This window comes from Neorhizobium sp. DAR64860/K0K1, assembly GCF_050500205.1.
In the GTDB taxonomy this organism is placed as follows: Bacteria; Pseudomonadota; Alphaproteobacteria; order Rhizobiales; family Rhizobiaceae; genus Neorhizobium; species Neorhizobium soli.
Genome location: NZ_CP191458.1, coordinates 951,862 through 1,007,691 on the forward strand (window position 1 = coordinate 951,862; position 55,830 = coordinate 1,007,691).

Sequence of the window (55,830 nt, forward strand, 5' to 3'; positions counted from 1 at the left end):
AGCGGCCGGTGATCTACACGGCGCCGGATTTCTACAAGGACAACCTGCGCGGCGAATTCCTCAACTACCCATTCTGGCTGCGCGCGGTCGCTCAGCATCCGTCGGTGGTCTATCCCGATCGCAGATGGGTGTTCTGGCAGTATTCCGGATCCGGCCTCTCGCAGGGCGTCGAGGGTAAGATCGATCTCAACGTCTTCCGCGGCGGCGAGGGTGATTGGCATGACTGGGTCGCCCGCAACTGAGGGGATCGACTTCAGACGATAATCGGCGAGCGCCCCGCGTCAGCGTCTGATGCGGGGCGTTTTGCTATCCGGGATATGCAGGTTCCGCTGACGCCATCGCCACTTCGGCTTAGCGCGTCTCTACCTCCGCAGCTGCGGCACCCTCCTGAGCGATATCGATCTTGGCCACGACGGACATGCCGGGCACAAGGCGGTCCGTCAGGGGCTGATCGGTATCGATGGCAATGCGCACCGGAATACGCTGAGCGACCTTGGTGAAGTTGCCGGTCGCGTTGTCGGATTTGATCACGGAGAATTCCGAGCCTGTCGCCGGGGCGAAACGCTCGATCGTGCCCGTGAACGCCTGATGACCCAGAGCATCGACCGTGAATGTCACGCGCTGGCCGACGGTCATGTTCTCCAGCTGGGTTTCCTTGAAGTTTGCGACCACCCAGACGTGATTGGGCACGAGCGAAGCGACCTGTGTGCCAACGGAAACATATTGACCGATACGGCCGGTCACCTCTCCAAGGGTTCCGTCCTGCGGTGCGATGATCCTGGTGTTTTGCAGGTCGATCCGCGTGAGTTCGACCGCGGCCTTGGCGCTTCCGACGCTCGCTTCCAGCGAACGACGACTGACGACGATCGTGTTGAGGTCCTGTTCAGCCACCAGTTCGGTCGCCTGTGCCTGGTGGAGGCTCGCCTGCGCCTGGTCATAGGCGGCGCGGTTCTTCTCCGACTCGCTTTGGGTGGTGACGTTGTTTTTGAGCAAAGTCTCGGTGCGCTCATAGGTCAGCTTGGCCGCGTTCAGTGCTGCCTGCGCACTTTCGATGCCGGCCTTTGCCGAGACGATATTGGCCTCCGCCGATTTGCGGCTTTGCTCGGAATTGTCGAGCGAAGCTTCAGCGGTGGCGAGTTGCGCCTCTGCCTGTTCGAGCTTCTGGGCATAGATGCGGTCATCGATCTTGACGATCAGATCGCCCTTCTTGACCTTCTGGTAGTCCTGCACCGGCACGTCGACGATGACGCCCGCCAGTTGCGGACTGAGCAACGTCACCTGTCCGCGGACATAGGCATCGTTCGTGGTCTCGACCGTGCCGTGGAAGGGGGGCAGGTTCCAGGCGTAAAGCACGATAAACACGCCGACGATCCCGACGATGAGCGCGACGTATGTGGAAATGGATCTGAAGGCAGCGTTCATAGCTCTGTTCTTTTTCTAAAGTGTATCGAATTGACGGTCAGGCCTGCGTGGAGGCAGACGCATGCGGTATGAGCCGATCGCGGTGGGTCCACGCGAGATGGCATACAAGCATCACGATCGCGCCGATTGCGATCAGGAAAGTCACGTAGAAGGCGTCGTTATAGGCGAGCACATAGGCTTGTTGCTGAACGGCCTTGGCGAAGGTCGTGGTGCCCTGGATCGTGCGCTGGGTCAGATCGGATGTCGACCGCGCGTAGGCGCCGACATACTGCTGGATTCTCGCCGTCACCATCGGATCGGTCGGCAGCAGGCGGGATGTCAGGATCGACGAGTGATATTGCTCGCGCCAGGTGACAAAGGTGCCGAACAAGCCGCTGCCGAGGAACGCGCCGACCTTCTGGGTGAACAGGAAGACGGCGATAAAGCTGATGACGTAGGTCAGGCCCTTCTTCAGCGCGGCGGCAAAACCCACCGCCATGGCCGGCGGTAGAAACAGACCGCTTCCGAATGCGATCATGGCCTGGCTGACATACATCTGTTCGGGACGGGTCAGGACCGTGGATTGGCTGTCCATGTAGCATCCCGCCGCAATCAGGATCAACGCGACGAGGTGGATGAAGCCTTCCCGGCCGGGCTTCATCACAAGCGCGCAGACGAGGCCTGAAATCACGCTGGCAATCAGGATCGCCCAGTAGAGCCCAGCCATCTGTTCGTTGAAGAGGCCGAGCTGTTTGAAGAAGTTGATCGCGCCTGTGGATTGCTCGGTCAAAAGCATGCGGAAGACCAGGAGAACGCCAGCAAAATGGATGATCTCGCGCGAGGTGATCCAGCGCACGTCGATCAGGTTTGTCTTGCGGTTGAGTTCGATGATCGTCATCAGAACGCCGGTGACGATCGCGACGACAAGCAGCCAGCCGAGCCAGTCCGCTTCCAACCACCAATACAGGCGGCCCATGGTGAAGACGACGGCAAGGCATCCCATGCTGGTGGCCAGAAGTGCATAACTGACAAAGTCGAGCGGCGCGATCACCTTGGCTCTTGGAGGCGAGGTGAGTGGCAGCAGGAACACAAGGCCGAACACGATCAGTGCGAGGCCCAGTTCCAGAAGGTAGAGGCCCTGAAGGTCGCGCTCGTCGAGCAGCGATGGCGACACGAGACCGGCAATCGGCGTTGCCAGAAGCAGACCGATCAGCGCCAGACAGATACCGATATTCAGCTTCTTCTCCGGCGGAAAGATCTCCAGCATGTAGAGAATTGCGATGGAGGAGACAGGCGCGGCCGCGGCTCCCGCAAAAAACCGGAGGGCAATGGCAACGCTGAGATCGTTCACCCACAGATGTGCCAGGCTGATGATCACGTAAGGGATAATGGCGATTTCGCAGAAGTTGCGGATACCGTATTGCGTGCGGACCTTGAACAGGAACAGACCAAGGCTGGCGTTGGGAAACAGATAGGCGGCCACCAGCCAGGACGCTTCGGTCTGGGTCGCTTCCATCGGGCCAGCAATCTGCTGGAGGTTGGCCGAAATCAGACTTGTGCCCAGGCCCTGCATGACCGCCGCGGCAATTGACGCGAATGCATAGAGGAGCGCAATTGGAAGCGGTTTCGGAACGAAAGCCGGGGGGGCTACAGGCGGCGCAACGGCAGGGGCCGCATCCTGCACAGCTGAGGCGGCCGATCGCCCCGCATCGGGGCTCGCATCTGAATTTTCGACGTCGTCTTTCACGACTGTTGTGTCACGTGATGACATTGAAGCTCTCCAGATCGGCAAGATTGGTGCCGATCGCGTCCAGAAGGTCGTTGGCACGGCGGATATCGTCGTGGTCGAGGCCTGCAAAAATCTGTTTCCGGATCTGGTCCGCGAGGGAGCGCACGAAGTCTGCCTGCTCCTTGCCGTGGGACGTCAGCGAGATCAGTTTCGCGCGTCGGTCGCCGGGATCGGGCCTGCGCTCGATCAGGCCGTTCTGTTCCATGCGGTCAAGCAGCCGGACCAGTGTCGCCTGCTCGAGCTCAAGCTCAAACGCAAGCTCGGTCTGTGTCATGCTCTGCTTTTTAGTCAGCCGAAACAACGCACGGGCGCGCGGATAGGTCAGGCCGTGGGCGGTGACCTGCTGATTGAACGCCGTGCGGATTTTCCGGCTTACCTTGGTAAGCGATTCCAGAAAATCAGAGCTTGCGAGATCCTGATCCATAAAAGGTTAGTGTGCTAAGTTTATGATGACCATTAGTTAGCATGCGTACTATTCCGGTTCAAGGTCGGGATCGCCCTGTCTGCCGGCTTCAGCAACGCCATTATCGCATTGCGGACCCCGTTCTGCTGCATGGGTCCGGAGTGTCCGCTCCCATACTGACGTGCCTATTCCATAGAAAATGCCGCGCTCTTGGGAAGCGCGGCAGGACTTATCGCTGTATCGCAGAAAACCTGCGGCCAGCACTTGGTGTTAGCGGCAAACCTTCGTTTCCTTGATGATCACGGCACCGTGACGCATCGTCTTGACCTTCTTCACGACGCAACCGCGGCGCTGATGATGACGGTCACGTTCGCGCATCATGCGCGGCGGCGGCGGTCCACGGCGGTCGTCGGTAACGATCGTAACGCTCTGAGCCTGTGCAAAAGGTACAAATGATACAGTCGATGTAATAGCAATAGCGGCTGCGATAATAAAATTCTTCACGTTTCCTGCCCTCCTTGATGGCGGACAGTAACGCGAATGTCATCGACTGGTTCCACGCCTTTACATCTTAGCGAAGAAGGCTTTGCCCGCCGTCGACGAAGATCGGCGTTCCAGTGATGTGACGGGAGCGATTGGACGCGAGAAACAGCACGACGTCAGCAACATCCTCACTTTCGCCTGCCTTTCCTCCGGTGATCGGAATTTCACCTGCCGGGAAAACGACAAGGACAGCCGTTTCCTCCTTGCCGCGAAGGCTTGTATTGTCGTCGATGCTTGTCCCGATCGATCCCGGGCAGATCGCATTCACGCGGATCCTGTGCTTGCCAAGTTCGAGTGCCAGTTGCTGCACCATCGCAACCTGGGCAGCCTTGGTGGCCGAATAGGCGGTAGCGCCCGGCGTTGTGAACGTGCGGTTGCCGTTGATCGAGGAGATTACGACGACCGACCCGCCCTGTTTCTTGAGATGCGGCACGGTGACGTGAAAGGATAGGTAGGTGCCGCGCAGGTTGACGCGGATCGTGGTGTCCCACTCGTCCGGCTTCATGTCGTCGATAGGGGCCCAGACGCCATTGATACCGGCGTTGATCACAACGATGTCCAGTTGGCCATAGGCTTCGACGAGATGATCAACCGCTGCTCTCATTGCGGCTTCGTCCGCAACGTCGGCATCCAGCACGAGGGCGTCGCCGCCTCCGGCCGTGATTTCGTCAGCCGTCTCTTCCAGTTCGCTGCGCGTATGGCCGAGAAGCCCGATTCGGGCTCCCGATTGGGCCAGCTTGAGCGCTGCCGCCTTGCCAATTCCAGATCCGGCGCCAGTGACCAGGGCGACCTGCGTTTTCAATTCCATGAGCACATTCCTTGCTGCGACGCGAAAATCAGCGAAGGGCAAACGGCAAACGTAAATCGTGGTTCCCAATCCGGACGTCAAAAGTGACCGCATGGAGAGACCCCCGTCGCCGGCGCCTCTTAATAGGAGCTCCAGGATCAAGGGCAGCGTCCCGCATTCGAGCCCGTCACAGTTCTCGTTCAGGCTCCGCCGGATCCTGCTTTGGAGGGGGGAACTCCAAACGCGTTTGCGACGTTGGGTAGCAATCTCAGATGGAGCCAACCCATGCGCTTTCGCCGCCCGATCATCGCCTGCATCGCCAGCCTTCTCAGCTTGCCCGTATCGGCACAGGAGTCTTCCTTTCTTCCCACGCTCAAGGGCAGCTGGACCGGCGTTGGCACCGTCGTGACGCGCATCGGCGCAAAGCCGATCAACGTGACGTGCAAATTCGATATGTCGGGTGGGCGCACGGCGTTTTCGATGGACGGCACGTGCCGCGGCCTGCTGGTCGTCCAGCGCAAAATATCCGCCACACTTCAGGAAAGCGGCAATGGTTACCGCGGCACCTATACCGGCCCTTCCGGTCAGCCTTCGACCCTTTCGGGAAGACAATCCGGCAACCGGATCAATCTGTCCGTCCGTTGGGCACGTGTCATCAACGGCGATCGGACTGCCAATATGACAATCGAATCGCGCGGTGCTGGCAGCCTGCGTCTGCAGACGGTCGACAAGGATCCGAGCACGGGCAAGACCGTCGTAACCAGCAGCATCAATTTAACCCGGTAGGCGCTCGAAATCGCCTCACCACGCACCTCGACCGCAGAGCAGTGAAATGAACTTTTCGCTGCACTGCACGTTGTCTTGCGCCATTGATCATTCGGAGAGATAATTTTGGACATCATCCGCATCCTTTTTGCCTTCCTCCTGCCGCCGCTGGGCGTGTTCCTCCAGGTCGGCCTCGGCCTCCACTTCTGGCTGAACATCCTCCTCACCCTGTGCGGCTTTCTTCCGGGTATCGTGCACGCGCTGTGGGTCATCCTGAAGAAATAACAGGATCGCGGCGCTTGACGCGCCGTCGCGTCTCACTCGGACTTTCGCGATACTGCGCTCTGTAGCTGCGCGATAGGGCGGAAGCCGAGTTAAAACCTGTCTCTGCGGCGATGTCGGCGATTGCCGCTGAGGTCTCGATGACCTTTCGTCGGGCTGCGTTCAGACGCAGGGCAATATAATGAGTGTGTGGTCCCACACCTATCGTTGTCTGAAACATGTCTTGAAGATGCCGGGCGCTTACACCGACGCGCTTTGCGAGCCTGGTGAGAACCAAGGGAGCATCGACAGTCTCCTCCATCAATCGCACCGCCGCCTGAACTCTGGCGTCGCGTCCATGTCTGACGGGAGTGACGGCTGAACCATGCTCGCGGTCTAGGCGGTGACCGTATTCATAGAGAAACAGCCTGGACACTTCGAGCGCCAGCGTATGGCCATGGGCCCTGCGGATCAGTTCCAGCATCAGGTCGAGCGTCGGAACCGGTCCGCCTGTCGTAATGCGCTTGCTGTCGATCACGAAGCGGTCTCGAACAAGCTCGACCTCCGGATAAACCAGCGAAAAGGCCTCCAGATCCTCCCAGTGGATGGTTGCACGCGACCCGTTCAGCAGGCCAGCCTCGGCCAGCACGAAGGTTCCGGTCTCAATACCCGCGATCAGGCTTCGATGTCTCGCTGTGCGAGCAAGCTGCGCCTTCAGGTCGTTCGTGACGCTTTTCTTCCAGTCATAACTCGACAAGACGAACAGCGGGTCCGTTTCCCTTGCCGGTCGAAACGCGCCAGCCACCGCGATCGGTATTCCGCATGTCGTGTCGACCGGCGTTCCATCAGGAGAATGCAGTGTCCAGCGATAGAGGTCGCCCCCGGCAATGCGATTTGCAGCCCGAAACGGTTCGATCACAGACGCCAGAAGGATGAGGTTGGTCTCTGGCAGAAGAAGGATATCGAAGTGCTGACTGGGGGCCTTTTGGCTCATTCACCGTAATCCGTGCTGATTGCCGATAGTGTATGAAATGGCTCCGATAATGCAAAGCATTCCATCCGCCTCTCGGTCGTAATACGCTCAATCAGAAGGAGCATATGATGCCGCTTGAGATGAACCGCGAGGTTTTCATAACCTGCGCCGTGACGGGTGCCGGAGATACGACATCACGATCGTCACACGTGCCCATCACGCCGAAGCAGATCGCCGATTCTGCGATCGACGCGGCGAAGGCGGGAGCCGCCGTGGTTCACTGCCATGTGCGCAACCCGGAAACCGGTGCCGCGGCCCGCAATATCGAACTCTACAGGGAAGTGACCGATCGCATCCGCTCGGCCGATGTCGATGTGGTCCTTAATCTGACCGCCGGCATGGGCGGCGATCTCGTGTTCGGCAATGTCGAAGCGCCGTTCCCGGTCAATCCTGATGGAACCGACATGGCCGGCGCGACCGAGCGTGTGGCGCATGTGGCGGAGTGCCTGCCGGAGATCTGCACGCTCGACTGCGGCACCATGAATTTTTCGCTCGGCGATTACGTCATGACCAACACGCCGTCGATGCTGCGCGAAATGGCACGGCAGATGACGGCGCTCGGTGTGCGTCCCGAGATCGAGGCTTTCGATACCGGCCATCTGTGGTTTGCCAAGCAACTCGTCGAGGAAGGCCTGATCGAGGATCCGGTGCTGATCCAGCTCTGCATGGGAATTCCATGGGGCGCGCCCGACGACCTGAACACGTTCATGGCCATGGTCAACAACGTTCCGAAAACCTGGACGTTCTCGGCCTTCTCGATCGGCCGCAACGCGCTTGCCTATCCGGCGGCAGCGGTGCTGGCCGGCGGCAATGTCCGGGTCGGTCTTGAAGACAATCTCTATGCCGGCAAGGGGCAACTCGCGACCAATGCGCAGCTCGTCGAAAAAGCGGTCGGGGTGATCGAGGGCATGGGCGCAAAAATCATCGGCCCGGCCGAGGTGCGCGAAAAACTCAAGCTGCAGAAAAGGTGACCAGCATGAGCAAGATCAAGAAGGCAGCCTGTATCGGCGGCGGTGTCATCGGTGGCGCCTGGGCCGCGCGTTTCCTGCTTGGCGGCATCGATGTTTCCATCTTCGATCCGCATCCCGATGCCGAGCGCATCGTCACGGAGGTGGTGGCCAATGCGGAGCGCGCCTATGGCATGCTTACCATGGCGCCGCTGCCGCCTCGGGGAAAACTCACGTTCTGCGCGACGCTGGAGGAGGCGGTCGCAGGCGCCGACTGGATCCAGGAAAGCGTCCCGGAACGGCTGGACCTGAAGCGTGGCGTTCTGACGAAAATCGATGCGGCTGCCGATCCGAAGGCGCTGATCGGATCGTCCACTTCAGGACTGATGCCGACGCAACTGCAGCGCGACATGCGGCATCCCGAGCGTATGTTCGTCGCGCATCCCTACAACCCTGTCTACCTCCTGCCGCTGGCCGAACTGGTCGGCGGCGAACGCACAAGCCCGGAGACCCTGCTTCTCGCCCGCGAGCGGCTGGCGCCGATTGGCATGAAGGGCGTGATCCTCAAGAAGGAGATCGAAGCCTTTGTCGGCGACCGTCTGCTGGAAGCCTTCTGGCGCGAGGCGCTGTGGCTGATCCATGACGATATTTGCGATACCGAGACACTCGACGATGTGATCCGCTATTCCTTCGGCATGCGCTGGGCGCAGATGGGACTGTTCGAAACCTACCGCATTGCGGGTGGCGAAGCGGGCATGCGGCATTTTCTGGCGCAGTTTGGCCCCTGCCTCGCCTGGCCCTGGACCAAGCTGACCGACGTGGTCGATCTCGACGACGCTCTGGTCGACAAGATCGCAGCCCAATCGGATGCCCAGTCCGGCGCTTATGGCATCCGTGATCTGGAGCGGATCCGGGATGAAAACCTCGTCGGCATCATGCAGGCGCTGAAGGCCGGCGACGGCGGCAAGGGCTGGGGCGCGGGCAAAATCCTGTCCGAGTTCGAGACGCATCTTTGGTCCGAAGGTGGCGGAAACGGCAAGGGGACAAGCCTGTCCGTCGACACCTCGGCCCCGCTGCGGCTGGTCGATACCAAGGTCAACGCCGCCTGGGTCGATTACAATGGCCACATGACGGAGCACCGATACCTCCAGGTGTTCGGCGACACGTCCGATGCCCTGCTGCGCCTGATCGGCGTCGACTTCGCGTATGTCGAGGCGGGCCACAGCTATTACACGGTCGAGACGCATATCCGGCATCTGGGCGAGGCCAAGCTCGGCCAGGCGATCTACGCCACACTGCAGATCCTGTCCGTCGACGAAAAGCGCGTCCGATTTTTCTCGACCATTCACGACTCGAAGACTGACGGCATCATCGCGACGGCAGAGCAACTGATGCTGCATGTGGATGCAAGCGCCGGCAAATCCGTTGTCGCCCCTCCGGAAGTGATGGCAAAGCTTGCGCCGATTGCGCAGGCGCATGCCAAGCTAACGTTCCCGGACGGGGCAGGCCGCTCGGTCGGGCAGAAAAATTAGCTCAGCGGAAGCGTTAGGCGGCCGGAACAATAACCGCATCTCCTCTGTTTCTGACAACAAGGAGAGATGCGCCATGACCTACGAGTTAAGGGCCGTCCGAGGCGATCAGATCATTCGGGAAAGTTTCGCAACGGCGCAGGATGCCGTCTCTTCGATCGATGCGTTGCGGGGACAGGGGGTGCGGGTGGAAGTAGCCATCGACAGCACCGCAGTCCAGCCTGATACACTGACGGATTCGGAACGGCTGATCATCGTGAAAGAAGGCCGGAGATCCGCGGCAAGCGGCAACACGCTGGACACCTGCCCTTACACGGATGATCTTGACCGTCGCGCGCTTTGGCTGGAAGGATATCAGGATCCGAGCTGATTGATTTTTCTGCCGGACAATCACACGTATCCTAATAGGGCAAAAATCATGCAGATTCGTGCGTTTAGCGCCGGGGACACCGATGAACTTGCGGGACTGCTCGAGGAAATGCAGGACTATTACGGCGTGTTCTGCCCTCCGCGGGACGCAATCGTCGCGGGGATTCTCAACCGGCCGCTCAATACCGAGATCATCGTCGCCGGAACCAGCCGCGTGATTGGCTTTGCCGCCTTCGCTTCGATCTTTCCCGGTCCCGGCCTGGTGCCGGGCCTGTTCCTCAAAGAGCTTTTCGTGTCAGCTTCCGAGCGGGGCCAAGAGGTTGGTATCAAACTGATGCAGCGGCTTGCAGCGATTGCCGTCGAACGGAAGTTTGGCCGCGTCGATTGGACGGCGGCGCGCACGAACCAGCGGCTTTTGAAGTTCTACGACGACCTTGGCGGCGAGCGGAAGGAAACCCACATCTTCTACCGTCTCGAGGGTGCGAAACTGAACGCGCTGGCTGAACGGAGCTAGCTTAGAAAGCGCCGTCCTATCCAGGAAACACGGAGAGCCAGCACCCTGGCTATGACATTCCTGCCACAGTTTGACCCGCTTTTCCGTTCCGGGCAACTCTTGCTTTGAGCAAAAGAGTTCAGCCGTTGACTTGCAAAAGCCCTCCCGATAATTCCTGATCAAAATAATCATGATTTCTTTTCCGCTTGGTCTGCAGCGGCGGGGCGTCGTGGCAGGAATTTTAGTACGAGGGGAATTTCGCGTGGCGTTTCGGTCAAGACCTTTTCAAGTCAATGGTTTTTCACGGATTTCGATGGGGCGCCGGGTAAGCGCCCAACGGATAGCGCTTCTTTCCAGTGTGGCAATCCTGCTGCCGCTGCAGTCTCTTGCACAGACAGCTGATGCCACCGGCACAACGCTCGCGCCGATTGTGCTCGAAAGCGGTGGCAGTGGAGTGGGTCCCGATGCGACGATCGTTGCCAAGGCTTCCCGTTCCAGCAGCAAGACCGATACCCCTCTGCTCGACGCGCCCGCTTCGGTTTCCGTCGTGACGGAAGAAGAACTGGAAAAGCGCGGCGTCACGACGCTCGACGAGGCTCTGGCCTACACGCCGGGTGTTTCGACCGACATCTACGGCTCCGACAATCGCTACGATCACTATCTGATCCGCGGGTTCTACTCGACCGGCAACGCCACCTATCGCGACGGTCTGCCGATGTATACGGGTGGCGATTTTACGACCAACCGTATCGAACCCTACGCGATGCAGCGCATCGAAGTGCTGAAGGGTTCCAACTCGTCTCTGTTCGGACTGTCGGGACCGGGTGGTATCGTCAATGCGGTGACCAAGCTTCCGCAGGACGAGAAATTCGGCGAAGTCTACACGACACTCGGCGACGGTCATGTCGAGACTGGAACCGATTTCGGCGGCCCGCTGGATGCAGACGGTATCTGGAGCTATCGTTTGACCGGCAAGTGGCAGAATGCCGACGCAGGGATCGACGAGACCGAGGACGATCGCATCTACGTCGCGCCGGCGCTGACCTGGTCTCCGACCGCGGATACGTCCTTCACGCTTCTGATGGACTATAACAAGCGTGACGGCAGCACGTCTCACGGCATTCCGCTCGGCTCCGGCATCGATTCCGAGACCTATCTCGGCGAGCAAGATTTCGACAACATGGACGTAATCGAGAAGAATATCGGTTACCAGTTCCGCCACGATTTCGGCAATGGTCTCGAGTTCCGCCAGAACGCCAGGTACACCAAACTCGATGTCACCTACGAGAGTGTCTACAATTCGGCTGATCCAGCCACGAGCCGGAACGCTCTTGCAGTCTACGGCGAATCCACGCGTTTCCACATCGACAACCAGCTGCAATACGAGGCGAGCTTTGGTGCCTTCGACAGCCGGACGCTGTTCGGCTTCGACTACGGTCGCGACAGCAACGAGGAAATGCGGTTTGACGGTACTGCACTCGGCGTCGGCGATATCCGCAATCCGGTATACTGCGGTCGAAGCTGCGTGTCATTCGGTGCCGGCGTTGCGTCCGAGTCCGATCTCACGACCAAGGGTCTCTATATTCAGGAAGAGCTGACCTACGACGATCGTCTGATCTTTACCGTCGGCGGTAGGTATGACCATGCCGAAACTGAAAGTACCTCCTACGGCACCGACTACGACGCGGTCGACGAGAATTTCTCCAAGCGAGCCGGTGTGACCTACAAGGCCACGAGCGAAGTCTCTGTCTACGCCAACTACTCGGAATCCTTCCTTCCGGTTGCGGCCAATCGCAGCTACTTCATCGGCACCCCTAAACCGCAGGAAGGCAGGCAGTACGAAATCGGCATCAAGTATGAGCCGACCGGCATCGATGCGCTCTTCACGGCGGCACTGTTCGACCTGACGCAGACCAACGTCGCACAATGGGCACCGGACTATTCGGCTCAGTACCAGGTCGGAAAGATCAACGTTCGCGGTCTCGAACTGGAAGCCAAGGTCGCGCTGTCCAATCGGATCAACTTTACTGCCGGATATTCCTACCTGGATGCAGAGATCGAGGAGGATGTCGACCCCACTCTCGTCGGCAACCGGCCGTATCTCGTTCCCAAGCATATGGCGTCGGCATGGTTCGACTACACGCTTCCCGGCAACGGAGCGCGCGGTGATCTGACGCTCGGCGTTGGCGGACGCCTGGTCGGCAGTTCCTATGCCGATAACGCCAACACGGATCCCGTTCCGTCGAGGGTCCTGTTCGACGCAGCCGTGAAATATCAGATCCGCGACAACGTCGCTCTCTCGGCGAACGTCACGAACCTGCTCGATAAGGAATATATCAGCCAGATCGACGGCTTCAGCAACACCGCCTATTACGGCGATCGCCGTACGGTTCTCGCAACGCTGAAATACACCTGGTAACCGGGCTTCGCCTCAATGGGGCACTCGAACTGTGAAACCTGATTATACCAAGACATGACTGTGGAAAGGACCGTTTACAGATGCCTATCTGCCAGACAGCGATCGGCTTCGGTATCGTTGCACCCACGAGACGACAGGTTCTGACGGCTATCGCGTCGGGGTTTGCCGCTGCGGCGACCGGAGGCCTTCCTGGTGTCGCGATGGCGCAAGACGAACTTCGCTTTGTCCATGCCTTCGGTGAAACGGTACTGCCGCAGCCGGCCAGGCGTGTGGTCTCGCTCGGGTATTCCACCCATGATCCTCTCCTGGCGCTGGGTGTCGTCCCTGTCGCCACGCGCCAGTGGTTCGGAGGCTATCCCTACAACGTCTGGCCTTGGGCCCAGGCGCTGATGGGAGATGCCCAGCCGCAGGTCATCTCGGGTGAAGTGTCAATGGAGATCGTCGCTTCGCTCCAACCGGACCTGATTATCGGCATCGGATCAGGTATCTCGCAGGCCGAATACGATATCCTATCCCAGATTGCGCCTGTCCTGATGCAGGAAAAGGGCGATCTCGCCTATGGCACCACCTGGGACGCCCAGACCCGCGTCATCGGTCGCGCGGTCGGCAACACTGGCAAGGCTGAGGAACTCATCGAAGGCGTCAAGTCGAGGTTTGCGGACATCAGGACACGGCATCCGCAATGGGCGGAACAGACCGCTGTCTGCGCCTACAATTTCGGCGGAGAAACCGGTGCCTTCATCGGCACCGATACCCGCGCGACGTTCCTGAAGGAATTGGGTTTCAGGCCGCCGCCAGCACTCGCCAACCTCGAAACAAACGAGGGTTTTTACGCCCGGCTTTCCCCGGAGGATCTTTCCAGTCTCGACGCGGACCTGCTGATCTGGGTTTCCACGTCCGATGCCGTGCCGGACATCGTCTCAATGCCGATGCGCAAGACGCTGAAGGCCCATGTCGAGGGTCGTGAGGTCCTGGCCGGAGCGCTTCTGGCCGGAGCGTTGACCTTCGGCAGCGTTCTTTCCCTGCCGTTCGCGCTTGAGCGGCTTGACGCGGAGATCGGGTTGGCTTTGGACGGAAAAGCCGAGACAAAGGTTCCATCAAGCGTTGCCGCCGGGCTTGCCCCGTGAAGTCAGCTGCCATCCTTGGCCTGATCTTCCTCTTCGCCGTGGTGCTGACACTTGGCGTCGGGGTGCGCGATGTCACGCCTATCGATGTGTTCCAGGCAATCTTTGCATATGATGAGAGCAATCCGGTCCATATCGTCATCGGTTCCGTCCGAATGCCGCGCCTTGTCGCGGCGCTGATCGCCGGTGCGGGCCTCGGTATCGCCGGCACGATCATGCAGGCGCTCACCCGCAATCCGCTGGCGGATCCCGGCATCATGGGCGTCAACTCCGGTGCCGCCTTCGCAGTGGTGATTGCGGCTTTGCTGACAGGGCGGTCCGATAGTGGCTTGATGTCTGCCATGGCCTTTCCGGGCGCAGCACTCGCCGCCGCCGCCGTGTTCATGCTGGGCGGCGGACTACGCGGCGATGCGGGCCCCGTCCGGCTGGCGCTCGCGGGCACAGCGCTCAATGCGATGCTTCTGTCTCTGGTGTCGGCCATCGTCCTTGCCCGCAACGAGACGCTCGAAATTCTCCGTTTCTGGATCACAGGATCGCTGGCACAGGCTGGCGCGCGTCCGCTCGCCGGCATGGGGATCGCCGCTGCCATCGGTATCGGGGTGGCTCTCCTGATTGCGCCGCGCATCGAGGCACTTTCACTCGGGTCTTCGCTTGCCCGCGGGCTGGGCACGAAACCGGCGCGCGTGCAGGCCGGAGCCCTCGTGGCGATCACGCTGACGACGGGTGCTGCGGTCGCGGTCGCGGGCCCCATCGCTTTCATCGGCCTTCTGGTCCCGCCACTCGCACGGCGCGTCGCCGGACACGCCCTGCGGTTCGAGCTGATGGCTGCGGCGGTCATCGGCGCGTCGATCCTGCTCTATGCGGATACGCTCGGGCGTATCATCCTCGCACCATCGGAAATTCGCGTCGGCATCATGACAGCGCTGATCGGGGCTCCGGCTTTCGTCATCATCGCACGGCGGCTTCGTCCCGGAGCGACATCGTGACGGCGCGAGGCAATGGTCGGGCGAGGGGTGGCGGCAGGGCTGGCGTCGTCCTGCTGGTTGGCCTGCTGCTTTCCTCCATTCTCGCATCGCTCATGCTCGGCCAGATCTTTTTGACACCGCAGGATCTGTGGACCGGTCTATGGACGGGGACCGGGCCAGGAGCGCTGACGCTGCGTGTCCTGCGAGGCCCGGGAATTGCGACGGCAGTCGGTGTCGGGGCAGTTCTCGGCGCGTCCGGCACGATCTTCCAGATCCTGCTGCGCAATCCGCTGGCGGCGCCGGATGTGATGGGTTTCATGCAAGGCGCTGGCCTTGCGGTGATCTGCGGCGTCGCCTTCGGCCTTTCCCTGCCGCTGCCATTTCTGGCCGCCGCCGGCGGATTGATTGCGGCTGTCATTGTTGCGGGACTTTCTTACCGGCGGCACGGTACGCAGGCGGCGCTGACGCTTATTCTCGTCGGCCTCGGGATGGGGTTTTTCTGTTCTGCTGCAAGCAGCTTCCTGATGACCCGCCTGCCGCTCCAGGAGGCTGCGGATGCGCAGCGCTGGCTTGCAGGCTCTCTGGCCGCCCGCAACTGGGGACATGCGCTTCAGGTTTCCGCCACCGGCGGCGTTCTGTTTGCTTTGCTGGCCTTTCAGGTGCGCTCGCTCGGCCTGCTCGAACTGGGCGATGAGCTTGCAACGGGTCTCGGCGCGCGGGTTCGGCAGTCGAAATATCTGCTGATCGCCACGGGTGTGCTGCTGGCCGGCGCCGGTGTCGCCGTGGCGGGGCCGGTGCCGTTCGTGGCGCTGATGGCCGGGCCGCTCGGCTCGCGGATGACTAAGGCCAGCAGGCCGGGATCGCGGCTTGCGGCAGCCGCCGTCACAGGTGCCACAATCACTGTACTCGCGGATCTCGTCGCCCGCTCGCTTGTGCCAGGTCTGCAGCTACCGGTCGGCGTGATGACAGGGATCATGGGAGCGCCCTATCTACTGTGGCTGCTCTCGCGTGAAATGGAGACTGGAGACCTGTGACAGGCAAGGCGCTGAAAACCGAACTCCTGACCCTTGGCTATCGCGACCGGATCGTGATCCAGGATCTGTCGCTCACTCTGCCGGACGGCAAGATCACGACCATTCTCGGGCCGAACGGATGCGGAAAATCGACGCTTCTAAAAGCGTTGGCACGGCTTATCCCGCCGCTGCACGGCACTGTGACGCTGGGCGGGGATGATATTGCGAAGATCGACACGAGAGCTCTCGCACGAAGGCTCGCCATCCTGCCGCAGGCATCCAAGGCCCCGGAAGGCATCAGTGTGTCTGATCTGGTGCGGCGAGGCCGCACACCCTGGCGCGGACTGCTCGCGCCCTGGAGCGAGACCGATGCGATCGCCTGCGAACGGGCGTTGTCACAGGTCGGCCTTGCCGATCTCGTCGACAGGCCGCTCGACGAACTGTCCGGCGGCCAGAGGCAGCGGGCCTGGATCGCGCTCGTGCTCGCACAGGATACGCCCTACCTTTTGCTCGATGAGCCGACGACATGGCTTGACCTCAGCCACCAGATGGACGTGCTTTCCGTGCTGCGCGAGCGCAATCGCAACCACGGAACGACGGTTGTGGCCGTACTGCACGATCTCAATCTAGCCGTCCGGTTTTCCGATCATCTCGTGTTGCTCGGCAGTAACGGACTGGTGGATGTCGGAAGCCCCGAGCAGGTCATGACGGAAGCCAATCTCGACGAGGCTTTCGGTTTGAAATCGATGATCATTGCCGATCCGGTGACGGGAAAACCGATGGTCGTCCCGCGGTAAACTGGCCAATGCCGGCGGCATGCCGACAAGCCTCGCGCCAGAAACGTGATATATATTCACATCGCGGGGAAGATCTCATTCATAAAAACTAACAGTGATTGTTTTCGCTTAAGAATTTGGAATGTTTATTGCCGCGAAGCAAATCCGTGCCGGATTCACGAATCTATACTGTTGCGCTAGATTCTGCTCAGCAAATGATTCGCCGTCACGATGCATTTATCTAGTGAGGCCACATTGGACGCAGTAAGCCACAGGTTTGAAGACCAGAGTTCATCAGTCGAATACTGGGCCATGAACAGGGCCCATCAGATTGTCGTCCACCACGGTATGAGCCTGATCGAAGCCGCGCAGTGCCTTGACCGCAAGCGAACCAGCGCAAGCACCTACGCGCTCAGAAAAGCGATCATGGATTGCCTTGTCGAAGCGCTCACACAAGGCGCCCAGCAGGAGGTGACGCCTGCAGAATGAGTCTCATCACTGAGAGTTGAAGTCGAGTTCGCGCAACTGCATCGAAGCTTTTCAATCCTGTGTTACTGTTTTCACCAGTACAAACGCAGTGATTGGAGTGCAGATGCTTGCAACACTCGCGATGCTGATCAGCCTGTCTTCGGCTGCAACGCCCGTCGTACAATCGCCTGCCACTGCGGGCGGTCCGTCCGGCGAGGTCGATGTCGAACTCGTCCTCGCCGTCGATACCTCCCGTTCCATGGATTTCGAAGAGGTCGCCATCCAACGCGAAGGCTATATCGAAGCTCTCCAGCACAGGGAATTTCTCGATGCGGTCAGGTCAGGCATGACCGGCCGCATTGCGATCAGCTATTTCGAATGGGCTGGCGGGGTCGTGCCGGGGTCGGTCATCGACTGGCACGTGATCGAAAATGCGCAGGATGCGCTCGTCTTTACGCAAAAACTGGCAGCGCGTCCGATCGAGACACAGAGGCGGACGTCGATTTCCGCGGCGATCACGCAAGGGGCGACGATGATCGTCTCCAACCCGCTGAGGGGCATGCGGCAGGTCATCGATATCTCGGGCGATGGGCCCAACAATTCCGGCAACCCGGTTGAGCCTGCAAGGAACAAGGCGGTCGAGGCCGAAATCGTCATCAACGGTCTAGCTCTGATGCTGCGACCGTCAGGTGCACCGGGCGGCCTGGACAAGTATTACGCGGATTGCGTGACGGGTGGTCCGGGCTCCTTCGTTCTCCCGGTTCACCGCATCGAGGATTTCGCAGTCGCGGTGCGCCGCAAGCTGGTGATGGAGGTGAGCGGCATCACGCCTCCGGAGAAAGTCATGAAGATTGCGTCCGGGCCGAAAAGCGATTGCATGATGGGCGAGAAACAGTGGCAGGACATTTTCGACCGTTAGACCGGGACTCAAGACGGGGCAGTAAGCATCAAAGCCGCGCGGACCAGCTTTTGACGTGGGCCGCAACCGTCTTCAGGTGATCGTCGGCGGAATAGCCTGAAACGGTTTTTCGCGGCTTCAGATCGTGATCGCCATCGGGAAGCCACAGGAGTTCGATCGCGTCCGAAAGATCGTAGCCTTTGACCTCCTCTTCGCTGCCGAGCAGGTCGCGGGTTCCCTGGCAGATCAGCGTCGGCGTCTTAAGGTCGCTCAGATGTGCGGTGCGGAGCTTGTCCGGTTTGGCCGGCGGGTGGAACGGATAACCCAGGCAGAGGAGACCGGCGATCCTGCCATCGGCAAACTCCTGGTCGGCAATCATGCTGGCGACGCGTCCGCCCATGGATTTTCCGCCTATAACCAGCTTCGATTTCCCATCCAGATCGCCGATGGCCTGGCGGTATTCGTCCTGCAATCGTTCGGCTTTCGGTGGCGGCCTTTTGCCGCCGCCCTCCCGCCGCGCCGCCATGTATGCGAACTCGAACCGCGCCACGCGAAACCCTTCGGCAGCGAGAGCCTCAGTGACGGCTGTCATCGCGCCTGAATCCATCGGGGCGCCTGCGCCATGCGCAAGAAGGATGGTCACCGGCGCGTCTTGTCGTCCATCGATCAGAAATTGTGTCGCCATCGTCAAGAAGCCCTTCCGCAAACTGAGGATAAGTCCCTTTATCGGCAGGGGGATAGCTAGCCAATCGGGGCCATGTTCCTATCTATGCCATTCAGGCGTGTAAGCGAAAGCGACCGGTTTGGGCGGAACTGCCAGCATCGAAAACAGCAAGACGCAAGCCGATGGCGAATTGCGGCGATTTCTCGTGGGCCTTGGCCGGGGTGCCGCGGGCGCGATGCTGTTCGGCATTCCCATGCTGATGACGATGGAGCTGTGGGAGCTGGGTTTCTATATCGAGCAATCCCGGCTCCTGATCCTGCTCCTCTTCAACATCCCGCTCCTGATCGTGCTTGCGCATCTCATCGGGTTTGAGCGGACCTCTACCTTCTGGCAGGCCGTGCGCGACGCGTTGACGGCCTTCGCGCTCGGGATCGTCATAAGTGGTGCGGCACTTGTGATGCTCGGCGTGCTGAAGGCCGATATGCCCATGGCAACCATCATCGGCAAGATCGCCATCCAGGCGGTGCCGGCAAGCATCGGCGCCATGCTCGGGCGCTCCCAGCTGGGTGGAGAGGATAACGCTGACGACGAGGACGACGAGACGTCCCAGTCATCAGATGCCGTTCCCGACAGTCTTTCGACGAACTACGTGCGCGAGCTGTTTCTGATGGCGATCGGTGCGCTGTTTCTCAACCTCAATGTCGCGCCGACGGAAGAAGTCGTCCTGATTTCCTACAAGATGATGAACTGGCACGGGGTGCTGACGATCCTGGTGTCGATCGCCATCATGCACTGTTTCGTCTACGCGGTGTCTTTTCGCGGCGGGCACAGAATGCCGGAAGACAGCTCACGCTGGCCTATCTTCTTCCGCTACACGCTTCCCGGTTATATGGTCGCGATGCTGGTCAGTCTCTATGTGTTGTGGATCTTCGGCCGGCTGGATGGCATGGCCGCAACGCCGGTGCTGATCTCGGTCATCGTCCTCTCATTCCCGGGGGCGATCGGCGCTGCCGCGGCCCGACTGATCCTTTAGCGAGGCCCTGATGAAAGACACGAGCGATATCGGCAAGGTCACCGAAAAGGGTGAGGCACACTGGATCGAATGGGTCACTGCGATCGTTTCGACGCTGATTGTTGCGGCCGTCCTTGGCTGGGTTGGCTGGCGCGCCGTAAGTGAGGAGAAAGTCTCACCCGCGTTCCGTATCGAGATCACCGAACGCATGCCCGTCGAGGGCGGCTACCGCATCCGGTTCGATGTTTCCAACAGCGCTAACCGAACGGCGGCAGTGGTCGTCGTGCGCGGCGAGGTCATGGATGGTGAGGCGGCCATCGAACAGGCGGATGTCACCTTCGATTACGTTCCCGCGCAATCGAAAGCCTCGGGAGCCATCCTTTTCGCCCGTGAGCCGCGTCAGGATCAGATCCGGTTGCGGACGATCAGCTTCACCGATCCCTGAACGGACGCCGCCAGCCGATCATGGCTTTTCGACGGGCGCCGCCAATGCAATCCACTCACGTTCTGGAATCCGGCGTGACATTTCGTGTAGCGATGACGGGATCGATTCGGAGTCATGTGCGTTTATGTTCGCTGCCTGCGACCGACCAAGAGGTGAGGTCGCGGTAAAAGAAGAAGTAAATGGAGTACAGGGATGAATAAGACTTTCGCCGCGGCTGTTGCCGCCCTGCCGATCGTTCTCACCGCAACGACCGCCTTTTCTGCAGACGTGATTTCGCGCAGGGATGCACCATACCAGGAAGCTGACCAGCGCGGCGGCGTCCGTATCGGCTATCTCGATTGCCAGGTCGGCGGTGGCGTCGGTTACGTCATCGGTTCCGCCAAGGAAGCCGAATGCACCTTCTCGTCCACGATGGGCAGCGAGCCGATCGATCAGTACACCGGCGTCATTCGCAAGATGGGTGTCGATCTCGGATTTACCACGCGCAGCCGCCTGATCTGGGCAGTCTTCGCACCTACCGCTGGCTATCACCACGGTTCGCTCGGCGGCCTCTACCAGGGCGCAACGGCTGAAGCGACTGTCGGTGCCGGCATCGGCGCCAACATTCTCGTCGGCGGCACGTCCGGTTCGATCCATCTCCAGACCGTCAGCATCACCGGTCAGCTCGGCCTGAACGTTGCTGCGACAGGTACTTCGGTTACGCTGACCCCAGCCAACTGATCCAACGGTTAGACGTCAAGTAATTTGGAAGGCCGCCGGGTAACTCCGGTGGCCTTTCCATGTCTGGAAGCGACCTCTTGAACCGGTCCGCGCAAAATCATATTTTGACCCTGTCGCTTGGAAACAGCGTGCAGTTTGCGATCAATCAATTCGGCTAGGCGGCCGCGCCCCTAACGCGACAAGATAAGGATCGGCACCATGGATATAGAAAAAATCTTGGCGTCCGTCGTCGCGGTACGCGCCTCCATTCCCGATAACGCGTTCACGGCCGATGCTCTCGGCGTCCGGCGCGAAGGCAGCGGTGTGGTCATCCGGGAAAACGGTCTTATCCTGACGATCGGCTATCTGATTACCGAGGCCGATGACGTGTGGATCACGAGCCGTGATGGCCGCAAGGTCCCGGGCCATGCACTCGCCTACGATCAGGAAAGCGGCTTCGGTCTCGTGCAGGCCTTGGCGCCCTTGGAACTGCCTGCGCTCGAGATCGGGGATTCCGACAATGCTGCTGTCGGAGATCCGATCGTTTTTGCGGACGGGGAGGGCCAGTATGTGCGCGGCAATATCGTCGCCAAGCAGGAGTTCGCAGGATACTGGGAGTACCTGCTCGACGAGGCGATCTTTATCACGCCGGCGCATCCCTCCTGGGGAGGCGCCGCGATGGTCGATGCCGAAGGCCGGTTGATCGGCGTCGGCTCGCTACGGCTGCAGATGAGCAAGGGCGGAGAGATCGCCGATATCAATATGGTGGTCCCGATCAACCTACTGGCTCCAATCTTGGATGACCTGCTCAACAGCGGCGAATTCAAGCGCCAGCCGCGCCCTTGGCTCGGCGCGTTCTCGGCAGAAACGAATGGCGACGTCGTTGTCATGAGCGTCACCGAAAATGGCCCGGCCGCAAAGGCAGGGCTCAAGCGTGGCGACGTCATCTCGGAAATCCGCGACGGTGAGGTCGACGGGTTGGCTGACTTCTACCGCAAGGTTTGGGAAAGCGGTCCGCCCGGTGCGGAAATTCCCATGCGTGTTCTCCGTGACGGCCGCGAAGCCTGGCTTCGCGTGAAATCGGCGGACCGCAACGACTTCCTTCTGAAACCGCAGCTGCAGTGAACGACAGCCGGATTACCGGATCAGGATCGCCCTGAAATCGTTGACATTCGTGCCCGTCGGGCCGGTGACGAACAGGTCACCGGTCGCTTCGAAGCCGGTATAGCTGTCGTTGCGTGACTGAAGCGCGCGTCCATCCTGTCCGGCCGCGATCAGTCGCCTTGTCGTGCTGCCGTCGCAAAAGGCGCCGGCGTTGTTTTCGGAGCCGTCGATCCCATCCGTATCGGCTGCGAGCGCAGTGATCTCGAGGCCGTCGATAGCGAGCGCAAGGGCCAGTGCGAATTCGCCGTTGCGTCCGCCACGTCCGCCGTCGGAGCGCAGCGTCACAGTCGTTTCGCCACCTGAGAGAAGCACGGCAGGCTTGGCGAACGGCCGGTCGTGCTTTGCAATTTCCCGCGCAATCGCTGCATGAACGAGCGCCACATCGCGCGCTTCACCTTCGATGGAATCCGACAGGATATGCGGCGTCAGGCCATGTGCCAGCGCTATCTCGGCGGCGGCCTGCAGCGAAACGCCGGCCGAGGCGATGACGTGGTACTCGTTCCGGGCGAAAACCGGGTCTGAAGGATCGGGAGCATCGGCTGCGGGCGACGTCAGATGCGCCATCGTGGCCCGCGTGAGATTGAGTCCGTAGTTTTCGACGATGGCCAGCGCATCGTGCCGCGTGCTCTCGTCAGGGATTGTCGGGCCGGACGCGACAAAGGCTGGATTGTCGCCGGGAATGTCGGAGACGATCAGGCTGACGACCCTGGCCCGGGTTGCTGCTGCAAGCCGGCCACCTTTGATGGTCGAAAGATGCTTGCGGACAACGTTCATCGCTGAAATCGGCGCGCCCGATGCCAGCAGGGTCTCGTTGAGCGCGATCTCGTCATTGAGCGTCAGTCCCTCCGGTGGCGCCGGCAGAAGGGCAGACCCGCCGCCGCAGACCAGTGCAATCACCAGATCCCGTTCCGTCAGATTAGAGACCGTTTCCATGATCTTCACCGCAGCGGCGAGACCGGCCGCATCGGGCACAGGGTGAGACGCCTCCAGAACCTCGATCAACCGTGTTTCGCACCCGTAGCCGTAACGGGTGACGACGACGCCTGAGAGCTCCCCGAGCCATATCGTTTCCAGCGCTGCTGCCATCTGGGCTGCACCCTTGCCGGCGCCAACGACTACGGTACGGCCGTTCTGTGGCGGCTCAGGCAGGTGCCGGCTGATGCCGGTTAGAGGATCGGCTGCCTTTACCGCTGCGCGGAACATCGCCTCCAACAATTCCCGATCCTGCATTCTACGCTCCCTCATGCCTTTATTCGTCCGTTCGATCACGGTGACCTGCGGTCGTCAATCGCGTTTGCCCGCCGCCCCTGCAATGTCACGCGCCGCCTGGCGGATCGTCTGCATTAGAATATCGAGTGGCGCAGGGACGCCGGCCTCGGCCTTGAGGGTCAGCCCCACCGGACCCTTCGTCTCCGCCGTGTCGATCGGCAGCGTGGCCAGCAGCCCGTGGGCGATATCGGCTGCCACGACGCCGTGGGAGATGATCCAGATGGCGTCGCTTGTCTGGACGAAGGCGCGACCGAACGTATCGGAAACCGTCTCGATCTGGACCGGGAGATCGGTAATGCCGTGGGTGATCAGAAACTGCTCGACGACGGGCCGAATGATCGATCCGCGCGTCGGCATCAGGATCGGGAAATGACCGAGCGTCTCAAAGAGCGACTGTTTCGCCTCGAGCAGAGGATGCCCGGTGCGGACCGCAAACACGACCTGTTCCGAATAGAGATGCTCGAAGCTCAACCCCGCCATTTTCTCGGGCGCCGCAAGCCGTCCCACCACCAGATCGAGATCGCCGAGGCGTAGCTGTTCCATCAGGACGGCATTCTCGCCCGTCACGATCTTGACCTGGCCGCCTGCATTCTCGGCAAGGAAAAGCGTCATTGCCAGCGGCATGATGTTGCTGGCGACCGTCGGGAGCGCGCCGATCCGCAGCGGCATTGTGTCACCAAAGCGGGTGGTGGAGACGGCATCCATGCCCCTCTTCAAGGAGGCGAGCGTGGTTCCGGCGTGGCGCAGAAACACTTCCCCTGATCGCGTCAAGCGCAGACCGCGGCCTTCGCGCTCGAACACCGTCACGCCAAGCGCCTCCTCCATCTCGCGAATGGTCTTCGTCACCGCCGGCTGGCTGACATTCAGCACCTTGGAGGCCTGCACGACACTCTTCTGCCGGGCGACCTCGACAAAGGTCTGCAGGTGGCGGAACTTGATCTTGAGATTGTCCAAATTCATAACCCATGGGTTAAGCAATCGGCAGAAATTATCATTTTACTTAACCGCATGCCAGTGCGAACACTATGCCCGGGAGGATTTGGTTCATGCAGTTTGTCGATCTTGGCGGCGTCACAGTTCACTATGACATCGACTGGGCGGGAGATGGCCGGCCGGTCGTGGTGCTCGTCAACTCGCTCGGCACGGATAGCCGCATCTGGCATCACGTCATCCCTAAGCTGGCGGGTGACTATACGGTTCTCACCTATGACAAGCGTGGTCACGGATTGTCGGATCTCGGAAATCCCCCTTATTCCATAGAGGATCTCTCCGGCGAACTTGCAGCCCTGCTCGATCATCTCGGCCTGTCCGATGTCATCGTCTGCGGCCTTTCCGTGGGTGGATTGATTGCCCAGAGCCTCTACGTGTCGCGGCCGGATCTCGTTCGCGCGCTGATCCTTTCCAACACGGCGCACAAGATCGGGACACCGCAGATGTGGGCTGACCGTATCGGCGCCGTCGAGCAAAACGGGATCGGCAGCATTCTCGAACCTGTCATGCAGCGATGGTTCACCGCAGCATTCCGCGAGCCCGGAAATGCCGCCTACAAGGCCTATTGCAACATGCTGGTGCGCCAACCCGCCCTCGGCTACAGCGGCACATGTGCTGCGATCAGCAAGGCGGATTACACGGAGCAGGCAGCCCGGATCGCGGTGCCGACGCTTTGCATCGCAGGCGATCAAGATGGATCGACCCCGCCCGAACTGGTGCGGTCGCTTGCGGATCTCATTCCCGGTGCACGTTACGAAGTCATCGAAGGCACGGCGCATATACCCTGCATCGAAGCGCCTGGCGCCTACGCGGCCTTGGTCCGCGGCTTTCTCGAAGAACTGGAGTCCTGAACGACATGGCAGAAGCTTCCATCCCGTCGGAACGCTACAAGCAGGGACTGGCGACGCGCCGCTCGGTTCTCGGCGAGGCGCATGTGGACCGCGCTCTTGCCAACGAGACGCCGTTCGACCAGCCGTTCCAGCAGTTGATCACCGAAGGCGCCTGGGGCTCGGTCTGGTCGCGGGACCAATGGTCGAAGCGGGAACGGTCGATGGTGACGATCGCGCTTCTGGCCGCACTCGGCCATGATGAAGAGGTGGCGATGCATATCCGCGCCACGGCCAATACGGGAGCGACGCGCGACGATATCTGCGAGGCGCTGATGCATGTGGCGATCTACGCCGGCGTGCCCGCCGCCAACCACGCTTTCAAGATCGCCAAGGCCACCTATGCCGAAATCGATGCGGCAAAGCCTGCTGCGGAGGAGCAGAAATGAGCAACGCACCACCAGAAACGACACCCTTCTTTGCCCGAGACCGGGAGAGGCACCCTCCGGCATACACGCCCGGCTACAAGACCTCGGTCTTGCGCTCGCCGCAGCGGGCGCTGATCTCGCTCGAAGGCACGCGCAGCGAAATCACCGGGCCGGTGTTCGGTCACAACATTCTCGGCGAATTCGACAACGACCTGATCGTCAACTACGCCAAGCCCGGTGAATCCGCGATCGGCGAGCGCATCATGGTCTATGGCCGTGTGCTCGATGAACGGGGCAGGGGCGTTGCGGGGGCTCTCGTCGAATTCTGGCAGGCCAATGCCGGCGGACGCTATCGCCACAAGAAGGAAAGCTATCTTGCACCGCTCGATCCCAATTTCGGCGGTTTCGGCCGGGCGATCGCGGATGCAGAGGGCTATTACTGTTTCCGGACGATAAAGCCCGGTCCTTACCCCTGGCCGAACGGCGTCAACGACTGGCGTCCGGCGCACATCCATTTCTCGGTATTCGGGCACGGTTTTGCCCAGCGCCTGATCACTCAGATGTATTTCGAGGGCGATCCGATGATCTGGCTCTGCCCGATCGTCAAGACGATCCCGGACAGGCACGCGATCGAAAGCCTGATCGCACCGCTCGACATGAATGCCTCGATCCCGCACGATCTGCGGGCCTACAAGTTTGATATCATCCTGCGCGGGCGCCGCTCGACCCTTTTTGAAAATCGTCTGGAAGGCAATTGATCATGGCGCAACCGCTGAACTACCTAAAGGAAACGCCATCCCAGACGGCCGGACCCTACGTGCATATCGGTTGCACGCCGAATTTCGCAGGCCTTGAAGGCATCTACGACCATGATCTCGGGTCTGGCCCGATGGCGACCGACAAGACGAAGGGCGAGCGGATCACGATCCGTGGGTTCGTCTATGATGGTGCCGGCGCACCGCTGAAGGATGCGTTGATCGAGATCTGGCAGGCCGACGCGGACGGGATCTACAACAGCCCGTCGGAAACGCGCGGTGCGGCCGATCCCAATTTCCTGGGGTGGGGCCGTTGTCCCGGCGATATGGCAACCGGCGAGTTCGCTTTCGAAACGATCAAGCCCGGGCGCGTGCCGTTCCGGGACGGCCGGCTGATGGCGCCGCATGTCACGTTCTGGATCGTGGCGCGTGGCATCAATCTTGGCCTGCAGACACGGATGTATTTCTCCGACGAGGAAACCGCCAATGCGGAGGATCCGGTCCTTGCCCGCATCGAGCATCGCGTGCGGGTGCCGACCCTGATCGGGCAGCGGGACGGGGATATGGTTCGCTTCGACATCCATCTCCAGGGTGACAAGGAAACGATATTCTTCGATATCTGACGGCTACTTTCGAGAAAGACCAGCAAGGTGACAATTCTGGCATGACCGTTTCCGCATTCGAACATCCCTTCCTGTCTGGTCTGCTCGGCGATGAAGAAGTGTCTCGGCATCTGTCTCCGGAGGCCGAGATCACGGCGATGCTGGCGTTCGAAGCATCTCTCGCCACCGCGCAGGCAAAAAGCGGTCTGATACCGCATGCATCCGCGCAGGCGATCGCTGCGGCATGCGCGTCGTTTTCGCCTGATATGTCCAAGTTGAAGCAGGCGACCGGCCGCGACGGTGTCGTCGTGCCGGAGTTGGTCAGACAGCTGCGCAGTGTGATCGGGGATGAGGCGGCCCCGTATGTCCATTTCGGCGCGACGAGCCAGGATGTGATCGACACCGCACTGATGCTGCGCCTGAAATCGGTCGCCACACTTCTGTTAGGGCGACTGCAGGATCTGGCCGAGCGGTTCAGTGAACTGGACCGGGCGAACGGTTCCCGCGCGATGATGGGGCATACGCGCATGCAGGCGGCTTTGCCGATCAAGGTATCGGACCGCGTGGATGCCTGGCGCCATCCGCTTATCCGGCAGAAACATCTGCTTGCCGCCTTTGCCGAAGATGGCTTTGCGCTGCAGTTTGGCGGTGCCGTCGGCACGCTGGAAAAACTGGGTGATCACGCGGCTCAAGTGCGCGCCATGATGGCCGCCGAGCTTGGTCTTGCCGATGCTCCGCAATGGCAGAGCCAGCGGAGCAGGCTTGCCGAGTTCGCCGGCATCCTTGCCACGATCTCCGGAAGCCTCGGCAAATTTGGACAGGATATCGCTCTTCTCGCGCAAATGGGTGGCGAGATAACACTGTCTGGCGGTGGTGCCTCATCGGCCATGGCGCACAAGCAGAACCCGGTGGCGGCCGAAGCGCTTGTCGCTCTTTCGCGCTACACTGCGGTCCAGCTTTCCGGCATGCAACTGGCCATGGTCCACGAGCAGGAGCGCTCGGGCGCTGCCTGGACGCTGGAATGGCTGGTCCTGCCGCATATCGTGATGGCGGCGGGTGCGGGCCTGCGGCTGGCCGGCGAGCTCGCTTTCAACATCACCGAGCTCGGCCGCGATGCCCCGCGCGATATTTGACGGATAGCAATCGGCTGACACGCCGATTTCGGTTTTACATTGCAGAACCGCATGCAATCTTCTCGCAACGTTACATCGGGAGGCGATGCGACACATGGCACGGGAGAGCCTAATGAAGACGCTGATTTCAACTGTTTTCGCACTGACCTTGATGTCGGGAGCCAGCTATGCCGAGACCATCAAGGTCGGCGTCGTCGGTCCCTTCTCGGGCCCTTTCGCGCTGCAGGGAAAAAACTTCAAAGCGGGTATCGATGCCTTCTTTGCCCTGAACGGCAAGAAGGTTGGCGATAACGAGATCGAGGTGGTCTATCGCGACGTGCCGACCGCCGATCCCGCCAAGTCCAAAGCGATGTCGCAGGAGCTGATCGTTCGCGAGAAGGTCCAGTATCTCGCCGGATATTATTTCACGCCAGACGCGATGGCGGCGGCCCCCATGCTGCAGCAAGGGAATGTGCCGATGGTTGTCATGAACGCCGCCACGTCCGCAATCGTGAACGCGAGCCCTTATGTGGTCCGCACCTCGTTTACCACCTGGCAGACGGCCACGCCGCTCGCCAAGGTCGCCAAGGACGGCGGCGTTACCAAGACGATCACGCTGGTCAGCGATTACGGCCCAGGCGCCGATGCCGAGACGGCTTTCAAAACAGCGTTCGAGAAAGAGGGCGGGCAGGTTGTCGAATCCATCCGGATGCCGCTTTCGACAACCGATTTCGCGCCGCTGATGCAGAGGATCAAGGATTCCGGCGCGCAAGCGCTGTTCACCTTCCTGCCATCCGGCCCGCCGACGCTTGCCTTTGTGAAGGCCTATAACGACACCGGCCTCAAGGCTGCGGGGATCAAGTTCTTCGCAACAGGCGATCTGACGCAGGAATCCGATCTGCCGGCTCTGGGCGAAGCCGGCCTTGGCCTTACCACCAGTTTCCACTACGCGGTCTCGCATGACTCGGCCGAAAACAAGGCTTTCGTCGAAGCAGCGCAAAAGGCGATCGGCAACCCTGCCGAACTCTCCTTCCCGGCTGTCGGGGCGTTCGATGGCATGCATGTCATCGCAAAAATGATAGAGGCGACCGGCGGCAAGCAGGATGCGGCCAAGGCCGTCGAGGCCGTCAAAGGCCTGTCATGGACCAGTCCGCGTGGACCCGTCACGATCGATCCGGCCAGCCGGCACATCACCCAGAACATCTATCTGCGCAGCGTCGAGAAAGGCGCAGACGGCAAATACTTCAACAAGGAAATCCAGACCTTCGAGAAACAGGGCGATCCGGGTCTGGCCTTCGCCAAGAAGTAGGCGTTCCGGCTGAGAGCTGCTCCGGCCTGTCAATGGGTTTGTAGGACCAACCCAATTGTCAAAAAGGCCCTGCTGAGCCCGTGTTCAGCAGGGTTGGAAAGCCTTCGAGTTAGGATGCCCGGCTCGCCGACACGTTCACAGCATCCGTTAGTTTGCAAAGCGCCATTACCCTTCTTGCTCATGTCGAGCACATCGTACGCGTCCTAAGTCGGGCTACGCGTCGGAGAACCCAAACGGAGCCTCCGTCCTCCGATAGTTGTCCGGAAGTACCTGCCGTCCAATCGGCGGTTCGGCACGAGAAGTGCATTCTGTGCGCTGACAGAGCTGGCACGCAATGCCGATAGGCGTCGGCTTATGTGTCTGAGGGTGCTCTGAGGCGTAGACAAGCCGGTCTGCATATCGAGCCTCACAGACGATCGCGATCGCGCGGTCGACGCTCGGAAGGCCGTGGCTGCCACCGCCCGAGTGCACGGTTCGAGCTATCGAGAAGAACCTTTGGCCATCAGGCAGCTCCATCCATTGTGTCACGACCCGCCTTGGAGAGGTAAACACCTGATGGACCGTCCACAACGGACAGCCGCCGCCGTGTCGTGCAAAGGGAAAGGCGCCGCTGTTCAGTCTCTTGGAGACGTTTCCGGCAACGTCGACCTTTATGAAGAAGAAGGGAACTCTCTCGTGTCCGGGCTTCTGGAGCGTCGTGAGCCGGTGTGCAGTCTGCTCGAAGCTCGTCCCGAAGAAACGGGCTAATGAGTCTATATCGTATCGGCGAGCCTCCACAGCTTTGGCAAAGGCAGCATACGGCATGAGGATTGCCCCCGCGCAATAGGCAGCGATGGCTCGATGAGCAAGCCGCTCCGAATTCTGCGATTCGAAATTCCCTTCGGCAACGGTGCTTGCAATCTCGTTCTCAAACTCAAGGTAGGCGAGCTGCTGCGCCATCTGGAAATTCTGGCTTGAATGATCCAGAGCTTCGTTGAGCAGCAGTTCTTTGCGATGCCAGTCAAGTCGCCGGAGGGATCCTGACATCACCTCTGTGGGAAGCCTTCGGACTTTAAACCCGTGCTCGTTCTGGAGGAAGGCTGGCAAACCGCCGCCTTGGCTTACCCGGCCCGCCAGCTTTTCCGACAGCGTGTCCAAAATCGGGAAAAAGTTCTTTCGGGCGGCTAGAAAGCTTCTGACGGCGGCGATGGAATCCCCTTCAAACGGGCGTCCGTCGTTTGTCGTGTGTTGGCGCCGGTCGGCTAAAGCGAACTGCTCCTCTTTGTATGCCGTGTAAAGTCGCAGCAGCGCTTCAGCAAACCCGGGAAAGCTGTGTGCGATATCCGCGATATCGACCGCATTCAAATCGATGTCAGTGAAGATCGCGTCTCGTGCTGCAAGCCGTAACTGCGCGACAAGATCCTGGCCTGCGTCAGCGGTAAATTCGCTAAAATCGATCTTATATGCCTTGGCCAGTCGCAGCAGTATTTCAGCTGTCACCGGGCGCTGATTGCGTTCCATCAGCGCGACATAGGATGGCGAGATGTCGAGGTCGCTCGCCATCTCTACCTGCTTCAGGCCCAAGTCCCGGCGAAGTCTTCGCAAGCGCGGCCCAAGGTAAACACGATTATCCATACAAGCATTACAGCATTACGAAGAACTTCTGTAAAGTTTGACAGCTTGACTTCAGCGTGGCTCGCCATGGCCTTACCGGCTGTTATCCTCCCATGGACAGAAACATTGGAGGGTCTCATGTCGTATCAAAAGCTACTCGAAGAAGCCGAGCACCTGATTGGTGGGAATGAATGCTGGACTGGAATGACACCCGAGGCCGTTGCGAGGATGAGGCTTCAGAACCGGTTCAAGACCGGCCTCGACATCGCCAAATACACCGCCAAGGTCATGCGGCGAGACATGGACGCGTATGATAACGACCCGTCCAAGTACACGCAGTCGCTCGGGTGCTGGCATGGGTTCATCGGTCAGCAGAAGATCATATCGATCAAAAAGCATTTTAAAAGCACGGAGCGGCGCTACCTTTACCTCTCCGGCTGGATGGTCGCCGCGTTACGCTCGGAGTTCGGGCCGCTGCCAGACCAGTCGATGCACGAGAAGACGACCGTACCGGCATTGATCAACGAGCTTTACACGTTCCTGCGGCAAGCCGATGCTCGTGAACTGGGCGACATATTCCGGCAAATCGACAAAGCCCGGGAGGCAGGCGATGCTGTCAAGGAACGGCAGCTCACCTCCGCGATCGATGATTTCCAAACGCACGTCGTCCCGGTCATAGCCGATATTGATGCCGGGTTCGGCAATGCCGAAGCGACCTACCTGCTCGCCAAGAAAATGATCGAGGCAGGGGCCTGCGCTCTTCAGATCGAAAACCAGGTCTCCGACGAGAAGCAGTGTGGTCATCAGGATGGTAAAGTTACCGTCCCTCATGAAGACTTTGTCGCGAAGATCCGTGCGTTGCGCTACGCCTTTCTCGAGATGGGAGTGGACGACGGCGTCATCGTGGCTCGCACGGATTCTTTGGGCGCCGGGCTGACCAAACAGATCGCCTTTTCGGTCTCCGAAGGCGATATCGGCGACCAGTACAATTCGTTTCTGGATTGCGAGGAGGTCGGCGCGGGCCAGCGATCGAACGGTGACGTCCTGCTGACCCGTGGCGACAAGGTTCTTCGTCCGAAGCGCCTCCGCTCGAACCTCTACCAGTTCCGACCCGGCACGGGTGCCGATCGTTGCGTGCTCGATTGCATCAATGCGCTCCAGAACGGCGCGGACCTTCTCTGGATCGAGACCGAGAAACCGCACATCGAGCAGATCGCCGGGATGGTCGACCGCATTCGCGATGTCGTTCCGAACGCGAAGCTCGTCTATAACAACTCGCCTTCCTTCAACTGGACGCTGAACTTCCGGCAACAGGTCTTTGACGTGTGGGTCGAGCAGGGCAGGGACGTTTCGGCGTATGACCGTGCGAAGCTCATGAGCGTCGACTACGACGGTACGGAACTCGGCAAAGAAGCTGATGAGCGCATCCGGACATTTCAGCGTGACGCAGCAAAGCGAGCAGGCATCTTCCATCATCTGATCACCCTGCCGACCTACCACACGGCCGCTCTTTCGACCGACAATCTTGCGAAGGAGTACTTCGGCGATCAGGGAATGCTTGGCTACGTCGCCGGCGTTCAGCGGCAGGAAATTCGCCAGGGGATCGCAGCGGTGAAGCACCAGAATATGGCCGGTTCGGATCTGGGCGACGATCACAAGGAATATTTTGGTGGCGATGCGGCGCTGAAGGCGGCTGGAGAGCACAATACGATGAACCAGTTTGCAGCTTGAGCTGCAGGATCATACGCCTCGAAGGAGCGATGCTCCTTCGAGGTACACTTTCAACGGAGGAGCTGAAATGTCGACAAATACTGAGACCAAGACGTCACAACCCGAACGATCGAGAGCCGTCTTCTCAAACCAGGACTTCGAACTCATCCGGGTCGCGATCAGTCACTATTTGCAGGAAATCAAGGAGCAGCCGGAGGCGGTAAAATACTCGAACCTGTACCACCGGCTCGGTCGCGTTGTTTGAACCCGCAAAGCAGCACCGGTGATTAAGACCATCGGTGCGGCGCTCGATGCTGGTGCTTGGGGCCGATTGCTGTGGAGGAGCGTTCTGGATCGGCTTACCCGGCGAGATATTTCGCCGAATATATCCCTTGGCAAAAATTCCGCGTACGATATATCGAGATGGATATCTTGCTTATGCCTGGGAGCGCGATTGGATGAATGGTAAGACTCGACGTTCCTATGTTTTTCAAGGGTTGATGACCGTCCTCGTAGTCTCCCTGTCTCTCGCCGTGCTGGCTGCTCCGGCCGCGGCGGATGAGAAGGTGACGGTGTTTGCTGCAGCCAGCATGAAGAATGCGCTCGACGCTGCCAACAAGGCCTATGGCAAGCCGGTGACCGCCTCCTATGCGGCAAGCTCGGCGCTCGCCAAGCAGATCGAAAGCGGTGCGCCGGCAGACGTGTTCGTCTCCGCGGATCTCGACTGGATGAACTATCTGTCCGGCAAGGCTCTGGTGAAGGAAGACACAAAGTCCAACTGGCTCGGAAATCAAATCGTGCTGGTCGCGCCCAAAGAGAATGCCGCACCGGTCGATATCATCAGGGGTCTCGACCTTGCCCGGCTTCTGAACGGCGGCAAGCTTGCCATGGGTGAGCCGAATTCGGTTCCTGCGGGCAAATACGCAAAGTCGGCGCTGGAAAAGCTCGGCATCTGGTCGTCGGTCGAAAAAAGCGTCGCCGGTGCCGAAAGTGTGAGGGCAGCGCTCGCGCTGGTGTCGCGCGGCGAAGCGCCTTACGGCATCGTCTATGCAACCGATGCCGCTGCCGATCCGGGTGTCGCGGTGGTTGGAACCTTCCCTGCGGACAGCCACGCGCCGATTATCTACCCGATTGCGATTCTCTCGGATTCAAAATCGCCGGATGCCGCGGGTTATCTCGATTACCTGAAGTCCGCCAAAGCCGCGCCTTTCTTCGAAAAGGAAGGCTTTACGGTTCTGAAGTAAGCCAGTTTGACTTGGGCCCCTTGGGCTGATGTCTGAAGGGAAGCAGCGTTGGACTGGTTGGTACTCAGCGAGGAGGAATGGACGGCGGTGCGCCTGAGCCTTCGGGTCTCAAGCGTGGCCGTCCTTGTCAGCCTGCCCCTCGGCATTCTCGTCGCCTATGTCTTGGCGCGCGGAAAATTCTGGGGCAAATCGATCCTCAACGGCATCGTGCTTCTGCCGCTGATCCTGCCGCCTGTTGTGACCGGGTTCCTGTTGCTCATCGTCTTCGGAAGACGTGGCGTGGTGGGCTCGTTCCTCGCGGACTATCTCGGCATCGTCCTCTCCTTTCGCTGGACGGGTGCCGCCCTTGCCTGCGGGGTGATGGGATTTCCCCTGATGGTCCGCTCGATCCGGTTGTCGATCGAGACTGTCGATCGGAAGCTGGAGGAGGCGGCCGGAACGCTTGGCGCCAGTCCCCTCTGGGTCTTCCTGACCGTTACCCTGCCGCTCATTCTTCCCGGCATTATCGCCGGTATGATCCTCGCCTTCGCAAAGGCCATGGGTGAATTCGGTGCGACGATCACATTCGTATCCAATATCCCCAGCGAAACGCAGACGCTGTCGGCAGCGATCTACACGTTCACGCAGGTTCCCGGCGGTGATGTCGGCGCCATGCGTCTTACCATCGTGGCGATCGCGATCTCGTTTGCGGCGCTGCTCGCGTCCGAATTCATGGCCTATCTGGTCGGACGCAAGGTGGCGGTCGAATGACGATGATCGTGGACGTGCGGCAGTCGTTCAAGAGCTTCGTGCTCGACGCATCCTTCACCTCGACAGGCGGCGTGACGGCGCTGTTCGGCCGCTCGGGATCCGGAAAGACATCGCTGGTGCGCGCCATTGCCGGCCTCTCCAAACCGCAGCGCGGACGGATCGAGATCGACGGCGATGTCTTGCTGGATACCGAACGTGGCATCTTCGTGCCAATGCACAGGCGTCGCTTCGGATATGTCTTCCAGGAAGCACGGCTCTTCCCGCATCTAAGCGTCCGCCAGAACCTTCTTTACGGAAAATGGTTCGCGCCCAAGTCAGGGCAGGTCGAAAATATCTCGCATGTCGTCGAACTGCTCGGCATCGGTCCGCTCCTCGACCGCCGGCCGGGCAACCTTTCCGGTGGCGAAAAGCAGCGCGTGGCGATCGGCCGAGCGCTTTTGTCGTCACCCAGACTGCTCCTGATGGACGAACCACTCGCAGCGCTCGACGACGAGCGAAAGGCCGAAATCCTGCCCTATCTGGAGCGGATGCGCGATGAGACCGCGATGCCCATCGTCTATGTCAGCCATTCGGTCGCGGAAGTGGCGAGGCTCTCGGACCGCGTCGTGATGATGAGCGACGGTCGGGTGGAGATATCAGGCACACCGTCGGACGTGCTGTCCGGCAGCCAAGTACTGGCCACAGAGCGCCGCGAAGCCGGCGTGGTGCTTTCCGGAACCGTCGAAGCGATCGATTCGGCGCATGGCTTGGCGACTGTGCGGCTTTCGTCCGAAGTTCTCGTCGTTTCGAACGCGCGGGCGCAGGTTGGACAGAGCGTCAGGCTCCATGTCCCGGAGCGAGATGTGATGCTCGCCACCAGGAAACCCGAAGGCCTGAGCGCCCTCAACATTCTGGAAGGGCAGATCGCCCAGATGGATGCTGAAGGGGAGGGCATGGTGCGCGTCAAGATCCGGTGTGGCGAAGACGTGGTTCTTGCCCGGATCACCGGCCTGTCGGTGCAGCGCCTTGCACTTCGAACCGGACTGCCCGTCTATGCGGTGATCAAGACCGTCGCCCTGGCACTGTAATTGGCCGGGTACGCTGTGCCCGAAATAAAAAGGGCCAGCGCTGGCTGACCCTTTTCGTCTGTCTATAGGCTTTAACCCGTTCGATCAGGTCGCGACACCCTGCGGGCTGTCGGCCGACCTGTCGGGTGCACGGCTGAGCATCAGGGCGACGATCGTGCAGATGGCACCCGAAATCAGGTATCCGCCGATGAAGATGATGCCGAACTGGCTCGCGAGACCGAGCGCGGTCAGTGGCGCAAAACCTGCGCCGACCAACCATGCGAGGTCGGAGGTCAGGGCCGAACCGGTGTAACGGTAAGGCTGGCTGAAGCGCGACGAAACCGAACCGGAGGCCTGACCAAAGGAAAGGCCGAGGATGGCAAAGCCGATGATGATGAATGCATCCTGGCCGGTACCGCCCGCATTCAGCAGGAACGGCGCCGTAAAGCTGAAGATGGCGATGATCACCGCACCAATGATCAACTGGCGGCGACGACCGATCCTGTCTGCAAGAAGACCGGAGATCACGACCGTCACGAGACCGAGCAAAGCACCGATGACCTGGACGAACAGGAATTTCCCGGCGCTCTGGCCACCGAAAAGTGTCACCCAGCTTAGCGGGAAGATCGTTACAAGGTGGAACATCGCGAAGCTTGCAAGCGGGGCAAAGGCGCCGAGAACGACGTCGCCCCCGTGAACGCGCAGCACTTCCAGAACCGGCTTTGCCTGCAATTCGTGCGCTTCGAGCGCATCGCCGAACTCTTTCGATGCAACAATACGCAGACGAGCAAACAGGGCCACAACGTTGATGGCAAACGCGACGAAGAACGGATAGCGCCAGCCCCAGCTCAGGAAGTCGGCGTCGGAGAGATTGAAGACGAAATAGCCGAACAGGACGCTCGCGAGCGCAAACCCGAATGGCGCGCCGAGCTGCGGGATCATCGCGTAAAGGCCGCGGCGGTTCGGCGGTGCATTCAGTGCCAGCAGCGATGCAAGACCGTCCCAGGCTCCACCCAGCGCAAAACCCTGGCCGAGACGGAACAGCGCCAGCAGAGCCGGCGACCAGTATCCGATCGTCTCATAGCCGGGCAGGAAGGCGATCGAGGCCGTCGAGCCCCCGAGCACGAGAAGGGCAATCGTCAGCTTCGTGCCGCGTCCATAGGTACGGTCGACCCACATGAAGACCACCGAGCCAACAGGACGCGCGATGAACGCGAGCGAGAAGATCGCAAACGAGTAAAGCGTGGCGGTGACCGGGTCTCCGGCAAACGGAAAGACCACTCGAGGGAAAACCAGGACCGAGGCGAGGCCGTACACGAAGAAGTCGAAAAATTCCGACATTCTGCCGATGACGACCCCGATAGCAATATTGCTCGGTTCGACCGGCTTGTCGTCGTGGATCTGCCGGGCATCCCGTTCCATCTCTGTGGATGTAGGATTGGCAAGTTGGCTCATGAATGTGTTCTCCTGCACGTCTGTTTCCACATGAGAATGTCGGGCGTACCAGCTGTCAATCAAGACGTCGCGCAAAAAGCATATTTTGGGCGGATTTTGGTGTTTTCTGAGGCGCCCATGGCAACAGATGGACATTGAGGCGGAGTTGATGTTTTTGCAACGACCATCATCAATCCACACACCCCGCTTGCATTGCAGCGCGAAAAAGTTATTGCACTGCGACGAAACACCTCATGGAGATCAGTTGCTTGCTCCGTTAGGCCGACTGGACACATCGAAAGTTTCGAGCAGACCAATGTTCCCAATGTTGAAACGTCTCATCCAAATCGCTTTGCTGCCGCTTTTGGCCACCCTTTCGGGCTGCAATCTCGTCGTGATGTCGCCATCAGGCGATATCGCCAGGCAGCAGGCAGATCTGATTATCGTCTCGACCGTTCTGATGCTGCTGATCATCGTGCCGGTCGTGTTTCTCACGCTCTACTTCGCCTGGCACTATCGTCATGCGAACACCACAGCAAAATACGATCCGGAATGGCATCACTCGACACGGCTCGAAGTGGTTATCTGGGCCGCGCCGCTGGCGATCATTGTCGCGCTCGGTGCGATCACCTGGATCAGCACCCACCGTCTCGACCCGTATCGTCCTCTCGACCGCCTTGATGCGGAACGTCCGGTTCCCGCCGAAACGCGGCCTCTGACGGTTCAAGTCGTGGCGCTCGACTGGAAGTGGCTGTTCTTCTATCCGGAATACGGCATCGCCACGGTCAACGAAATGGCCGCACCGGTCGATCGCCCGATCACGTTCGAGATCACCTCGAGCTCGGTGATGAACTCGTTCTACATTCCGGCGCTCGCCGGCCAGATCTACGCGATGCCGGGGATGCAGACCAAACTGCACGCCGTCATCAACAAGGAAGGCGAGTTCGAGGGACTTTCGGCAAACTACAGCGGTGCCGGGTTCTCGCACATGCGCTTCAAGTTCCACGGCTACACGGCCGAAGGCTTCGACGGCTGGATCGCAAAGGTCAAGCAGCAGGGTACCGCACTCAACCGCGATGCCTATCTGAAGCTTGAGAAGCCGTCCGAGCGCGAGCCGATCCGCTACTTCGCGGCGGCCGACAAGGATCTCTACAGCGCGATCCTCAACATGTGTGCCGAACCGGGCAAGATGTGCATGAACGAAATGATGCATATCGACATGATGGGTGGTGCCGGCACCGAGAGCCACGAGAACCGCGCGAAACTTCAGTATGACAATCGTCGTATCGGAGATGCGGAAGGTACAAACGCCGCGACTTTCCCCGCGACTGGCACACCTGCCAAGAGCGATGAACAGCCGCACAATGAGCAAGGTCACGGCAACCACTCGATGCCGGACACGAACAATGGCGACGCCGATCCGGCGCCTGCGCAGATCAACAATTAACGGGTTGTCCCATGTTTTCCAATCCTGACATCCTGAAGTTTATCTTCGGAAGGTTGTCCTTCGAATCACTGCCGTTTCACGAACCGATCCTGATCGTGACGTTTGCGGCCGTGTGTCTGGGCGGCATCGGCGTGGTGGGTCTCATGACCTACTTCAAGCTCTGGGGGCCATTCTGGCGCGACTGGGTTTGCAGTGTCGATCACAAGAAAATCGGCATCATGTACATCGTGCTGGCCATCATCATGCTGTTCCGCGGCTTTGCCGACGCCATCATGATGCGCGTACAGCAGGCCATCGCCTTCAACGGCAACGAGGGTTACCTCAACTCTCACCACTACGACCAGATCTTCACCGCCCATGGCGTGATCATGATCTTCTTCGTGGCGATGCCCTTCGTTACCGGTTTCATGAACTATATCGTGCCGCTGCAGATCGGCGCGCGTGACGTCTCGTTCCCGTTCCTGAACAACTTCTCGTTCTGGATGACGACGGCCGGTGCGATCATCATCATGATCTCGCTGTTCATCGGCGAGTTCGCACGTACCGGCTGGCTGGCCTATCCACCACTGTCGGGCGCTGACTACAGCCCGGGCGTCGGGGTCGATTATTACATCTGGGGTCTGCAGGTGGCGGGCGTCGGCACGACGTTGTCGGGTATCAACCTGATCGCGACAATCGTGAAGATGCGTGCTCCCGGCATGTCCTTCATGAAGATGCCGATCTTCACCTGGACGGCACTCTGCACCAACATCCTGATCGTTGCCTCGTTCCCGATCCTGACCGCAACCCTCGTGCTGCTGTCGCTTGACCGTTACGTCGGCACCAACTTCTTCACGAACGACCTCGGCGGTAACCCGATGATGTACGTGAACCTGATCTGGATCTGGGGTCACCCGGAAGTCTACATCCTGATCCTTCCGGTCTTCGGGATCTTCTCGGAAATCGTTGCGACCTTCTCCGGCAAGCGCCTGTTCGGCTATGCCTCGATGGTCTACGCGACCTGCGTGATCATGATCCTGTCCTACCTCGTGTGGCTGCACCACTTCTTCACGATGGGTTCGGGTGCTTCGGTCAACGCCTTCTTCGGCATCACCACGATGATCATCTCGATCCCGACGGGCGCGAAGATGTTCAACTGGCTGTTCACGATGTATCGCGGTCGTATTCGCTACGACGTCCCGATGCTCTGGACGGTCGGCTTCATGGTGACCTTCGCCATCGGTGGTATGACCGGCGTCATGCTGGCTGTTCCGCCTGCCGACTTCGTGCTCCACAACTCGCTGTTCCTGATCGCCCACTTCCACAACGTCATCATCGGCGGCGTGCTGTTCGGCCTTCTCGCAGGCGTCAACTACTGGTTCCCGAAGGCGTTCGGCTTCAAGCTGAACCAATTCTGGGGCAAGGTATCGTTCTGGTTCTGGTTCGTCGGCTTCTACTTCGCCTTCATGCCGCTCTACGTTCTTGGCCTGATGGGCGTCACCCGCCGCGTATCGCAGTTCGAAGATCCGTCGCTGCAGATCTGGTTCATCATCGCAGCCTGCGGTGCAGGTATGATTGCCATCGGTATCGCCTCATTCATCATCCAGATCGGCGTCAGCGTCTGGAAGCGTGATGAACTGAGGGACGAAACCGGCGATCCGTGGCACGGCCGTACTCTGGAATGGTCGACATCGTCGCCGCCACCGGACTACAACTTCGCCTTCACTCCGGTGGTCCACGATCACGACAGCTGGTACGACATGAAGAACCGCGGTTATGCGCGTCCTCTTCAGGGTTTCAAGCCGATCCACATGCCGAAGAACACCGGCACCGGCGCGATCCTCTCCGGCATCAGCGTGGCACTCGCCTTCGGCCTGATCTGGTACATGTGGTGGCTTGCTGCCCTGTCCTTCATCGCCATCATCGTTGTGTCGATCGTCCATACGTTCAACTACAACCGCGACTACTACATTCCGGCGGACGACGTTGTCGCGGAAGAGAACAAGCGGACCGAACTGCTCGCTAGGCAGGTGTGATAACCATGAGTGCTTCTAAAACAGAGACGGCGGAAAACCCGCAATTCTACCTGGAAGAAGATCATCATCCGGAGAACAGCACCAATCTTGGGTTCTGGCTCTACCTGATGAGCGACTGCCTGATCTTCGCGATCCTGTTCGCCACCTACGCTGTCGTCGGCCGCAATTATGCGGCCGGCCCATCGCCGGCGGATCTGTTCGACCTGCCGCTCGTCGCGCTCAACACCGCGATGCTGCTGTTCTCGTCGATCACCTACGGGTTCGCGATGCTTCAGATGGAGCGTGGCGCCAAGGCGGAGACGCTGTTCTGGCTGGGCGTGACCGGCGTGTTCGGTCTCGCCTTCCTGGGCATCGAGCTCTACGAATTCAGCCATCTCCTGCACGAAGGTGCCGGCCCGCAGCGCTCTGCGTTCCTGTCGGCGTTCTTCACGCTGGTCGGAACCCACGGTCTGCACGTTACCTTCGGTATCATCTGGTTGGTCACGCTGATGGTGCAGGTTTCCAAGCATGGCCTGATCCCGGAAAACCGCCGTCGCCTGATGTGCCTGTCGATGTTCTGGCACTTCCTCGACGTCATCTGGATCGGCGTCTTCTCCGTCGTTTACCTCATGGGAGTCCTCGGATGACCGACAAAGCACCCGCGCACGAAGATGCGCACGCCGCGCATCACGCCCATAGCCACGGGCACGAGGCGAGCCACGGTTCGCTGAAAAGCTATACGACCGGCTTCATCCTGTCGGTGATCCTGACGGCGATACCGTTCTGGCTTGTGATGGGCGACGTCTTCGACAACAAGGCTGTCACCGGCGCTCTGGTTATGATCTTCGGCGTCATCCAGATCGTTGTGCACATGATCTACTTCCTGCACATGAACACCAAGTCCGAAGGCGGCTGGACGGCGATGGCACTGATCTTCACGATCGTCATCGTGGTCATCGCTCTCTCCGGCTCGCTCTGGGTCATGCACCATCTCAATGCAAACATGATGGTCATGTCGCCGGAGATGATGAAGAACATGCCTTGAGGCGGTCATGAGACCGGTTGAGACAGACACCAATCAAAGTGGCGCGGGTCATTCCGCGCCACTTTCCCGTTCTCGCTCCCATATCATGCGGGCGTTTCTGGTCTTCGCGGCGCTGATTTTCGTGGCGCTCGGATCCTGGCAGGTGCAACGCCTGTTCTGGAAGCTCGATCTTATCGCAAGGGTCGACGCCCGTGTGCATGCAACGCCGGTGGCACCTCCGGCAGCCGGCCAGTCACCTGACGATATCGAATATCTCCACGTCGCCATCTCCGGGTCCTTCGATCACACGAAGGAAGCGCTGGTTCAGGCCGTGACGAAGCTCGGGCCCGGATACTGGGTCGTGACGCCGCTGAAGCTTGAAGACGGCAGGACGATCATGATCAATCGCGGCTTCGTGCCCCCTGACCGTAGAGATCCCGCGACCCGTGTCGAAAGCCAGACCGTCGGCGAAGCCGCCGTCACAGGTCTTGTCCGCCTCTCCGAACCCGGCGGCGGCTTCCTGCGCGAGAACGATCCGGGCAACGAGCGTTGGTATTCGCGCGATGTCGCAGCGATCAGCGCGTCGCGCGGTCTTCAGGGCGTCATGCCCTATTTCATCGATGCGGACGCAACGTCGAACCCGGGTGGCTATCCGGTCGGCGGCCTGACCGTCATCCAATTTCCCAACAGCCATCTGAGTTACGCACTGACCTGGTTTGCGCTCGCAATCATGTCTCTCGGTGCTGCGATCTTCTTCGGACGCTTGCAGCGCGCGGCCGGTTGATCCGCAACGATTTCATCTTGAGGAGAACGCGCCTTGGATACTCCCGCCATCAACGATATTGGCCTCGATTCTGATGTCGAGATCGCGGTTCGCCAGGAACTGACGCTCGTCGCACTTGGCAAGTTGCCAGCCGATACGGCGCTCCGGGTAGGCCGGCTGCTCGATGTCAGCACGCGGACATGGCGCACGGATCAGGAAATCATTATCAAGGGCCGCCGCATTGCCTATGTCGGCGATGCGGGATCCTATCCGGGCACCGTCGCTCACCGGGTGCATGAACCCGATCTGGCTGCCATTCCAGGGCTTGGCGAGGTGCACAAGCATATCGAAAGCTCCCATTTGACACCGGAATGGGAAGCAGCACTCGTTCTTCCCTGCGGCAATACCTGGACCTGCGAGGCAAGCCATGAGTTTTCGAACGTCAACGGCGCGAAGACGCTTGAATTCTGGCTGAAGGCCCGCGCGGCCGGTTCGCCGCTCAAGATCTTTCCGCTGCCCGGCTCGGCCGTGCCGCCCACCGGTTATGAGCATGGCGGCGGGTATCTCGGTTATGACGAGCAAAAGCAGTTCATGACCGAAAGCCTGATGGTTGCGGGCCTCGACGAGGTGATGGACTGGCCGGGCGTGTGGGACAGAACCAGCCCTTCCTACGACCGCCTTTGGGGCATGATCCGAGCAACGTTCGAGAAGCGCGGAGTCGTTGAAGGTCACGCGGCGGGCATTCGCGACATCCCAACGATCAACGCTTTCGCCGCGGCCGGTCTGGCATCGGATCACGAAGCCTGGACGGTCGAGGAGTTCTGGGACAAGCTGACCCGCGGCCTGTTCATGGAACTGCGCCCGCACAGTTTGCCGGAGGTCATCGCAGGTCTCCTCGAGAAGGGCCTCGCCGACTGGTCGCAGATCGCCCTGACGACCGACGATCGCAGCGCCTCCGATACTCTGAAACTCGGCGCCACTGATTACAACGTTCGCCTCGCCATCGAGGCAGGCCTTGCGCCCGAGATAGCCATCCAGTGCGTGACCATCAATCCGGCCCGTCACATGCGCCTGACGCCGTGGGTGGGCACGATCGCGCCGGGACGTTATGCCGATATCGTGCTTCTCTCCGACATCGATAAATTCGAGATAGCCAAGGTCTGGGCCGATGGCATCCAGGTCTCTGACGACAAGCGCTATCTGCCCGAGGTGCCCAAAATCGACTGGCCAGACTGGGCAACGAAGACCATCAATATCGGCCGCGAGCTGACAGCTGAGGATTTCGCAATCGCCGCTCACCCCGGACGCGAGACGATGACGGCTGCCGTGTTGCGGCCGTTCCACTGGACCGATGATTTCCTGACCATCGACCTTCCTGTCGAAGATGGTCTCGTTCAGCGCGATGCCGATCGCAACATCACCAAGTTCTCGATCATCGACCGGTTCTCGGGCAAGGGAGCGGTGTCGAAAATGTTCTGGCTTGGCTGCGGGCCACGGACGCCGGATACGGCGCTTGCCTGCTCCATGGCACATGACAAGCACAATATCTGGTGCGTCGGATCATCGGATGAAGCGATGGCCGCAGCCGTCAATGCCGTCGCTGCCAATGATGGCGGCTGGGCCTTGGTCCGGGATGGGGAGGTCGTCGCGCGCGTTCGCTACGAAGTGGCGGGGCTGATGAGCTGCCGTTCGGCGGAAGCTCTGCACGAGGAGATGCAGGCGCTCTATGCCGAGGGCGAAAAGGTCGAGTGGATGTTCGAGCCGAGTTTTCATCCGCGCTGGTCCGCAGGCTTCCCGGAGCGTCTCGCCTTTGCGACGCTCACCTGCGCGCCCTGGCGCTGGGTGCTGGTCGCCCCGAGCGATTATGCACCGCAGGGGTTCGTCAACGTCCAGACCGGTAAAACCCATCCGGTCGTCTTCTGACGGGAATTGGCTCTCAGAGCTTCGGCCAGGTATCCGACAGACGATAACCGCCCGGCCACGGGTCCGACGGATCGAGCATCAACTGATGTGTGCCGGTAATCCAGGCGCGGCCAGAGATCAGTGGGTAGATCGCGTCGCGATCACCGACACGCGTGGTCGAGTCGATACGGCAGTGGAATTCCGAACCGATGATCGAGCGTCCGATATAGGTGTCGCCGATTGCCATCTCGCCACGCGCATGGAGAACCGCCATGCGCGCCGAGCAGCCCGTGCCGGTGGGAGACCTGTCGATCTTGCCCGGCTGGATGACGACGGCGTTTGCACCGCTCAGCACGCCGTTTTCCCGGGTGAGGGGAGTTACAATCTGGCAGAAGGAAATGTGGTCCCAGCCGGCATTGTCCGGATGGGTAAAGCCGATCTGCTCGTTGGCGGCCGCGGTAATCTTCACGCCCGCTTCTGCAATCTCGCGTGCCTCGTCGGGTTTCACCTCGAACCCCAGTGAAGCCGCATCGACGATGACGAAACTGTCGCCGCCATAGGCTGTGTCGACCGTGAGTGTTCCGAAGCCGGCCACTTCCAGCGACACTGCGAGCTTGTCTGTAAAGGATGGCACGTTGCGCACCGTAATCCGTTCGGCCTTGCCGTCGCGGCATTCCGCGGTGACCTCGACCAGGCCGCCTGGCGCTTCGAGCGTCATGCGTGTCACCGGCTCGGTCATGGGAATGATGCCGGTGTCGAGCAGTACGGTCGCAACACAGATGGAGTTGGAGCCGGACATTGGTGGCGTGTCGGCGGGCTCCATGATGATCCAGCCCATCTGGGCGCGCGGATCCTTCGGCGGCACCAGCAGATTGACATGCCGGAAGACACCGCCACGGGGCTCGTTCAGCACGAAGTTGCGCAGCGTTTCGTCACGGGCGATGAAGCGGGACTGGTCCCAGAGTGTATCGCCCGGCGGCGGGAGTACACCGCCGACGATGACATCCCCGACTTCGCCCTCCGCATGGCAGCTGACGATGTGGATGACCTTTGATGTGCGCAATGCGACCCCCGGCAGATGTTACCGCTTGGGTGTCATCAGGTAATGCCCAACGCCCCAGACCTCTCCCTTGTCATGGCCGAACAATCCGGCAGTGGCAAGGAAGAACAGACGCCAGCGACGCTGCCAGAGGCAGGCGTCCTTCCCATAGACGTCCTTCAAAATTGGTTGGATCTGCCCGATCTCGCGATCGAAATTTTCAAGCCAGTGCATCGCGGTGCGGCGATAGTTGAGACCCGACCAGCGCCAGTCTTGTTCGACAGTGAAAATATCATCGAAACGCCGCGGCAGGTCGTGCGCGGGCATAATGCCGCCGGTGAAGAAATGGTGGGCGATCCAGTCCGCTGGGTTGTCGTGCTCGAACCGGTAGGACCGATCCTTGTGGGTGAACACGTGCAGGAACAGCTTTCCGTCGGGCTTCAGCCAGCCTCTTGTGCGCTCCATAAGGCCTCGCCAGTTCGACATGTGTTCGAACATTTCCACCGAAACGACCCGGTCGTAGGTCTCATCCGTCGAAAAGTCGTTCATGTCGGCGGTGATGACGGTGAGGTTGTCGAGCTTCAGCCGCTCGATTTCGCTGAGGATGTGCTCACGCTGCGGGGCCGAGTTGGAGACGGAGGTGATCCGGGCATTGGGAAAATGCTGGGCCATGTAGAGCGACAGCGAACCCCAGCCGCAGCCGAGCTCGAGAATGTCCATTCCATCACTCAGTTCCGCGTGACGCACGGTCTCGGCCAGCGCGTAGGATTCCGCTTCCGCAAGCGTTGTATCGTCAGCCAGATACAATGCGCAGGAGTATTTTCGCTGTGGACCGAGAGCGAGGCTGAAGAACTCTGGCGGCAGTTCGTAATGCTGGCGGTTGGCATCATCCGTATGGGTGGCGATCGGAAAGTCGGCCATCGACCTTGCGAACGCGTCCTCGGCGGTTGCCGGCGTGGAGGCCAGCTTCCGCTTGGTGCGACCGCATAGAAAGTCGATCCCGGCAAGCGTCACGCCATCGCTTAAGGGTGCTCGTTCAGCCGTATTGATGGCAAAGGCCAGCATGTTCATCGTGGCGTTCCCTTATTGTGTTGAGAGTTTGGATCGACGCGGACCGGGGAAAAATGCGTTGACGCGTGCCTGGACAGCACGGAACTGGTCACCCCGGGATTTCAGCATGTGTTCCTCGAGCGGCGGAATGCCGGAGACGTGCACCAGCAGCCAATACATCATCACCGGCGCGAGGAGCGCGATCGCGGCAAAGCCCAGCGCCGGAAGCGCCATCAGCGGCCAGCTGCACCAGAACAGCCATTCGAAGAAATAGTTGGGGTGGCGGGAGTAGGCCCACAGCCCCTTCTGGCAGATTTCCCGCTTGGCTTCCGGCGTCTTGCGGAATCTCGAGAGCTGAACGTCGGCTACCATCTCGCCGATAACGGCAATCGCTGCCACGGCAAGCGCGAGAAGATCGCCCACCTGCGGGTATTCTGCCGGGTTCGAAGCGGCGCAGTAGACTGCAAGCACAAGAATGAAGGCAGCGACCGCCTGGATCTGGAGAAAATAGAACAGGCGGAAGGAAGCGCGATCGCCCCATTCCTTGATAAGCTTTTCGTAGCGGGGATCCTCGCCACCGAGCCGCGTGCGGGCGCCAATATGGAAGGCAAGCCTCAGCGACCAGGCCGCAACGATGACGATTGCCGTCACGCGGCGCTCGACGGGACCGGCCGCCAGATAGGCTCCAGCCACGCCGCCGACGCCGACCGCCAGCGACCAGATCGTGTCTATCCAGCCGCTCGCACCCGTCGCGCGCTGTACGGCCCAGGAGATCGCCATGGCCAGCGACAGGCCTATCGCCAGAAAAATGAGGTGAATGTAATCCATTGGTCTCCTCGAACGTAGAAAGCCCGACACGTTCTTTGTGTCCCTCTACGGCTGACATAGCCAATCAGTTTCATGGGCTTGGAAAAAATGTCGCAAAAAGAAGTGATATTGCGTGAAACTCTCTATCTCAATCTCTCGTAATGATTACAGAGCCCACAGGGCAGGTGATCGATTGCTTTGGGAGCTGGGGGAATTGTATGCCATTTCGTGAGACGCATAGGACCTCGGGACGTCGACGCATCGCAGTTGTCGGCAGTGGAATATCCGGCATGTCCGCTGCATGGCTTCTGGCCAAGGCCCACGATGTTACCATGTTCGAGGCAGCCGATCGTATCGGCGGCCACAGCCATACCGTGGATTTCGACGCATCGGGAAGAACCGTTTCCGTCGACACCGGCTTCATCGTCTACAACGAGGTGACCTATCCTAATCTGACGGCGTTGTTCCGTCATCTGGATGTTCCAACCACGGCCTCCAGCATGTCCTTCGCCGTCTCGCTCGACGATGGCGGTTTCGAATATTCTGGTGGCACAGGGTTCGGACTGTTCGCCCAGAAGTCCAACATCGTCAGCCCACGCTTCTGGTCGATGATGCGCGATCTCGTCCGCTTCTACCGCAATGCTCCCCGTGATCTGTCGACGATGGGCGGTTTGTCACTCGATGACTACCTCGACCGACATCACTACGGACGGGCGTTCCGCGACGACCATCTCTACCCGATGGCGGCTGCGATCTGGTCGATGCCCGCGGGTAAGGTGGGTGAGTATCCCGCGGTCAACTTCGTCCGTTTCTGTGGCAATCACGGGCTGCTCGAACTCTGGAACCGTCCGATCTGGCGCACGGTGACGGGCGGAAGCCGGGAATATGTGGATCGCCTGACAGCTGACTTTCGCGATCGCATTCGCCTGTCGACACCCGTCCAGGCGATCAGGCGAACCGGTGGCGGTGTTGAAATTTCCACCGGACCGGACGGATGGCAGGCATTCGACGAGGTGGTGATCGCCACCCACGCAGATCAGGCACGTCGTCTTCTGTCGGACGCTGATGACCACGCGACACGCATTCTGGGTGCCTTCCGCTATTCCCGCAACGAGGCGATTCTGCACAGCGACCAGAGCTTCATGCCGAAGCGCAAGGGCGCATGGTCCAGCTGGAATTATTCGGCAAAGACCGGCGAGGCGCAGGTCCAGCCTGCCATCACCTACTGGATGAACAAGCTGCAGCCGCTTGGCGATGCGCCGCCGACCTTTGTGACACTCAATCCCCCACGTCAGCCCCGCGAGGACGCCGTCATTCGGCGCGAGATCTACGAGCATCCGATCTTCGACATGGCAACCGAACGGGCACAACGGGAAATCTGGTCGCTTCAGGGTGTGCGCAACACATGGTTCTGCGGCGCCCACTTCGGCTCGGGCTTTCATGAAGACGGCCTCCAGGCAGGCCTGGCGGTCGCGGAAGATCTTGGCGGCGTTCGGCGTCCCTGGAAGGTCGCCGAGGAAAGCGCCCGGATCGTGCGCCGGCCGCTCGGTGCTACCGTTCCGATCGAGGTCACGGCATGACGGCTTCGTTTCGGTCGGCGCTTTATCCCGGTCATGTCACGCATGCACGCATGCGGCCGAAAGAGCATCGGCTGGCCTACAGGATCTATTCGCTGCTGATCGATCTCGATGAGCTCGACGCGCTTGATCGCGGCCTGAAACTGTTTTCCGTCGACCGGTTCAATCTATTCTCGTTTCGGCAAAGAGATCGCGGCGACCGCTCGGGATCCGATCTTCGGGGCCAGATAGAGCAATGGATGCGCGCCGCAGGGCTCGAGCCTGATGGCGGGTCGATCAAGCTTCTCACCATGCCGAGAATACTCGGCTGGGCCTTCAATCCGCTCAGCATCTTCTTCTGCTACGGACGCGATGGCGCGGTGAAGGCGATCCTGTGGGAAGTGGATAACACATTCGGGGAACGCCATGGCTACCTCATCCCGGCCGATAATCGTGTCGGCGGCGAGATCGTCCAGCACTGCGACAAGGCATTTTATGTCTCGCCGTTCATGGACATGGACCAGCGCTATACCTTTCGCGTGACGCCGCCGTCCGAACGGCTGTCGATCAAGATCGATACATTCGATGCCGAGGGGCCAATGCTGACTGCCCGTCATCTCGCCCACCGCCGTGATCTGACAGACCGGGCGCTTCTGAAGGCCTTCTTCGCCATTCCCTTCCTGACGCTCCGGGTCGTCGGCGGCATCCATTGGGAGGCACTGAAAATCTGGCTCAAGGGCGTGCGTTTGCGCAAGCGTCCAAAGCCACCGGAAAACCCCGTCTCCGTCACTCCTGCTGTTCCCCTACGCAAAGTGGAAATCCATGAGCCAATCTGACGAATTCACCTCCGTAACGACCGATCGCACACCCGGAGCTGGCGTTGCCGGCTTCGGCGCGCGCGTCGTGAACCGGCTGCTGAGCGGTATCCGCTACGGTTCCATTCGCGTTGTGCTGCCTTCCGGTCGCACCATAGAGATGGCCGGGCCGGAAAAAGGGCCGGACGCCGTTATCGTCATCAAGCGCTGGCGGATGCTGAGCCGCGTTCTGCATGCGGGCGACATCGGCTTTGCAGAAGGATATCTCAAGCAGGAATGGACGACACCTGATCTTACCAATGTGATCCGGTTTGCGGCACGCAATCGGCATGGGCTGACGCTTGCGACCCATGGGGGCTATCTCGGCCGGATCGCGGTTCGCCTGTCGCATCTTCTCAACGCCAATACCAAGCGCGGCAGCAAACGCAATATCGAGGCGCATTACGATCTCGGCAACGAGTTCTACGCTGAGTGGCTAGACCCTTCGATGTTCTATTCCTCGGCGCTCTACGAGCATCAGGGACAGTCTCTCGAAGATGCCCAGCGTCAAAAACTCGAGCGTATCCGCGAAAAGCTCGCCATGAGCCACGGCGACAGCGTGCTGGAGATCGGCTGCGGCTGGGGCGCTCTCGCGTTGGATCTCGCACAGAACGTCAATGCCCGGGTCACCGGCCTTACTCTTTCTCCTTCGCAGCTGGCCTTTGCAAACGAGCGCATCCGGCAGGCCGGCGTGGAAGGGCAGATCGATCTCCGACTGCAGGACTACCGCGATACATCAGGGCAATTCGACCGGATCGTCTCGATCGAGATGTTCGAAGCGGTCGGAGAGGCCTATTGGCCAGCTTATTTCGACACCATCCGTCGCTGTTTGAAGCCCGGTGGCCGTGCGGTTCTGCAGGTGATCTCGATCAACGAGGACCGCTTCGATTCCTATCGGCGCAATCCGGATTTCATCCAGAAATATGTGTTTCCGGGAGGATTTCTTCCCTCGGACAGCGCGTTCACGGCAGCCGTTGAGAAATCCGGGCTTGTCGTGAGCGACATCGAACATTTTGGCGCGTCCTATGCGCGGACGCTGGCCGAGTGGCGGACGCGGTTTCACGCCGCCTGGCCGAAGATTGCGGAACTCGGTTTCGACAGCCGTTTCCGTAGGTTGTGGGACTACTACCTTTGCTATTGCGAGGCTGGCTTCGAGGAGGAAGCGATCAATGTTGGCTTCTATACGATTGAACATGCGTAATCTGGGTTTGCGCAGTGGTGCTGTCGCCGCACTCTTGTCACTGTCGGCAGGGCCGCTTCTTGCCGCTGATCTGGACGGCAAATGGGCTCGCGGAGACGGCAATGCCAAGGTCGAGATTGCGCCTTGCGGCGCCCAGATCTGCGCCACCAACACATGGATCAAGCCCGGATCGGGAAGCGAGAAGGCCGGCGACAAGTTGGTCATGACGATCGACCGGACAGCGGACGGATCCTATTCCGGTACCGCCTTTGATCCGCAACGCAACATGACGTTCAAGATCACGGTCGTTGTCGCGGAAAAGAAGATGACGACGAAAGGCTGCGTTGCTGGCGGTATTCTTTGCCGTGCCGTCAACTGGTCCCGCATCGACTGACACAGAAAGAGGGAACGAACCCATGGCGAAGATCTCGCTGAAGACGCTGGCTCTTGCCTACATCACCACGTTCATCGTGTTCGGCGCGATAGACTCCGTCTGGCTCAGCACGATGACAAGCCTGCTTTACCGGCCGGTCATGGGCGACATGCTTCTGCCGAGTTTCCGTCTCGCGCCTGCCGTGATCTTCTACCTTCTCTACATCGGCGGACTGACGCTGATGGCAGTGCGTCCGGCCCTGATTGCAGGCGGTGTTGGAGCAGCGGTGCGGCAGGGAGCGGCGATCGGGTTCATGTCCTACATGACCTACGATCTCACCAACCATGCGGTCATGAAGAACTGGTCGACGCTGCTTTCCGTGGCCGACATCATTTGGGGAACCTTGCTTTCGGGTCTCGCCAGCGGTCTTGCCACCTGGATCGTTCTGCGGTTCTTCAGAACAAAACACCACTAAGCGTTTCGAAAACAATATGGCCGGGAAATCCCGGCCATATCTTTGAGCTACTACTGTTCAGGCTCTTCGACCGCGGTCGGCTGACCGCGCTGATCGAGAATTTCGCGCTTGCCCACATGGTTGGCCGGTCCGACCAGCCCATCCTTCTCCATGCGTTCGACAAGCGATGCGGCCCTGTTGTAGCCGATCGACAGGCGGCGCTGGATGTAGGAGGTCGAGCACTTCTTGTCGCGCATGACGACCTTGATCGCCTGCTCATACATCTCGTCCCGGTCTTCCTCGCTGATCGCGGACCTGTCGAAGACAGCCTGGTCTTCCTCCTCGACCTCTTCGCCCTCTTCGTCTTCCGTGACGCTGCCGAGATAGAGCGGCTGACCTTGCGTCTTCAGATGCGCAACGATGCGCTCGACTTCCTGGTCCGACACGAAGGGACCGTGAACGCGGGCAATGCGTCCGCCGCCCACCATATGCAGCATGTCGCCCTGACCGAGCAGGTTTTCGGCGCCCTGTTCGCCAAGGATCGTACGGCTGTCGATCTTGGACGTCACCTGGAAGGAGATACGGGTCGGGAAGTTCGCCTTGATCGTACCGGTGATGACGTCGACCGAAGGCCGCTGCGTCGCCATGATCAGGTGGATACCGGCAGCACGCGCCATCTGCGCAAGCCGCTGGATCGCACCTTCGATCTCCTTGCCGGCCACCATCATCAGGTCGGCCATCTCGTCTACGATGACGACGATATAGGGCAACGGCGTCAGGTCCATGTCCTGCTGCTCGTTGATCGGCTCGCCGGTCTGACGGTCGAAACCGACCTGGACGCTGATCGAGATGACCTCGCCGGATGCGGACGCGGCCGCCACACGGGCGTTGAAGCCGTCGATATTGCGAACGCCAAGACGCGACATCTTGCGGTAGCGGTCCTCCATTTCGCGCACCGCCCATTTCAGCGCCAGAACCGCTTTCTTGGGGTCGGTCACGACAGGGGTGAGCAGATGCGGGATACCGTCATAGGCCGACAGTTCGAGCATCTTCGGATCGACCATGATCAGCCTGCACTGGTCCGGCCGCAGACGGTAGATCAGCGAGAGGATCATCGTGTTGACCGCGACCGACTTGCCCGAACCGGTTGTGCCGGCGACGAGCAGGTGCGGCATCTTTGCAAGCTCGGCGACGACGGGTTCTCCGCCGATCGTCTTGCCGAGGCAGAGCGGAAGCCGGAAGCCGGTACCCGCATAGGTGCCGCTTTCGATCAGCTCACGCAGGTAGACGGTTTCGCGCACGGGGTTTGGCAGTTCGATACCGATCACGTTGCGACCGGGAACGACAGCCACGCGGGCCGAAAGCGCTGACATCGAGCGGGCGATATCGTCCGAAAGGCCGATGACGCGGGAGGATTTGACGCCGGGTGCCGGGGCGAATTCGTAGAGCGTCACGACAGGGCCGGGACGAACGTCGATGATCTCGCCGCGAATGCCGAAATCTTCGAGCACGCTTTCCAGAAGCCCGGCGCTCTGTTCCAGGCTTTCCTGGCTGACGGGGCTGATCTGGTCGTCCACCGGTGCCTGCAGCAATTCGATCGACGGGAACTCGTAGTCGTCGGACGCATGCAGCGGTTCGGTGTTGAACGGCCGGATCGGAGAGATCGCGCGGGTGGCCATGACAACCTGCCGCGTCGACTTTACTGGCACAGCGGGGGCGACCGCAGGCGCCGGGGCCTCGATGACGGTCTCAGCGATGACGGGCGCAACGAGAACAGGCTCAGGAATGACAGGCTCAGGAACGACCGGAGCAGCAGCAGCGATGACGGGCGCATCCTCCACTGGAGGCCCCACCGGATTTGGCGCAGCATCGTGGCCGGCCTGGCGCAACGTGATCGAACGATAGAGATCAAGCGGCGACGGCCCCACCGGAATTTCTTCAACCAGACGTTTGGTCAGGGTCTCGATCGGCTGGCGAATGACCGGCGCCCTCAGGGCAACCCGCACAGGTTCGGGCCGGACCGGCTGTTTCGGATAGGTCGGGAGCGGACGCTGAGCAACGAACACAGGTCTCTGCTCGACCTTTGGCGGGGGAGGCGGGGTCAGCGCGAACTCTTCGCCGGTTGCCTCTCCAAGGCTCATCACCTCGAAGAACAGATGATCCGGCAGGTTGGCGATCGGAGACTGTCTTTCAGTGCTAATCACGGGAGCATCAATCACTGCTTCAGGCTGCGGCGGCGCAACTGCGACCAGCACCGGTTCAACGGTTTCCCTGGCAAACGTGGCCCGGCGTTCCCTCAGCGCCTGATCGAGAGTGCCGACGAGATTGCGGGCGCCGGGTTCAGGCGACAGGAAGCTGGCGATAGAGGTCGACAGCGCGTCGCCGTCATGTCTTTGGGTGAAAGTAATCTCGGAAATCTCCTGAACGGCTGGCGCCGCCATAGAGGGAATGACAGCCTCGGGGACGGCGTGGGAAGCGACGGCTTCGCCCTCCGCTTCCGGGCCGGAGGGTGCCCCACGCCTGGAGATGGTCTTCTCCGGCGTGCGGGTGAAACGAACGGTCGGGCCCAACATGAAGGCCTTCTGCCAGTCCGGCAGCGCCTCGATCTCGTGGGCCTGCATCTGGACTGTCGACACGATGTCGCAAGCCACCTGTTGCCCCGCATTCGGGGGCTCAGGCGGATTTATGGGGTGAGAGTGGCCGGTATCCGGCAGTTCGGAAGCCTGGGCTTCCAGCTTGTCAGTTTCGCGAAATTGCGGGCCTGTGAGACGCATTGCCACCAATGAAACCATATGAACAAATCTGGGACACGAACGTCCTTGGATATAAAACAAACATTAACCATGCGTTGCCGGCGCCGATAAATCGTCGAGCGCGGTGATGGCCTGTGACAAAAGGCGCCGGTGAAATGGTCTTTGGGACGGAACAGACTCGGGCAGTTGGTGGTTATTGGGTCAACTGTAGTCGTCAAGATGGAGCCCCCATGTCGAGTCCGAATTCGTTTGAAATGTCACGACGGGATCTTCTCGTCGCAACCGCTGCCGGCTCTGTGGCCGTGGCAAATAGCAACAGAGCTGCAAATGCGCAGGCGGCAACACCGCCTCCTCGGCCGGGGACGGCGACGTCGCGGGTGGGTTTTGTCGTCAATGGCACACGCCAGGATCTCGATCTCGACAACCGCACGACCCTGCTCGACGCGTTGCGTGAGAACCTGCACCTGACCGGCACCAAGAAGGGTTGCGATCACGGCCAGTGCGGCGCCTGTACTGTCATGGTCGATGGTCGCCGCATCAATTCGTGCCTGTCGCTTGCCATCATGCACGAGGGCTCCGAGATCACCACGATCGAAGGCCTTGGCACACCGGACGAGATGCATCCGATGCAGACGGCATTCGTCAAGCACGATGGCTTCCAGTGCGGCTATTGCACCCCTGGGCAAATCTGTTCCTCCGTCGCCGTTCTTGAAGAAATCAAGGCCGGCATACCGAGCCATGTAACGGAAGACCTGACCGCCCCCACGCAGGTTTCCGAGATGGAAATCCGCGAACGTATGAGCGGCAATATCTGTCGATGCGGGGCCTACCCGAACATTGTTGCGGCTATCACGGAAGTTTCGGGGAGGCAGGCATGAAACAGTTTACTTATGAACGCGCCGCATCACCGGCTGAAGCTGCGTCCAAGGCCGCCAACAACCAGAACGCCAAGTTCATCGCGGGAGGCACCAACCTCCTCGACCTGATGAAGCTAGAGATCGAATCACCGACCCATCTCATCGACGTCAACGGTCTCGACCTCGACAAGATCGAGCAGAGTGAAAACGGCGGCGTCCGGATCGGAGCGCTCGTGCGCAATACGGATCTCGCCTCTGACGAGCGCATCCGCCGCGACTACGGCGTGCTTTCGCGCGCACTTCTCGCAGGCGCATCGGGTCAGCTTCGTAACAAGGCAACGACGGCCGGCAACCTGTTGCAGCGGACGCGCTGTCCTTACTTTTACGACACCGCCCAGCCTTGCAACAAGCGCAAGCCCGGTAGCGGCTGTTCCGCCATCGGCGGCGTGACCCGCCAGCTGGGCGTGATCGGCGTCAGCGATGCCTGCATCGCCACCCACCCCGGCGACATGGCAATCGCCATGCGTGCCCTCGACGCAACCGTTGAGACAGTCAAGCCCGATGGCGCAACACGCGCAATCCCGATTGCAGACTTCCACAAACTGCCCGGCGATACGCCCGAGATCGAAACCACGCTTGAGCGCGGCGAGATCATCACGGCCGTTACGCTGCCGGCGCCTGTGGGTGGAAAGCACCTGTATCGCAAGGTGAGAGACCGTGCGTCCTATGCGTTCGCTCTTG

At 60.3% G+C, this 55,830-nt stretch carries 57 protein-coding genes (2 of these 57 cut by a window edge); 42 read left to right on the forward strand and 15 right to left on the reverse strand.

Annotated features, from left to right (window positions below):
• Positions 1-242: the end of a GH25 family lysozyme gene (locus tag ACQY1J_RS04215; protein WP_430249526.1), read on the forward strand. It extends 841 nt beyond the left edge of the window; 242 of the gene's 1,083 nt are visible here — the last part of the coding sequence; the start codon falls outside the window, past its left edge; the stop codon is at positions 240-242.
• A gap of 109 nt (positions 243-351) precedes the next feature.
• Here ACQY1J_RS04215 and ACQY1J_RS04220 read toward each other — a convergent pair whose 3' ends face one another.
• From ACQY1J_RS04220 to ACQY1J_RS04240, 5 genes are all read right to left on the reverse strand, one after another.
• The gene (locus ACQY1J_RS04220; RefSeq protein ID WP_430249528.1) at positions 352-1,422 is read right to left on the reverse strand and encodes an HlyD family secretion protein; all 1,071 of its coding nucleotides are present in this window, start codon (positions 1,420-1,422) and stop codon (positions 352-354) included.
• A gap of 37 nt (positions 1,423-1,459) precedes the next feature.
• A complete protein-coding gene (locus ACQY1J_RS04225) occupies positions 1,460-3,172 on the reverse strand; it encodes an MFS transporter (protein WP_062454460.1) in 1,713 nt (570 codons plus the stop codon).
• The gene (locus tag ACQY1J_RS04230; protein ID WP_062576743.1) at positions 3,159-3,614 is read right to left on the reverse strand and encodes a MarR family winged helix-turn-helix transcriptional regulator; all 456 of its coding nucleotides are present in this window, start codon (positions 3,612-3,614) and stop codon (positions 3,159-3,161) included. Before ACQY1J_RS04230 ends, ACQY1J_RS04225 begins: the two co-directional genes overlap by 14 nt.
• A gap of 249 nt (positions 3,615-3,863) precedes the next feature.
• Positions 3,864-4,097 (reverse strand): hypothetical protein, encoded by a 234-nt coding sequence (locus ACQY1J_RS04235; RefSeq protein WP_113110177.1) that lies wholly within the window; start codon positions 4,095-4,097, stop codon positions 3,864-3,866.
• A gap of 67 nt (positions 4,098-4,164) precedes the next feature.
• The gene (locus ACQY1J_RS04240) at positions 4,165-4,944 is read right to left on the reverse strand and encodes an SDR family oxidoreductase (RefSeq protein ID WP_430249530.1); all 780 of its coding nucleotides are present in this window, start codon (positions 4,942-4,944) and stop codon (positions 4,165-4,167) included.
• 264 nt (positions 4,945-5,208) lie between these two features.
• Here ACQY1J_RS04240 and ACQY1J_RS04245 point away from each other — a divergent pair, with 264 nt between their 5' ends.
• Complete coding sequence (locus ACQY1J_RS04245; RefSeq protein ID WP_062454454.1) at positions 5,209-5,709, forward strand: hypothetical protein; 501 nt, start codon at positions 5,209-5,211, stop codon at positions 5,707-5,709.
• Between the two features lie 105 nt (positions 5,710-5,814).
• Entirely contained in the window at positions 5,815-5,973 is a 159-nt protein-coding gene (locus ACQY1J_RS04250) for a YqaE/Pmp3 family membrane protein (RefSeq protein ID WP_082471680.1), read from the forward strand.
• Here the strand turns inward: ACQY1J_RS04250 and ACQY1J_RS04255 are convergent.
• On the reverse strand, positions 5,957-6,943 hold the full coding sequence (locus ACQY1J_RS04255) for a GlxA family transcriptional regulator (protein ID WP_430249532.1): 987 nt from the start codon (positions 6,941-6,943) through the stop codon (positions 5,957-5,959). The two genes, ACQY1J_RS04250 and ACQY1J_RS04255, sit on opposite strands and share 17 nt — an antisense overlap.
• A 107-nt stretch (positions 6,944-7,050) precedes the next feature.
• Between ACQY1J_RS04255 and ACQY1J_RS04260 the strand changes: the two genes are divergently transcribed.
• From ACQY1J_RS04260 to ACQY1J_RS04310, 11 genes are all read left to right on the forward strand, one after another.
• On the forward strand, positions 7,051-7,953 hold the full coding sequence (locus tag ACQY1J_RS04260) for a 3-keto-5-aminohexanoate cleavage protein (RefSeq protein WP_062454994.1): 903 nt from the start codon (positions 7,051-7,053) through the stop codon (positions 7,951-7,953).
• 5 nt (positions 7,954-7,958) lie between these two features.
• Positions 7,959-9,461, forward strand: a complete 1,503-nt coding sequence (locus ACQY1J_RS04265; protein ID WP_192087853.1) for a carnitine 3-dehydrogenase — start codon at positions 7,959-7,961, stop codon at positions 9,459-9,461.
• A 73-nt stretch (positions 9,462-9,534) separates the two neighbouring features.
• The gene (locus ACQY1J_RS04270) at positions 9,535-9,828 is read left to right on the forward strand and encodes an Rmf/CrpP family protein (protein WP_062576751.1); all 294 of its coding nucleotides are present in this window, start codon (positions 9,535-9,537) and stop codon (positions 9,826-9,828) included.
• Positions 9,829-9,876: 48 nt separating this feature from the next.
• Positions 9,877-10,341, forward strand: a complete 465-nt coding sequence (locus ACQY1J_RS04275; protein WP_062576754.1) for a GNAT family N-acetyltransferase — start codon at positions 9,877-9,879, stop codon at positions 10,339-10,341.
• 292 nt (positions 10,342-10,633) lie between these two features.
• On the forward strand, positions 10,634-12,739 hold the full coding sequence (locus tag ACQY1J_RS04280; protein WP_430249535.1) for a TonB-dependent siderophore receptor: 2,106 nt from the start codon (positions 10,634-10,636) through the stop codon (positions 12,737-12,739).
• An 80-nt stretch (positions 12,740-12,819) separates the two neighbouring features.
• Positions 12,820-13,866, forward strand: coding sequence for an iron-siderophore ABC transporter substrate-binding protein (locus ACQY1J_RS04285; protein WP_430249537.1), 1,047 nt, complete (start codon positions 12,820-12,822; stop codon positions 13,864-13,866).
• Positions 13,863-14,849 carry a FecCD family ABC transporter permease gene (locus ACQY1J_RS04290; protein WP_430249539.1) on the forward strand — a complete coding sequence of 329 codons (987 nt, stop codon included), beginning with the start codon at positions 13,863-13,865 and terminating at the stop codon, positions 14,847-14,849. Before ACQY1J_RS04285 ends, ACQY1J_RS04290 begins: the two co-directional genes overlap by 4 nt.
• Positions 14,846-15,862, forward strand: a complete 1,017-nt coding sequence (locus ACQY1J_RS04295; protein ID WP_430249541.1) for a FecCD family ABC transporter permease — start codon at positions 14,846-14,848, stop codon at positions 15,860-15,862. Before ACQY1J_RS04290 ends, ACQY1J_RS04295 begins: the two co-directional genes overlap by 4 nt.
• On the forward strand, positions 15,859-16,638 hold the full coding sequence (locus tag ACQY1J_RS04300) for an ABC transporter ATP-binding protein (protein ID WP_430249543.1): 780 nt from the start codon (positions 15,859-15,861) through the stop codon (positions 16,636-16,638). Before ACQY1J_RS04295 ends, ACQY1J_RS04300 begins: the two co-directional genes overlap by 4 nt.
• A 291-nt stretch (positions 16,639-16,929) precedes the next feature.
• Positions 16,930-17,106: a hypothetical protein gene (locus ACQY1J_RS04305; RefSeq protein WP_192078735.1), complete on the forward strand. Its 177-nt coding sequence runs from the start codon at positions 16,930-16,932 to the stop codon at positions 17,104-17,106.
• Between the two features lie 103 nt (positions 17,107-17,209).
• Positions 17,210-18,004 (forward strand): DUF1194 domain-containing protein, encoded by a 795-nt coding sequence (locus ACQY1J_RS04310; RefSeq protein WP_430249545.1) that lies wholly within the window; start codon positions 17,210-17,212, stop codon positions 18,002-18,004.
• A 28-nt stretch (positions 18,005-18,032) separates the two neighbouring features.
• On the opposite strand, the gene ACQY1J_RS04315 is transcribed toward ACQY1J_RS04310, so the two are convergent.
• Positions 18,033-18,668: an alpha/beta hydrolase family protein gene (locus tag ACQY1J_RS04315; protein WP_430249547.1), complete on the reverse strand. Its 636-nt coding sequence runs from the start codon at positions 18,666-18,668 to the stop codon at positions 18,033-18,035.
• A gap of 118 nt (positions 18,669-18,786) precedes the next feature.
• On the opposite strand from ACQY1J_RS04315, the gene ACQY1J_RS04320 reads away from it, so the two are divergent.
• From ACQY1J_RS04320 to ACQY1J_RS04335, 4 genes are all read left to right on the forward strand, one after another.
• Positions 18,787-19,680 carry a TIGR02587 family membrane protein gene (locus ACQY1J_RS04320; RefSeq protein WP_325264222.1) on the forward strand — a complete coding sequence of 298 codons (894 nt, stop codon included), beginning with the start codon at positions 18,787-18,789 and terminating at the stop codon, positions 19,678-19,680.
• 10 nt (positions 19,681-19,690) lie between these two features.
• The gene (locus tag ACQY1J_RS04325) at positions 19,691-20,104 is read left to right on the forward strand and encodes a TIGR02588 family protein (protein WP_062576764.1); all 414 of its coding nucleotides are present in this window, start codon (positions 19,691-19,693) and stop codon (positions 20,102-20,104) included.
• 192 nt (positions 20,105-20,296) lie between these two features.
• On the forward strand, positions 20,297-20,824 hold the full coding sequence (locus ACQY1J_RS04330) for a DUF992 domain-containing protein (protein WP_062454438.1): 528 nt from the start codon (positions 20,297-20,299) through the stop codon (positions 20,822-20,824).
• Positions 20,825-21,022: 198 nt separating this feature from the next.
• Positions 21,023-21,928 (forward strand): S1C family serine protease, encoded by a 906-nt coding sequence (locus tag ACQY1J_RS04335; protein ID WP_062454437.1) that lies wholly within the window; start codon positions 21,023-21,025, stop codon positions 21,926-21,928.
• 12 nt (positions 21,929-21,940) lie between these two features.
• On the opposite strand, the gene ACQY1J_RS04340 is transcribed toward ACQY1J_RS04335, so the two are convergent.
• A complete protein-coding gene (locus ACQY1J_RS04340; RefSeq protein WP_430249550.1) occupies positions 21,941-23,197 on the reverse strand; it encodes a glycerate kinase type-2 family protein in 1,257 nt (418 codons plus the stop codon).
• A gap of 54 nt (positions 23,198-23,251) precedes the next feature.
• Positions 23,252-24,196 carry a pca operon transcription factor PcaQ gene (gene pcaQ, locus ACQY1J_RS04345; protein WP_430249552.1) on the reverse strand — a complete coding sequence of 315 codons (945 nt, stop codon included), beginning with the start codon at positions 24,194-24,196 and terminating at the stop codon, positions 23,252-23,254.
• 86 nt (positions 24,197-24,282) lie between these two features.
• Here pcaQ and pcaD point away from each other — a divergent pair, with 86 nt between their 5' ends.
• From pcaD to ACQY1J_RS04375, 6 genes are all read left to right on the forward strand, one after another.
• Positions 24,283-25,077 carry a 3-oxoadipate enol-lactonase gene (gene pcaD / locus ACQY1J_RS04350; RefSeq protein WP_430249554.1) on the forward strand — a complete coding sequence of 265 codons (795 nt, stop codon included), beginning with the start codon at positions 24,283-24,285 and terminating at the stop codon, positions 25,075-25,077.
• A 5-nt stretch (positions 25,078-25,082) separates the two neighbouring features.
• Entirely contained in the window at positions 25,083-25,502 is a 420-nt protein-coding gene (gene pcaC, locus ACQY1J_RS04355) for a 4-carboxymuconolactone decarboxylase (protein ID WP_062576770.1), read from the forward strand.
• Complete coding sequence (pcaH, locus tag ACQY1J_RS04360) at positions 25,499-26,239, forward strand: protocatechuate 3,4-dioxygenase subunit beta (protein WP_062454428.1); 741 nt, start codon at positions 25,499-25,501, stop codon at positions 26,237-26,239. The genes pcaC and pcaH overlap by 4 nt, the downstream gene beginning before the upstream one ends.
• 2 nt (positions 26,240-26,241) lie before the next feature.
• Positions 26,242-26,859, forward strand: a complete 618-nt coding sequence (pcaG, locus tag ACQY1J_RS04365) for a protocatechuate 3,4-dioxygenase subunit alpha (protein WP_430249557.1) — start codon at positions 26,242-26,244, stop codon at positions 26,857-26,859.
• Positions 26,860-26,900: 41 nt separating this feature from the next.
• Positions 26,901-27,971 carry a 3-carboxy-cis,cis-muconate cycloisomerase gene (locus ACQY1J_RS04370; RefSeq protein WP_430249559.1) on the forward strand — a complete coding sequence of 357 codons (1,071 nt, stop codon included), beginning with the start codon at positions 26,901-26,903 and terminating at the stop codon, positions 27,969-27,971.
• A 112-nt stretch (positions 27,972-28,083) separates the two neighbouring features.
• Positions 28,084-29,259, forward strand: a complete 1,176-nt coding sequence (locus tag ACQY1J_RS04375; RefSeq protein ID WP_113166552.1) for an ABC transporter substrate-binding protein — start codon at positions 28,084-28,086, stop codon at positions 29,257-29,259.
• A gap of 213 nt (positions 29,260-29,472) precedes the next feature.
• Here ACQY1J_RS04375 and ACQY1J_RS04380 read toward each other — a convergent pair whose 3' ends face one another.
• Positions 29,473-30,873 carry a helix-turn-helix domain-containing protein gene (locus tag ACQY1J_RS04380; protein ID WP_430249561.1) on the reverse strand — a complete coding sequence of 467 codons (1,401 nt, stop codon included), beginning with the start codon at positions 30,871-30,873 and terminating at the stop codon, positions 29,473-29,475.
• Positions 30,874-30,990: 117 nt separating this feature from the next.
• Here ACQY1J_RS04380 and ACQY1J_RS04385 point away from each other — a divergent pair, with 117 nt between their 5' ends.
• The 5 genes from ACQY1J_RS04385 (at position 30,991) to modC (ending at position 35,623) form a co-directional block, all read left to right on the forward strand.
• Positions 30,991-32,583, forward strand: a complete 1,593-nt coding sequence (locus ACQY1J_RS04385) for an isocitrate lyase (RefSeq protein WP_430249563.1) — start codon at positions 30,991-30,993, stop codon at positions 32,581-32,583.
• A 67-nt stretch (positions 32,584-32,650) separates the two neighbouring features.
• Positions 32,651-32,827, forward strand: a complete 177-nt coding sequence (locus tag ACQY1J_RS04390) for a hypothetical protein (protein WP_174197375.1) — start codon at positions 32,651-32,653, stop codon at positions 32,825-32,827.
• 235 nt (positions 32,828-33,062) lie between these two features.
• Positions 33,063-33,806, forward strand: coding sequence for a molybdate ABC transporter substrate-binding protein (gene modA / locus ACQY1J_RS04395; RefSeq protein WP_184656013.1), 744 nt, complete (start codon positions 33,063-33,065; stop codon positions 33,804-33,806).
• Between the two features lie 48 nt (positions 33,807-33,854).
• Positions 33,855-34,556, forward strand: coding sequence for a molybdate ABC transporter permease subunit (modB, locus tag ACQY1J_RS04400; protein WP_092664528.1), 702 nt, complete (start codon positions 33,855-33,857; stop codon positions 34,554-34,556).
• Positions 34,553-35,623 carry a molybdenum ABC transporter ATP-binding protein gene (gene modC / locus ACQY1J_RS04405; protein ID WP_430249566.1) on the forward strand — a complete coding sequence of 357 codons (1,071 nt, stop codon included), beginning with the start codon at positions 34,553-34,555 and terminating at the stop codon, positions 35,621-35,623. The genes modB and modC overlap by 4 nt, the downstream gene beginning before the upstream one ends.
• 84 nt (positions 35,624-35,707) lie before the next feature.
• Here the strand turns inward: modC and ACQY1J_RS04410 are convergent, their stop codons facing one another.
• A complete protein-coding gene (locus ACQY1J_RS04410; RefSeq protein WP_062454408.1) occupies positions 35,708-37,057 on the reverse strand; it encodes an MFS transporter in 1,350 nt (449 codons plus the stop codon).
• 304 nt (positions 37,058-37,361) lie between these two features.
• Between ACQY1J_RS04410 and cyoA the strand changes: the two genes are divergently transcribed.
• The 6 genes from cyoA to ACQY1J_RS04440 are packed head-to-tail and all read left to right on the forward strand — an operon-like array spanning position 37,362 to position 44,187.
• Positions 37,362-38,483: a ubiquinol oxidase subunit II gene (gene cyoA, locus ACQY1J_RS04415; protein ID WP_244473942.1), complete on the forward strand. Its 1,122-nt coding sequence runs from the start codon at positions 37,362-37,364 to the stop codon at positions 38,481-38,483.
• Positions 38,484-38,494: 11 nt separating this feature from the next.
• Entirely contained in the window at positions 38,495-40,498 is a 2,004-nt protein-coding gene (gene cyoB, locus ACQY1J_RS04420; protein ID WP_062454404.1) for a cytochrome o ubiquinol oxidase subunit I, read from the forward strand.
• Between the two features lie 5 nt (positions 40,499-40,503).
• Positions 40,504-41,124, forward strand: a complete 621-nt coding sequence (cyoC, locus tag ACQY1J_RS04425; protein ID WP_062454402.1) for a cytochrome o ubiquinol oxidase subunit III — start codon at positions 40,504-40,506, stop codon at positions 41,122-41,124.
• On the forward strand, positions 41,121-41,522 hold the full coding sequence (gene cyoD, locus ACQY1J_RS04430; RefSeq protein WP_062454400.1) for a cytochrome o ubiquinol oxidase subunit IV: 402 nt from the start codon (positions 41,121-41,123) through the stop codon (positions 41,520-41,522). The genes cyoC and cyoD overlap by 4 nt, the downstream gene beginning before the upstream one ends.
• Before the next feature lie 7 nt (positions 41,523-41,529).
• The gene (locus ACQY1J_RS04435) at positions 41,530-42,285 is read left to right on the forward strand and encodes an SURF1 family protein (RefSeq protein WP_430249568.1); all 756 of its coding nucleotides are present in this window, start codon (positions 41,530-41,532) and stop codon (positions 42,283-42,285) included.
• A 33-nt stretch (positions 42,286-42,318) separates the two neighbouring features.
• Positions 42,319-44,187 (forward strand): adenine deaminase, encoded by a 1,869-nt coding sequence (locus ACQY1J_RS04440; RefSeq protein ID WP_430249569.1) that lies wholly within the window; start codon positions 42,319-42,321, stop codon positions 44,185-44,187.
• 13 nt (positions 44,188-44,200) lie between these two features.
• On the opposite strand, the gene ACQY1J_RS04445 is transcribed toward ACQY1J_RS04440, so the two are convergent.
• The 3 genes from ACQY1J_RS04445 to ACQY1J_RS04455 are packed head-to-tail and all read right to left on the reverse strand — an operon-like array spanning position 44,201 to position 47,083.
• On the reverse strand, positions 44,201-45,229 hold the full coding sequence (locus ACQY1J_RS04445) for a trans-3-hydroxy-L-proline dehydratase (RefSeq protein WP_430249570.1): 1,029 nt from the start codon (positions 45,227-45,229) through the stop codon (positions 44,201-44,203).
• Between the two features lie 18 nt (positions 45,230-45,247).
• The gene (locus tag ACQY1J_RS04450) at positions 45,248-46,276 is read right to left on the reverse strand and encodes an SAM-dependent methyltransferase (protein ID WP_062454391.1); all 1,029 of its coding nucleotides are present in this window, start codon (positions 46,274-46,276) and stop codon (positions 45,248-45,250) included.
• A 12-nt stretch (positions 46,277-46,288) separates the two neighbouring features.
• Positions 46,289-47,083: a DUF1295 domain-containing protein gene (locus tag ACQY1J_RS04455; RefSeq protein WP_430249571.1), complete on the reverse strand. Its 795-nt coding sequence runs from the start codon at positions 47,081-47,083 to the stop codon at positions 46,289-46,291.
• 197 nt (positions 47,084-47,280) lie between these two features.
• Between ACQY1J_RS04455 and ACQY1J_RS04460 the strand changes: the two genes are divergently transcribed.
• From ACQY1J_RS04460 to ACQY1J_RS04480, 5 genes are read left to right on the forward strand one after another with little or no spacing between them, the layout of a single operon-like run.
• Positions 47,281-48,642, forward strand: a complete 1,362-nt coding sequence (locus ACQY1J_RS04460) for an NAD(P)/FAD-dependent oxidoreductase (RefSeq protein ID WP_430249572.1) — start codon at positions 47,281-47,283, stop codon at positions 48,640-48,642.
• Positions 48,639-49,454, forward strand: a complete 816-nt coding sequence (locus ACQY1J_RS04465; protein ID WP_430249573.1) for a DUF1365 domain-containing protein — start codon at positions 48,639-48,641, stop codon at positions 49,452-49,454. Before ACQY1J_RS04460 ends, ACQY1J_RS04465 begins: the two co-directional genes overlap by 4 nt.
• Complete coding sequence (locus ACQY1J_RS04470; protein WP_430249575.1) at positions 49,441-50,673, forward strand: class I SAM-dependent methyltransferase; 1,233 nt, start codon at positions 49,441-49,443, stop codon at positions 50,671-50,673. Before ACQY1J_RS04465 ends, ACQY1J_RS04470 begins: the two co-directional genes overlap by 14 nt.
• Complete coding sequence (locus ACQY1J_RS04475; protein WP_430249576.1) at positions 50,666-51,046, forward strand: DUF2147 domain-containing protein; 381 nt, start codon at positions 50,666-50,668, stop codon at positions 51,044-51,046. The genes ACQY1J_RS04470 and ACQY1J_RS04475 overlap by 8 nt, the downstream gene beginning before the upstream one ends.
• Before the next feature lie 37 nt (positions 51,047-51,083).
• Positions 51,084-51,500: a DUF2177 family protein gene (locus tag ACQY1J_RS04480; protein ID WP_062454982.1), complete on the forward strand. Its 417-nt coding sequence runs from the start codon at positions 51,084-51,086 to the stop codon at positions 51,498-51,500.
• A 50-nt stretch (positions 51,501-51,550) separates the two neighbouring features.
• On the opposite strand, the gene ACQY1J_RS04485 is transcribed toward ACQY1J_RS04480, so the two are convergent.
• The gene (locus ACQY1J_RS04485; protein ID WP_430250030.1) at positions 51,551-54,253 is read right to left on the reverse strand and encodes a DNA translocase FtsK; all 2,703 of its coding nucleotides are present in this window, start codon (positions 54,251-54,253) and stop codon (positions 51,551-51,553) included.
• A gap of 209 nt (positions 54,254-54,462) precedes the next feature.
• Between ACQY1J_RS04485 and paoA the strand changes: the two genes are divergently transcribed.
• Together paoA and ACQY1J_RS04495 are read left to right on the forward strand one after the other, a co-directional pair.
• Positions 54,463-55,110: an aldehyde dehydrogenase iron-sulfur subunit PaoA gene (gene paoA, locus ACQY1J_RS04490; RefSeq protein WP_062454375.1), complete on the forward strand. Its 648-nt coding sequence runs from the start codon at positions 54,463-54,465 to the stop codon at positions 55,108-55,110.
• Positions 55,107-55,830, forward strand: the 5' portion of a protein-coding gene (locus tag ACQY1J_RS04495) for an FAD binding domain-containing protein (protein ID WP_430249577.1). It continues 227 nt past the right edge of the window; 724 of the gene's 951 nt are visible here — the first part of the coding sequence; its start codon is at positions 55,107-55,109; its stop codon lies off the right edge, out of view. Before paoA ends, ACQY1J_RS04495 begins: the two co-directional genes overlap by 4 nt.

Bases quoted from the DNA above. Each gene is read 5' to 3' on its own strand.
- ACQY1J_RS04475 (WP_430249576.1), top strand. From the start codon at position 50,666: ATGCGTAATCTGGGTTTGCGCAGTGGTGCTGTCGCCGCACTCTTGTCA.
- ACQY1J_RS04330 (WP_062454438.1), top strand. From the start codon at position 20,297: ATGAATAAGACTTTCGCCGCGGCTGTTGCCGCCCTGCCGATCGTTCTC.
- ACQY1J_RS04265 (WP_192087853.1), top strand. From the start codon at position 7,959: ATGAGCAAGATCAAGAAGGCAGCCTGTATCGGCGGCGGTGTCATCGGT.
- ACQY1J_RS04455 (WP_430249571.1), bottom strand. From the start codon at position 47,083: ATGGATTACATTCACCTCATTTTTCTGGCGATAGGCCTGTCGCTGGCC.
- ACQY1J_RS04270 (WP_062576751.1), top strand. From the start codon at position 9,535: ATGACCTACGAGTTAAGGGCCGTCCGAGGCGATCAGATCATTCGGGAA.
- ACQY1J_RS04410 (WP_062454408.1), bottom strand. From the start codon at position 37,057: ATGAGCCAACTTGCCAATCCTACATCCACAGAGATGGAACGGGATGCC.
- ACQY1J_RS04275 (WP_062576754.1), top strand. From the start codon at position 9,877: ATGCAGATTCGTGCGTTTAGCGCCGGGGACACCGATGAACTTGCGGGA.
- ACQY1J_RS04260 (WP_062454994.1), top strand. From the start codon at position 7,051: ATGCCGCTTGAGATGAACCGCGAGGTTTTCATAACCTGCGCCGTGACG.
- ACQY1J_RS04255 (WP_430249532.1), bottom strand. From the start codon at position 6,943: ATGAGCCAAAAGGCCCCCAGTCAGCACTTCGATATCCTTCTTCTGCCA.
- ACQY1J_RS04225 (WP_062454460.1), bottom strand. From the start codon at position 3,172: ATGTCATCACGTGACACAACAGTCGTGAAAGACGACGTCGAAAATTCA.
- ACQY1J_RS04245 (WP_062454454.1), top strand. From the start codon at position 5,209: ATGCGCTTTCGCCGCCCGATCATCGCCTGCATCGCCAGCCTTCTCAGC.
- ACQY1J_RS04325 (WP_062576764.1), top strand. From the start codon at position 19,691: ATGAAAGACACGAGCGATATCGGCAAGGTCACCGAAAAGGGTGAGGCA.
- ACQY1J_RS04385 (WP_430249563.1), top strand. From the start codon at position 30,991: ATGTCGTATCAAAAGCTACTCGAAGAAGCCGAGCACCTGATTGGTGGG.
- ACQY1J_RS04390 (WP_174197375.1), top strand. From the start codon at position 32,651: ATGTCGACAAATACTGAGACCAAGACGTCACAACCCGAACGATCGAGA.
- ACQY1J_RS04435 (WP_430249568.1), top strand. From the start codon at position 41,530: ATGAGACCGGTTGAGACAGACACCAATCAAAGTGGCGCGGGTCATTCC.
- pcaG (WP_430249557.1), top strand. From the start codon at position 26,242: ATGGCGCAACCGCTGAACTACCTAAAGGAAACGCCATCCCAGACGGCC.
- ACQY1J_RS04335 (WP_062454437.1), top strand. From the start codon at position 21,023: ATGGATATAGAAAAAATCTTGGCGTCCGTCGTCGCGGTACGCGCCTCC.
- ACQY1J_RS04310 (WP_430249545.1), top strand. From the start codon at position 17,210: ATGCTTGCAACACTCGCGATGCTGATCAGCCTGTCTTCGGCTGCAACG.
- pcaD (WP_430249554.1), top strand. From the start codon at position 24,283: ATGCAGTTTGTCGATCTTGGCGGCGTCACAGTTCACTATGACATCGAC.
- cyoA (WP_244473942.1), top strand. From the start codon at position 37,362: ATGTTGAAACGTCTCATCCAAATCGCTTTGCTGCCGCTTTTGGCCACC.
- pcaH (WP_062454428.1), top strand. From the start codon at position 25,499: ATGAGCAACGCACCACCAGAAACGACACCCTTCTTTGCCCGAGACCGG.
- ACQY1J_RS04470 (WP_430249575.1), top strand. From the start codon at position 49,441: ATGAGCCAATCTGACGAATTCACCTCCGTAACGACCGATCGCACACCC.
- cyoC (WP_062454402.1), top strand. From the start codon at position 40,504: ATGAGTGCTTCTAAAACAGAGACGGCGGAAAACCCGCAATTCTACCTG.
- modC (WP_430249566.1), top strand. From the start codon at position 34,553: ATGACGATGATCGTGGACGTGCGGCAGTCGTTCAAGAGCTTCGTGCTC.
- modA (WP_184656013.1), top strand. From the start codon at position 33,063: ATGACCGTCCTCGTAGTCTCCCTGTCTCTCGCCGTGCTGGCTGCTCCG.
- ACQY1J_RS04220 (WP_430249528.1), bottom strand. From the start codon at position 1,422: ATGAACGCTGCCTTCAGATCCATTTCCACATACGTCGCGCTCATCGTC.
- paoA (WP_062454375.1), top strand. From the start codon at position 54,463: ATGTCGAGTCCGAATTCGTTTGAAATGTCACGACGGGATCTTCTCGTC.
- ACQY1J_RS04465 (WP_430249573.1), top strand. From the start codon at position 48,639: ATGACGGCTTCGTTTCGGTCGGCGCTTTATCCCGGTCATGTCACGCAT.
- cyoD (WP_062454400.1), top strand. From the start codon at position 41,121: ATGACCGACAAAGCACCCGCGCACGAAGATGCGCACGCCGCGCATCAC.
- ACQY1J_RS04375 (WP_113166552.1), top strand. From the start codon at position 28,084: ATGAAGACGCTGATTTCAACTGTTTTCGCACTGACCTTGATGTCGGGA.
- ACQY1J_RS04285 (WP_430249537.1), top strand. From the start codon at position 12,820: ATGCCTATCTGCCAGACAGCGATCGGCTTCGGTATCGTTGCACCCACG.
- ACQY1J_RS04315 (WP_430249547.1), bottom strand. From the start codon at position 18,668: ATGGCGACACAATTTCTGATCGATGGACGACAAGACGCGCCGGTGACC.
- ACQY1J_RS04305 (WP_192078735.1), top strand. From the start codon at position 16,930: ATGAACAGGGCCCATCAGATTGTCGTCCACCACGGTATGAGCCTGATC.
- cyoB (WP_062454404.1), top strand. From the start codon at position 38,495: ATGTTTTCCAATCCTGACATCCTGAAGTTTATCTTCGGAAGGTTGTCC.
- ACQY1J_RS04370 (WP_430249559.1), top strand. From the start codon at position 26,901: ATGACCGTTTCCGCATTCGAACATCCCTTCCTGTCTGGTCTGCTCGGC.
- ACQY1J_RS04340 (WP_430249550.1), bottom strand. From the start codon at position 23,197: ATGCAGGATCGGGAATTGTTGGAGGCGATGTTCCGCGCAGCGGTAAAG.
- ACQY1J_RS04450 (WP_062454391.1), bottom strand. From the start codon at position 46,276: ATGAACATGCTGGCCTTTGCCATCAATACGGCTGAACGAGCACCCTTA.
- pcaQ (WP_430249552.1), bottom strand. From the start codon at position 24,196: ATGAATTTGGACAATCTCAAGATCAAGTTCCGCCACCTGCAGACCTTT.
- ACQY1J_RS04280 (WP_430249535.1), top strand. From the start codon at position 10,634: ATGGGGCGCCGGGTAAGCGCCCAACGGATAGCGCTTCTTTCCAGTGTG.
- ACQY1J_RS04230 (WP_062576743.1), bottom strand. From the start codon at position 3,614: ATGGATCAGGATCTCGCAAGCTCTGATTTTCTGGAATCGCTTACCAAG.
- ACQY1J_RS04380 (WP_430249561.1), bottom strand. From the start codon at position 30,873: ATGGATAATCGTGTTTACCTTGGGCCGCGCTTGCGAAGACTTCGCCGG.
- ACQY1J_RS04240 (WP_430249530.1), bottom strand. From the start codon at position 4,944: ATGGAATTGAAAACGCAGGTCGCCCTGGTCACTGGCGCCGGATCTGGA.
- pcaC (WP_062576770.1), top strand. From the start codon at position 25,083: ATGGCAGAAGCTTCCATCCCGTCGGAACGCTACAAGCAGGGACTGGCG.
- ACQY1J_RS04460 (WP_430249572.1), top strand. From the start codon at position 47,281: ATGCCATTTCGTGAGACGCATAGGACCTCGGGACGTCGACGCATCGCA.
- ACQY1J_RS04485 (WP_430250030.1), bottom strand. From the start codon at position 54,253: ATGCGTCTCACAGGCCCGCAATTTCGCGAAACTGACAAGCTGGAAGCC.